This is a genomic window from Micromonospora sp. AB353, assembly GCF_049538395.1.
GTDB lineage: Bacteria > Actinomycetota > Actinomycetes > Mycobacteriales > Micromonosporaceae > Micromonospora > Micromonospora aurantiaca.
In genome coordinates this window covers 1-50,907 of record NZ_JBMVFV010000042.1, presented here as the reverse complement: position 1 = coordinate 50,907, position 50,907 = coordinate 1, and the positions used below count along the sequence as shown (strand labels likewise).

Annotated in this window: 48 protein-coding genes; 18 read left to right on the top strand and 30 right to left on the bottom strand. The window is 74.5% G+C overall.

Annotated elements, in window-relative coordinates:
• Positions 1-226: 226 nt before the first annotated feature.
• The gene (locus tag ACPCK6_RS18395) at positions 227-451 is read left to right on the top strand and encodes a CDGSH iron-sulfur domain-containing protein (RefSeq protein ID WP_396883202.1); all 225 of its coding nucleotides are present in this window, start codon (positions 227-229) and stop codon (positions 449-451) included.
• An 83-nt stretch (positions 452-534) separates the two neighbouring features.
• Here the strand turns inward: ACPCK6_RS18395 and ACPCK6_RS18390 are convergent, their stop codons facing one another.
• Genes ACPCK6_RS18390 through ACPCK6_RS18380 form a run of 3 tightly spaced genes read right to left on the bottom strand, consistent with a single transcriptional unit; the run spans position 535 to position 4,499 of the window.
• Complete coding sequence (locus tag ACPCK6_RS18390) at positions 535-1,581, bottom strand: iron-containing redox enzyme family protein (RefSeq protein WP_423481705.1); 1,047 nt, start codon at positions 1,579-1,581, stop codon at positions 535-537.
• A 52-nt stretch (positions 1,582-1,633) separates the two neighbouring features.
• A complete protein-coding gene (locus tag ACPCK6_RS18385) occupies positions 1,634-3,382 on the bottom strand; it encodes a thiamine pyrophosphate-binding protein (protein WP_396883198.1) in 1,749 nt (582 codons plus the stop codon).
• On the bottom strand, positions 3,375-4,499 hold the full coding sequence (locus ACPCK6_RS18380; RefSeq protein WP_396883197.1) for a baeRF2 domain-containing protein: 1,125 nt from the start codon (positions 4,497-4,499) through the stop codon (positions 3,375-3,377). Before ACPCK6_RS18380 ends, ACPCK6_RS18385 begins: the two co-directional genes overlap by 8 nt.
• A 142-nt stretch (positions 4,500-4,641) precedes the next feature.
• On the opposite strand from ACPCK6_RS18380, the gene ACPCK6_RS18375 reads away from it, so the two are divergent.
• Positions 4,642-5,190, top strand: coding sequence for a hypothetical protein (locus ACPCK6_RS18375; protein ID WP_396883195.1), 549 nt, complete (start codon positions 4,642-4,644; stop codon positions 5,188-5,190).
• Between the two features lie 36 nt (positions 5,191-5,226).
• Complete coding sequence (locus ACPCK6_RS18370) at positions 5,227-6,105, top strand: alpha/beta fold hydrolase (protein ID WP_423481704.1); 879 nt, start codon at positions 5,227-5,229, stop codon at positions 6,103-6,105.
• On the opposite strand, the gene ACPCK6_RS18365 is transcribed toward ACPCK6_RS18370, so the two are convergent.
• The gene (locus tag ACPCK6_RS18365; protein ID WP_423481703.1) at positions 6,086-6,427 is read right to left on the bottom strand and encodes a DUF3817 domain-containing protein; all 342 of its coding nucleotides are present in this window, start codon (positions 6,425-6,427) and stop codon (positions 6,086-6,088) included. The two genes, ACPCK6_RS18370 and ACPCK6_RS18365, sit on opposite strands and share 20 nt — an antisense overlap.
• Before the next feature lie 187 nt (positions 6,428-6,614).
• On the opposite strand from ACPCK6_RS18365, the gene ACPCK6_RS18360 reads away from it, so the two are divergent.
• Complete coding sequence (locus tag ACPCK6_RS18360; RefSeq protein WP_262015548.1) at positions 6,615-8,093, top strand: glutamate-cysteine ligase family protein; 1,479 nt, start codon at positions 6,615-6,617, stop codon at positions 8,091-8,093.
• Between the two features lie 13 nt (positions 8,094-8,106).
• Here ACPCK6_RS18360 and bla read toward each other — a convergent pair whose 3' ends face one another.
• From bla to ACPCK6_RS18345, 3 genes are all read right to left on the bottom strand, one after another.
• Complete coding sequence (bla, locus tag ACPCK6_RS18355) at positions 8,107-9,057, bottom strand: class A beta-lactamase (protein ID WP_396883193.1); 951 nt, start codon at positions 9,055-9,057, stop codon at positions 8,107-8,109.
• 182 nt (positions 9,058-9,239) lie between these two features.
• On the bottom strand, positions 9,240-9,845 hold the full coding sequence (locus ACPCK6_RS18350; RefSeq protein ID WP_423481702.1) for a DUF6518 family protein: 606 nt from the start codon (positions 9,843-9,845) through the stop codon (positions 9,240-9,242).
• 48 nt (positions 9,846-9,893) lie between these two features.
• Positions 9,894-10,184, bottom strand: coding sequence for a helix-turn-helix domain-containing protein (locus ACPCK6_RS18345; RefSeq protein ID WP_013477014.1), 291 nt, complete (start codon positions 10,182-10,184; stop codon positions 9,894-9,896).
• Between the two features lie 66 nt (positions 10,185-10,250).
• On the opposite strand from ACPCK6_RS18345, the gene map reads away from it, so the two are divergent.
• The gene (map, locus tag ACPCK6_RS18340) at positions 10,251-11,024 is read left to right on the top strand and encodes a type I methionyl aminopeptidase (protein WP_423481701.1); all 774 of its coding nucleotides are present in this window, start codon (positions 10,251-10,253) and stop codon (positions 11,022-11,024) included.
• 65 nt (positions 11,025-11,089) lie between these two features.
• On the opposite strand, the gene ACPCK6_RS18335 is transcribed toward map, so the two are convergent.
• The 4 genes from ACPCK6_RS18335 to glgX form a co-directional block, all read right to left on the bottom strand.
• Positions 11,090-11,737, bottom strand: coding sequence for a maleylpyruvate isomerase family mycothiol-dependent enzyme (locus ACPCK6_RS18335; RefSeq protein ID WP_423481700.1), 648 nt, complete (start codon positions 11,735-11,737; stop codon positions 11,090-11,092).
• Between the two features lie 168 nt (positions 11,738-11,905).
• Positions 11,906-13,639, bottom strand: a complete 1,734-nt coding sequence (treZ, locus tag ACPCK6_RS18330) for a malto-oligosyltrehalose trehalohydrolase (protein WP_423481699.1) — start codon at positions 13,637-13,639, stop codon at positions 11,906-11,908.
• Entirely contained in the window at positions 13,636-15,936 is a 2,301-nt protein-coding gene (treY, locus tag ACPCK6_RS18325) for a malto-oligosyltrehalose synthase (protein ID WP_423481698.1), read from the bottom strand. The genes treZ and treY overlap by 4 nt, the downstream gene beginning before the upstream one ends.
• A gap of 3 nt (positions 15,937-15,939) precedes the next feature.
• Positions 15,940-18,060, bottom strand: coding sequence for a glycogen debranching protein GlgX (glgX, locus tag ACPCK6_RS18320; protein ID WP_423481697.1), 2,121 nt, complete (start codon positions 18,058-18,060; stop codon positions 15,940-15,942).
• A 317-nt stretch (positions 18,061-18,377) separates the two neighbouring features.
• On the opposite strand from glgX, the gene ACPCK6_RS18315 reads away from it, so the two are divergent.
• Positions 18,378-19,775, top strand: coding sequence for a glycosyltransferase family 4 protein (locus tag ACPCK6_RS18315; RefSeq protein ID WP_396883183.1), 1,398 nt, complete (start codon positions 18,378-18,380; stop codon positions 19,773-19,775).
• A 178-nt stretch (positions 19,776-19,953) separates the two neighbouring features.
• On the opposite strand, the gene ACPCK6_RS18310 is transcribed toward ACPCK6_RS18315, so the two are convergent.
• From ACPCK6_RS18310 to ACPCK6_RS18295, 4 genes are all read right to left on the bottom strand, one after another.
• A complete protein-coding gene (locus ACPCK6_RS18310) occupies positions 19,954-21,237 on the bottom strand; it encodes a citrate synthase (RefSeq protein WP_318333871.1) in 1,284 nt (427 codons plus the stop codon).
• Between the two features lie 176 nt (positions 21,238-21,413).
• Complete coding sequence (locus tag ACPCK6_RS18305; protein WP_423481696.1) at positions 21,414-23,477, bottom strand: sulfatase-like hydrolase/transferase; 2,064 nt, start codon at positions 23,475-23,477, stop codon at positions 21,414-21,416.
• Positions 23,470-24,885 (bottom strand): methyltransferase domain-containing protein, encoded by a 1,416-nt coding sequence (locus tag ACPCK6_RS18300; RefSeq protein WP_423481695.1) that lies wholly within the window; start codon positions 24,883-24,885, stop codon positions 23,470-23,472. The genes ACPCK6_RS18305 and ACPCK6_RS18300 overlap by 8 nt, the downstream gene beginning before the upstream one ends.
• Complete coding sequence (locus ACPCK6_RS18295) at positions 24,882-25,040, bottom strand: hypothetical protein (protein ID WP_013286005.1); 159 nt, start codon at positions 25,038-25,040, stop codon at positions 24,882-24,884. Before ACPCK6_RS18295 ends, ACPCK6_RS18300 begins: the two co-directional genes overlap by 4 nt.
• A gap of 180 nt (positions 25,041-25,220) precedes the next feature.
• On the opposite strand from ACPCK6_RS18295, the gene ACPCK6_RS18290 reads away from it, so the two are divergent.
• Positions 25,221-25,622, top strand: a complete 402-nt coding sequence (locus ACPCK6_RS18290; protein WP_396883178.1) for a VOC family protein — start codon at positions 25,221-25,223, stop codon at positions 25,620-25,622.
• 34 nt (positions 25,623-25,656) lie between these two features.
• Here the strand turns inward: ACPCK6_RS18290 and ACPCK6_RS18285 are convergent, their stop codons facing one another.
• The 5 genes from ACPCK6_RS18285 to ACPCK6_RS18265 all read right to left on the bottom strand — a co-directional run bounded on the left by ACPCK6_RS18285 (position 25,657) and on the right by ACPCK6_RS18265 (position 32,437).
• Complete coding sequence (locus ACPCK6_RS18285) at positions 25,657-26,382, bottom strand: helix-turn-helix domain-containing protein (RefSeq protein WP_396883176.1); 726 nt, start codon at positions 26,380-26,382, stop codon at positions 25,657-25,659.
• A gap of 105 nt (positions 26,383-26,487) precedes the next feature.
• Entirely contained in the window at positions 26,488-27,711 is a 1,224-nt protein-coding gene (locus ACPCK6_RS18280; protein ID WP_423481694.1) for a dolichyl-phosphate beta-glucosyltransferase, read from the bottom strand.
• 3 nt (positions 27,712-27,714) lie between these two features.
• Positions 27,715-30,135: an ArnT family glycosyltransferase gene (locus tag ACPCK6_RS18275; protein ID WP_423481693.1), complete on the bottom strand. Its 2,421-nt coding sequence runs from the start codon at positions 30,133-30,135 to the stop codon at positions 27,715-27,717.
• A 45-nt stretch (positions 30,136-30,180) separates the two neighbouring features.
• Positions 30,181-31,713, bottom strand: coding sequence for a sensor histidine kinase (locus ACPCK6_RS18270; protein WP_396883172.1), 1,533 nt, complete (start codon positions 31,711-31,713; stop codon positions 30,181-30,183).
• Complete coding sequence (locus ACPCK6_RS18265) at positions 31,691-32,437, bottom strand: response regulator transcription factor (protein WP_412098880.1); 747 nt, start codon at positions 32,435-32,437, stop codon at positions 31,691-31,693. Before ACPCK6_RS18265 ends, ACPCK6_RS18270 begins: the two co-directional genes overlap by 23 nt.
• 136 nt (positions 32,438-32,573) lie before the next feature.
• On the opposite strand from ACPCK6_RS18265, the gene ACPCK6_RS18260 reads away from it, so the two are divergent.
• Both ACPCK6_RS18260 and ACPCK6_RS18255 read left to right on the top strand, forming a co-directional pair.
• Positions 32,574-33,467 carry an SDR family oxidoreductase gene (locus ACPCK6_RS18260; protein ID WP_318333863.1) on the top strand — a complete coding sequence of 298 codons (894 nt, stop codon included), beginning with the start codon at positions 32,574-32,576 and terminating at the stop codon, positions 33,465-33,467.
• On the top strand, positions 33,464-34,261 hold the full coding sequence (locus ACPCK6_RS18255; protein WP_396883168.1) for an alpha/beta fold hydrolase: 798 nt from the start codon (positions 33,464-33,466) through the stop codon (positions 34,259-34,261). The genes ACPCK6_RS18260 and ACPCK6_RS18255 overlap by 4 nt, the downstream gene beginning before the upstream one ends.
• Before the next feature lie 27 nt (positions 34,262-34,288).
• Here the strand turns inward: ACPCK6_RS18255 and ACPCK6_RS18250 are convergent, their stop codons facing one another.
• Positions 34,289-34,504: a DUF8847 domain-containing protein gene (locus tag ACPCK6_RS18250; protein WP_318333861.1), complete on the bottom strand. Its 216-nt coding sequence runs from the start codon at positions 34,502-34,504 to the stop codon at positions 34,289-34,291.
• 138 nt (positions 34,505-34,642) lie between these two features.
• On the opposite strand from ACPCK6_RS18250, the gene ACPCK6_RS18245 reads away from it, so the two are divergent.
• Entirely contained in the window at positions 34,643-35,590 is a 948-nt protein-coding gene (locus tag ACPCK6_RS18245; RefSeq protein WP_423481692.1) for a serine/threonine-protein kinase, read from the top strand.
• An 80-nt stretch (positions 35,591-35,670) separates the two neighbouring features.
• Entirely contained in the window at positions 35,671-36,099 is a 429-nt protein-coding gene (locus ACPCK6_RS18240) for an OsmC family protein (RefSeq protein WP_013285994.1), read from the top strand.
• A gap of 4 nt (positions 36,100-36,103) precedes the next feature.
• Here the strand turns inward: ACPCK6_RS18240 and ACPCK6_RS18235 are convergent, their stop codons facing one another.
• On the bottom strand, positions 36,104-37,042 hold the full coding sequence (locus ACPCK6_RS18235; RefSeq protein WP_423481691.1) for an endonuclease/exonuclease/phosphatase family protein: 939 nt from the start codon (positions 37,040-37,042) through the stop codon (positions 36,104-36,106).
• A gap of 363 nt (positions 37,043-37,405) precedes the next feature.
• Between ACPCK6_RS18235 and ACPCK6_RS18230 the strand changes: the two genes are divergently transcribed.
• Positions 37,406-38,239: a hypothetical protein gene (locus ACPCK6_RS18230; protein ID WP_423481690.1), complete on the top strand. Its 834-nt coding sequence runs from the start codon at positions 37,406-37,408 to the stop codon at positions 38,237-38,239.
• 10 nt (positions 38,240-38,249) lie between these two features.
• Here ACPCK6_RS18230 and ACPCK6_RS18225 read toward each other — a convergent pair whose 3' ends face one another.
• From ACPCK6_RS18225 to ACPCK6_RS18205, 5 genes are all read right to left on the bottom strand, one after another.
• Positions 38,250-38,735 (bottom strand): ATPase, encoded by a 486-nt coding sequence (locus ACPCK6_RS18225; protein WP_396883163.1) that lies wholly within the window; start codon positions 38,733-38,735, stop codon positions 38,250-38,252.
• Positions 38,736-38,853: 118 nt separating this feature from the next.
• On the bottom strand, positions 38,854-39,300 hold the full coding sequence (locus ACPCK6_RS18220) for a response regulator (protein WP_120570165.1): 447 nt from the start codon (positions 39,298-39,300) through the stop codon (positions 38,854-38,856).
• 71 nt (positions 39,301-39,371) lie between these two features.
• A complete protein-coding gene (locus ACPCK6_RS18215; RefSeq protein WP_396883162.1) occupies positions 39,372-39,719 on the bottom strand; it encodes an STAS domain-containing protein in 348 nt (115 codons plus the stop codon).
• A 76-nt stretch (positions 39,720-39,795) separates the two neighbouring features.
• Complete coding sequence (locus ACPCK6_RS18210) at positions 39,796-40,842, bottom strand: cobalamin B12-binding domain-containing protein (protein WP_423481689.1); 1,047 nt, start codon at positions 40,840-40,842, stop codon at positions 39,796-39,798.
• Entirely contained in the window at positions 40,839-42,599 is a 1,761-nt protein-coding gene (locus ACPCK6_RS18205) for a SpoIIE family protein phosphatase (protein WP_396883160.1), read from the bottom strand. The genes ACPCK6_RS18210 and ACPCK6_RS18205 overlap by 4 nt, the downstream gene beginning before the upstream one ends.
• Before the next feature lie 253 nt (positions 42,600-42,852).
• Here ACPCK6_RS18205 and ACPCK6_RS18200 point away from each other — a divergent pair, with 253 nt between their 5' ends.
• Together ACPCK6_RS18200 and ACPCK6_RS18195 are read left to right on the top strand one after the other, a co-directional pair.
• The gene (locus ACPCK6_RS18200; RefSeq protein ID WP_396883159.1) at positions 42,853-43,182 is read left to right on the top strand and encodes an STAS domain-containing protein; all 330 of its coding nucleotides are present in this window, start codon (positions 42,853-42,855) and stop codon (positions 43,180-43,182) included.
• 43 nt (positions 43,183-43,225) lie between these two features.
• Positions 43,226-43,573, top strand: coding sequence for an STAS domain-containing protein (locus tag ACPCK6_RS18195; protein WP_396883158.1), 348 nt, complete (start codon positions 43,226-43,228; stop codon positions 43,571-43,573).
• 91 nt (positions 43,574-43,664) lie between these two features.
• Here the strand turns inward: ACPCK6_RS18195 and ACPCK6_RS18190 are convergent, their stop codons facing one another.
• Positions 43,665-43,979 (bottom strand): hypothetical protein, encoded by a 315-nt coding sequence (locus ACPCK6_RS18190; RefSeq protein ID WP_396883156.1) that lies wholly within the window; start codon positions 43,977-43,979, stop codon positions 43,665-43,667.
• Positions 43,980-44,163: 184 nt separating this feature from the next.
• On the opposite strand from ACPCK6_RS18190, the gene ACPCK6_RS18185 reads away from it, so the two are divergent.
• From ACPCK6_RS18185 to ACPCK6_RS18175, 3 genes are all read left to right on the top strand, one after another.
• Positions 44,164-45,135: a DUF2267 domain-containing protein gene (locus ACPCK6_RS18185; protein ID WP_423481688.1), complete on the top strand. Its 972-nt coding sequence runs from the start codon at positions 44,164-44,166 to the stop codon at positions 45,133-45,135.
• 71 nt (positions 45,136-45,206) lie between these two features.
• Complete coding sequence (locus tag ACPCK6_RS18180) at positions 45,207-45,995, top strand: spermidine synthase (RefSeq protein WP_423481687.1); 789 nt, start codon at positions 45,207-45,209, stop codon at positions 45,993-45,995.
• Positions 45,996-46,034: 39 nt separating this feature from the next.
• The gene (locus ACPCK6_RS18175; protein ID WP_423481686.1) at positions 46,035-47,123 is read left to right on the top strand and encodes an AI-2E family transporter; all 1,089 of its coding nucleotides are present in this window, start codon (positions 46,035-46,037) and stop codon (positions 47,121-47,123) included.
• A gap of 26 nt (positions 47,124-47,149) precedes the next feature.
• Here ACPCK6_RS18175 and ACPCK6_RS18170 read toward each other — a convergent pair whose 3' ends face one another.
• Positions 47,150-48,448: an NAD(P)/FAD-dependent oxidoreductase gene (locus ACPCK6_RS18170; protein ID WP_396883152.1), complete on the bottom strand. Its 1,299-nt coding sequence runs from the start codon at positions 48,446-48,448 to the stop codon at positions 47,150-47,152.
• Between the two features lie 102 nt (positions 48,449-48,550).
• Here ACPCK6_RS18170 and ACPCK6_RS18165 point away from each other — a divergent pair, with 102 nt between their 5' ends.
• Entirely contained in the window at positions 48,551-49,996 is a 1,446-nt protein-coding gene (locus ACPCK6_RS18165; RefSeq protein ID WP_423481685.1) for a M28 family metallopeptidase, read from the top strand.
• Between the two features lie 9 nt (positions 49,997-50,005).
• On the opposite strand, the gene ACPCK6_RS18160 is transcribed toward ACPCK6_RS18165, so the two are convergent.
• The gene (locus tag ACPCK6_RS18160) at positions 50,006-50,575 is read right to left on the bottom strand and encodes a GNAT family N-acetyltransferase (protein WP_423481684.1); all 570 of its coding nucleotides are present in this window, start codon (positions 50,573-50,575) and stop codon (positions 50,006-50,008) included.
• Between the last annotated feature and the right edge of the window lie 332 nt (positions 50,576-50,907).

Here is a 50,907-nt window from a genome sequence, read left to right as displayed (position 1 = left end):
ACCCGCTCCGCGGGCAGGCCCGCGCCGCCGGCCCGTTCGACTCGTTCGCTCACCACGCGGCCCGGCTTCCCGTCCCTCTGGGGTCTAAACGGGGCATCTCCCCACGGGGCAGGACCAAGGCCCGCCCAGTACCGGCACCGCCCGCGACACCCAGGTACGCCGTCGCGCCGCGTGCCCGCCGTCGCGGGCGGGTTTGGGCCGGAGCGGGACGGGCACTGCACGGCGCATGCCCGACGACGAGAGCACCCCGGCGGCGACCATCACCCCGTACCGGGACGGACCACTGCTGGTGCGCGGCGACTTCGCGCTGGTCACGCCCGAGGGCACGCCGATCGAGACGCGCCGGGGCACGGTGGCGCTGTGCCGGTGCGGCAAGAGCGCGATCAAGCCGTTCTGCGACGGCACGCACAAGGTGGCCGGCTTCCGGGCCGGCAGCGACCGCCCGGCCTGACCCCGGACCCCCGCCCCTTCCCCCGCGATCTTGCACTTTGGTGCCCGGCAAACGTCACGAACCCGGGCATCATGAGGGCCGGGTCAGGCTGCGGCCAGGTTCTCGGCTCGTGGGCGCAGGGACGACTCGCCCGCCGACCAGGCGGTGAGCAGGTGCGCGGCGAGAAGGGCGTCCAGCGCCAGCGCGGCGGCGGCGCCGAACAGCACGTCGGACGCGAGCGCCGGCTCGGCCCGGACCAGCCCGCCGCACATGTCGTACGCGGCGATCTGCTCGTGCACGGCGTCGGCCTCGACGTGCTCGTCGTAGAAGCGCGTGGCGACCGGATCGAAGCCGAGCCGGCGCAGTCCGTTGCCGTAGCGGCGGTTCGGCAGCGACGAGGTCATCTCGTACGCGGCCAGGTGCCCGAGTAGCGCCCCGCGCAGCCGGCGGTGCAGGCCGAACAGCGACATCAGGTTGTTCGTCGCCAGCGTCACCGCGGGCACCCGCTCCAGGTGGGCGGCGTAGCCGGTGTCCAGGCCGAGCCGGTCCATCGTGGTGCGGAACAGCTCGGCGTGCATCAGGTCCAGCCGGCCGTTGCCGTACTCATCGGTCTGGATCTCCACGAGCGCGGCCTTCGCCGGCCCGCCGAGCCGGGGCAGCGCCCAGCTGTGCGGGTCGGCCTCCCGCAGGTGGTAGATCGAGCGGTGCGTCACGAACTCGCGGAACTGGTTCAGGTCGGCCCGGCGTTGCAGCGTGGCGGCCAGCGGCGGTCCGTCGTCGGCGGCCACCAGGTCGGCGAGCGCACCCGGCACGCCGGTCGGCAGCACCGCCGGCGGCGGGCCGGCCAGCTCGCGCAGCGCCGCCTCGAACGGCCGCTCGGCACGGGCGCGCAGCGCCAGCAGCGACGGCTCCCACTCCCACGCCTCGTCCACGCCGGACCAGCCCCGGTAGTGCAACTCGTAGCAGAGGAACAGGGTGAGCTGGAGGTCCTCGTCGGTCAGCGCCGCGGCCACCGCGCCGAAACCGGCGCCCAGCCCGCCCGGCAGCTCACGCGGAGCGCCGCGCAGCGCGGCCAGCAGCGCGGCGGAGACCGGCCCGCGTGCCGCGGGCAGCGGAGCGGGGCCGTAACGGCTGTCGGCGGCGACGGACATGGTGACCTCCCGGGACGGTTGCGCCCGGTCGCAGTGCCCCGCCCCGATGCCGCTAAACGACTTCGTCGGCCGCGATGGCCTCGGTCTGGATCACCCGCTCCCGCACCCGGCGGGCCGCGTCCCCGTCGGCCACCAGGCCGCGCAGGTCGGCCAGCGCCGGTTCGGGCGCGTCCAGCGGCACAGCCGGGTCCACCACCGCCTCCAGGACGGCGGGCCGGTCGGCCGCCAGCACCTCGTCCCAGGCGGGTCCGACCAGGTCCGGCCGGTCCACCCGGACGCCGTGCAGCCCGAGCAGGCGGGCCCACCCGGCGTACGGCACCTCGGGCCCCCGCTCCCCCGGTGACCGGCCGCCGCCGACGCCGGACTGGTCCCTGTTGTTCAGCACCAGCACGATCAGCCGCGGATCGCGCCACCGCGTCCAGTGGTGCGCCACGGTGATCAGCTCGGCCAGGCCGTTGAGCTGCATCGCGCCGTCGCCGAGCAGCGCGAGCACCGGCTCGTCCGGGCGGGCCAGCTTGGCCGCGACCGCGTACGGCAGGGCACAGCCCATCGAGCCGAGCGTGCCGCACAACCGGGCCTGCACCCCCGGCGGCAGCTCCAGGTGCCGGGCGTACCAGTAGACGACCGAGCCGACGTCGACGGCGACGCCGGCGTGCCGGGGCAGCCGGGTGGACAGCTCACGCAGCACGAGCCGCGGGTCGACCGGATCGGCGGGCGTGGCGGCGCGCTCGGCGGCGGCCTCACGCCACCGGTCCACCATCTTCTCCACCATGCCGCGCCACTCGCGGTGGGGGTTCTCCGGCACCCGGGTCAGCAACGCCCGCAGCGTCTCGGCGGCGTCGCCGACCAGCGGCACGTCCACCGGGTAGCGGGTGCCGATGCGCCGGCCGTCGATGTCGATCTGGATGGTGCGTACCTGGCCCGGCATCGGGAACCAGTCGGTCCACGGATCATTGGTGCCGATCATCAGCAGCGTGTCGCAGGAGCCCATGAGCTGCGCGGCGGCGGTGGTGCCGACCTCGCCGAGCACGCCGGTGTGGAACGGCAGCCGCTCGTCGAGCACCGGCTTGCCCAGCAGCGACGTGGCGACGCCCGCGCCGAGCCGGTCGGCGAGCGCGACGATCTCCTCGGCCGCACCGTGCGCGCCCTGGCCGACGAGCATCGCCACCCGCCGCCCGTTGCCGAGCAGCGACGCGGCGGCGTCCAGGTCGGCGTCGTGCGGCAGCACCCGGGCCAGCGGCTCGCCGGGCGTCGCGGTGACCACCCCGGCGGTCTGCGGCAGCAGGTCCGGTACGGCGGTGACCTGCAACGCGCGCGGCAGCACCACGCAGGTCGGGCTGCGGGTCGCCGCGGCGGTACGGAACGCCTGGTCCATCAGCGCGGGCACCTGCTCCGGGCTGCGGCCGTAGCGGACGAACTGGTTGCACACGTCGCCGAAGAGCCGGCTCAACCCGATCTCCTCGTGCGCGCCGCCGAGCGGGCCGGTGACGTCCTCGCCGATGATCGCGACCACCGGCTTGCTGTCGAGCTTGGCGTCGTAGAGCCCGTTGAGCAGGTGCACCGCGCTCGGGCCCTGGGTCGCCAGGCACACCCCGACGCCGCCGGTGAACTTCGCGTGCCCGGTGGCCATGTACGAGGCGGTCTCCTCGTGCCGGGCGGGGACGAAGACCGGATCCCCGCCCGCGTCGTCGAGCGCGCCCACCAGCGGGGCGATCGCCGCGCCCGGACAGCCGAACACCCGCGGCACCCGCCAGGCCCGCAGGCGTTCGACCACCAGGTCGGCGACGATGCGCTCAGCCATTACCCCGCCCCGGCGTGCTCGCGTCGACGTAGCGCAGCACCGCGCCGACCCCGTCGGTCAGCTCCGGCGCCTCCTCCGGCGCGAGCACCGTCAGGTCCGCGTCGGTGCCGATCAGCGCGCGCAGCAGCGCCGCGTCGGCCCGTACCCGCTGGGGGTCGGCCACCGACATGCCGGCCAGCTGCCCCGGGTCGGTGGCGATCTCGGTCGGCTCGGGGCCCACCCACAGCTCGCCGTCGGCCGACGGGTCGTCCACGATGAGCATGGTGTCGACCTGGTTGCGTTGCAGCGCGGAGACCACGGCGTCGAGCCCGGCGCCGACGTCCTCCTGGACGCCGAAGCGGTCCAGCGCGGCGGCGATCCGCCGGTCGGCGACCTCGGCGACGGTCTGCACCGTGATGTCGTCCATCAGCGTGTCGTCGGCGCCCACGTCGCGGGCGCCCGCGTCGGTGCGCACCAGCACGTCCTGCCAGCGGGCGGGGAGCTGGGCGGCGATCATGCCGGTGGCCCGGACGTCCCCGGCCACCACGACGACGTCCGCGCCGACGCGCTCGGCCAGGTCGGCGGTGGCCGCGGCGGCGTCACCGGCGTTCTGGTGCCACGCCTCCATCGCGGCGCGCTGGTAGCGGGACTGCGACCAGCCGCCCGGCTGCACCCGGCGCAGCTGGCGGCTCTGCCCGCCCTGCACCTGGGCCCGCCGGGGCACGCCGCCGGCGCTGACCGCCATCGCGTCCGCGCCGGTCCGGTCGGCCAGTACCCGCACCCAGGCCACCTGCTCGCCCCGCTGGGCCACGAGCGGCATGGTGTGCGGCAGCGCCGACCAGCTCGCCAGGTCGCGCAGCGGCGGCGCGGACAGGTACTCGGTGTGCACCACGCGCCCCCGGCTGGCGAACACGGCGATGCCGTAGTCGCCGGGCATCGGCTGGTGCCGGCGGACGACCTCCTCCACCGCCTCGACGGTGACCGGGTCGGCGCCCTGCCCCAGCAGGTCGCCCTTGAGGGCCCGCCAGCGCAGGTCGACCTGCGCTCGCGCGTCCTGGGTGTCGCGGGAGGCGTCCATGTACACCGAGCACCACGGCCCGGGACGGTCGTAGAGCGGGCGCAGGAAGGACAGCTGCATGCTCGACCCCTTTCCGGCTCGGCCGCACGCATACCCGCGCCCCGGCGGAGTTCACCTGCCGGCCGCCCGGGCGTGACCACCGTTCATTCACGTCGTTCAACCCGAAGGGCCGATACCATCTGTGCACGGAACGAAACTCTCGGTGGTGAACATGGATACGGAGTTGCACACCCGACGCGTCGTCCACCCGACGGAACGCGTCGTCACCGGGCGTCTCGTCCGGTTGATGGAGGGTTACGCCCGGGAGGTCCGGGTCGGGCAGCCCGCGCTGGTCGCGGTGCTCACCGCCGCCGGGGTGGTGGGGCTGCTGCTGAAGGTGGTGCGCGCGTTGCTCAGCAGTGGCGGCGGCGGGGCCCGGCGCAGCTTCAAGGAGCTGAAGAAGGGGCCGGAGTTCCTGGTCACCCCGGTCCGGGTCCGCGACGCCACCGGCCGGCTGGTCGAGGTCGAACTGCACGGCCACCTGCCGCAGAGCGCGCTGCACCCCGGCGACCACGTCCAGCTCACGCTTCGGGCGCAGCGCGACGAGGATCTGCCGCCGCGGATCGAGCGGATCGTCAACCTGACCACCGGGCAGCTGCTCACCCCGCGTACCGCCACGCTCTGGTCGCACCTGGGGCCGGCGCTGCTGTTGCAGGCGACGCTGGGCGCCGTGCTGCTGTTCGGCGTGGCCGCCTGCTCGGCCCTGACCTAGGTTTCCCCGGCACCGGCGGCGGGCACCGCTGCGGCCATGTTCCCCGGTTTCACGCTCACCGAGATCGACGTCGGCGCCGTACGCCACGGCGGCTCCGGGCCACCGGTGGTGCTGCTGCACGGGCACCCGCGTACCCATGCGACGTGGCACCGGGTGGCGCCGCGGCTGGCCGCGCGGCACACGGTGATCTGCCCGGACCTGCGCGGTTACGGCGGCTCGTCGAAGCCGCCGAGCGACCCGGAGCACACCGTCTACTCGAAGCGGGCGATGGCCGCCGACGTGGTCGGGCTGCTCGACGCGCTCGGCCACCGCCGGGCCGCGGTGATCGGCCACGACCGCGGCGCGTACGTGGCCATGCGGACCGCCCTGGACCATCCGGACCGGGTGAGCCGCCTCGGCGTGCTGGACGGGGTGCCGATCGGTGAGGCGCTGGCCCGCTGCGACGCCCGGTTCGCCGCCCGCTGGTGGCACTGGTTCTTCCTGGGTCAGCTCGCCAAGCCGGCCGAGCGGGTCATCAACGCCGACCCGGACGCCTGGTACGGCGGGTCACCGGAGGAGATGGGCGAGCAGGCGTACGCCGACTACCGGTGGGCCATCGGTGACCCGGCGACTGTGCACGCCATGTGCGAGGACTACCGGGCCGGGCTCGGGCCGGACCGGGCGGCGGACGACGCCGACCGGGCCGCCGGGCGCCGGATCGGCTGCCCGGTGCTGTTCGCCTGGTCGGAGCGCGACGACATGGTCGACCTCTACGGTGACCCGGCCGCGATCTGGCGCGACTGGGCCGACGACGTGCGGACCGCGTCGATCCCGTCCGGGCACCACATGGCCGAGGAGGCGCCGCGGGAGCTGACCGACGTGCTGGCCGGCTTCCTCGCGGAGGACGTCGCCGCGGTCAGCGGCCGGCGGGGGTGAGCGGCCGCTGCGGGACAGCCGGCGCGTCGAGCAGGCCCCGGCGGTTCGCCCAGCGCTCGAACAGCACCGTGGCGAACGGGGGCACCGCGCTGGCCAGGGCCAGTCCGGTCTGCACGAGCGTCCAGCGGCGCCGCCGGGCCACCACGAGCGCCAGCAGGCCGTAGACCATGAACAGCGCGCCGTGGATCGGGCCGAAGATCTTCACGCCGATCTCGTTGCCGGGCGGGCCGTACTTGACCGCCATGCCGGCCAGCAGCGCCGCCCACGAGCAACCCTCGGCGAACGCCGCCACCACGAACGCCCGGATCCACCCGTCGCGCATTCCGCCACTGCCCTTCGCCGTCGGCGGCCATGCTAGCCGCCCGGGCCGGGCCGCCCGGACGGAACCCGCTGCCCGGCGACGGGGATCACCGGGGCCGTCACGGGGTACAGAAAAGGGCCTCCGGGCCTTTCCTGACCCGCCACTCCGTGCGAGGTTGGGGAGAACCAACGGTGACAGGGTGGTGACCATGGGCGAGGACGTCGGCGTGCGTACCTTCAGCCGGGAGGACCGGGCCCGCTATCGCGAGAAGGTCCGGCGGTGCCTGGACGTGTTCGCCGAGATGCTGCGGGAGTCCCGGTTCGACGTGGAGCGGCCGATGACCGGCCTGGAGATCGAGCTGAACCTGGTCGACGACGGCTTCGACCCGGCCATGCGCAACGCCGACGTGCTGGAGGCGATCGCCGACCCGGCGTTCCAGACCGAGCTGGGCCAGTTCAACGTGGAGATCAACGTCGAGCCGCGGCGGCTCGCCGGCACCGGCACGGCCGCGTTCGAGGAGCACGTCCGGGCCAGCCTGAACGCCGCCGAGGAGAAGGCCCGGACGGTCGGCGCGCACATGGTGATGGTCGGCATCCTGCCGACGCTGCGCCCGGAGCACCTGACCGCCGAGACGCTGTCGGCGAATCCCCGGTACGCGCTGCTCAACGAGCAGATCTTCGCCGCCCGCGGCGAGGACCTGCCGATCGCGATCAGCGGGGTGGAGCGGCTGGCCACCACCGCCGACACGATCACCCCCGAGGCGGCGTGCACCAGCACCCAGTTCCACCTCCAGGTCAGCCCGGCGCAGTTCGCCGACTACTGGAACGCGGCCCAGGCGGTCGCCGGCATCCAGGTGGCGCTCGGCGCGAACTCCCCGCTGTTCTTCGGCCGGGAGCTGTGGCGCGAGACCCGGGTGCCGCTGTTCCAGCAGGCCACCGACACCCGCGCGGAGGAGATCAAGGCCCAGGGCGTACGCCCGCGGGTGTGGTTCGGCGAGCGCTGGATCACCTCGGTGTTCGACCTGTTCGAGGAGAACGTCCGCTACTTCCCGGCGCTGCTGCCGGTGTGCGACCCGGAGGACCCGGCGGCCACGCTGCACAGCGGCGGCGTGCCGAAGCTGGCCGAGCTGCGGCTGCACAACGGCACCATCTACCGGTGGAACCGGCCGGTCTACGACGTGCTCAAGGGCCGGCCGCACCTGCGGGTGGAGAACCGGGTGCTGCCGGCCGGGCCGACGGTGCTGGACACGGTCGCGAACGGTGCGTTCTATTTCGGCCTGGTCCGGGCGCTCGCCGAGTCGGACCGTCCGCTGTGGTCGCAGATGTCGTTCAGCGCCGCCGAGGAGAACTTCAACGCCTGCGCCCGGCACGGCATCGACGCCCAGGTGTACTGGCCCGGGCTCGGCTACCTGCCGGTGACCGAGCTGGTGCTGCGCCGCCTGCTGCCGATGGCCCACCACGGGCTGGACCGGTGGGGCCTGGACCCGGCCGAGCGGGACCGGCTGCTCGGCATCGTCGAGCAGCGCTGCCTGACCGGCCGCAACGGCGCGACCTGGCAGGTGGAGACGCTGCACCGGCTGGAGTCGGCCGACCACATGGACCGGCCGGCGGCGCTGCGCGAGGTGGTCCGCCACTACGTCGACCTGATGCACAGCAACCGGCCCGTGCACGAGTGGCCGATTCCCTGAGCCGGGCCGCCCGTCAGCGCAACGCGGTCACCGTCGCCCGCGCGGCCTGGGCGACCAGCGCGTCGTCGGGCTTCGCGTCGCGGCTGTCGCGACTGGACATGACCGCCAGCACGATCGGCGCCCGGTCCGGCGGCCAGACCACCGCGATGTCGTTGCGGGTGCCGTACCCGCCGGTGCCGGACTTGTCCGCCACCTGCCAGCCGGCCGGCACGCCGGCCCGGACCAGCCCGCTGCCGGTGGTGCTGGCCCGCATCCAGCCCAGCAGCAGGTCGCGGTCCGCGGGCGGCAGGGTCTCCCCCAGCGCGTACGCCCGCAGCGAGCCGGCCAGCGCGCGGGGCGTGCTGGTGTCGCGCTGGTCGCCGGGTGTGGCCGCGTTGAGTTCCGGCTCGGTACGGGCGGGCCGGGTGACCGAGTCGCCCACCTCCCGGAGCGCCCGCGCGAAGCCCGCCGGGCCGCCGAGCGCGTCGAACAGCAGGTTGCCGGCGGTGTTGTCGCTGTACCGCACCGCCGCCTCGGCCGCGTCCCGCAGCGTCATCCCGGTCTCCACGTGCCGTTCGGTCACCGGGGAGTGCGCCACCAGGTCCGCGCGCCGGTAGCGGACCACCCGGTCCCGGTCGGCGCCGGAGGTGGCGGCCAGCATCGCGCCCGCCGCGAGCGCCTTGCACGTGGAGGCGTACGCGAACCGCTCGTCGGCCCGGTGCGCGAGGGTGCGGCCGGTGCCGGTGTCGAGGGCGAAGACGCCGATCCGGGCGCCGAAGCGCCGTTCCAGCGCCGCCAGCTCGGCCGGCGCGGGCACCGGCTCGGCGCTCGGCGTGGGGTTCGGTGTGGTGTTCGGCGTGGCCGGGGCGGTGGATGCGGCCGGGGCGCTGGTGGGCGGCGCGGCTTCGGGCCGGTCCGTGGTGCAGCCGGCCACCAGAGCCGTCGCCGTGAGCATCGCCGCCGCGAGCACCTGCCGTCGGATCATCCGTTTCCTCCCCCGTCGTCCGGACCACGCCTTACTCGGGTCATTGTCGCCGACCCCGGTCGGGCCGGCCGCTCGCCGCCTCGGCCGGCGCGGTGGCTCGCCGCCTCGGCCGGCGCGGTGGCCCGCTGCCCTGGTCGGCCCGTGTCCTCGGCCCGCGATGGCCCGCCGGCCGACGGGACAGGTCAGCCCGCGACGGCGGCGAACGTGACCGCGCCCGCCACGGCCAGCGGCAGCGCCACCGCGGCGGCCAGCAGCCGCACCCGGGCGGACCGGCCGATCAGCACCACCAGCAGCGCGGCGAGCGCGAGGTCGATCGCCACGTTCCACCACGCGCCGGGGTACGACCCGGACTTCAGCGCGAACCGCAGCGCCTCCTCGACGAACACGGCCACCGGCAGGGCGGTCCCCACGACGTGCCGCCATCCCTCCGTCCGCGCCCAGATGCCGGCGACGCCGAACACCACGCCCGCCACGATGCCGAACGCCATCCAGACGATCGAGGTGGGCGACCAGATCACGGCGAGGTCGTCGCCCTGGAGCATCGTCGCCGCCAGGTAGTAGCTGGGCACCGCGACGATCAGCAGGACGCTGGCGGCCACGGCGGCGCGCACCGCGCCCGACCGGATCCACCAGCCCAGCGCGAACGCGGCCACCGCCCAGGTTGCGGTGGAGTTGCCGAGCTCGGCGAAGGGGAACGGCACCCACTTGATCCAGACGAAGTCCAGGACGCCGAGCAGGAAACCGGCGACGGGAACGACAAGCGCGACGGCGCGACGCGAGGGTGGCATGCGAGGAGCGTACATACTCGGTATGCTCTCCTCATCGACAGGGCGGCGCTACGAGGCCAGGCGCCGCTCCGACGGCGCGAGACGCACTGCGGCGTCGGAGCGGTTGATCTCGGCCCACACCTCGTCGAGGGAGAGGCCGAGGACGTCGGCGATGGCCGCGATGGTGGGGAACGCCGGCGTGGCGACCCGGCCGGACTCGATCTTCCGGAGCGTCTCCGGGGAGACACCGGCGTCGAGCGCGGTGAGCAGCATCGAGCGCTCACCCCGGGCTCGGCGCAGGAGCGCACCGAGGCGCTGCCCGCGCTCGACCTCGGCGGGGGTGAGGGGCAACCGGACCATGCCAGGATTCTAATACCGGGATAACATGGCCGGGATACTTATTGGTTCTGTGAGGAAGGCGCCTGCATGATCGAGATCCTGAGCCCCACCGACGTCCGGCGGGCGCGGGACACCGGCGCCCTGGTCGCCCACATCCTGCAGACGTTGCGCGGCAGCACCACCGTCGGCACGAACCTGCTCGACATCGACAGGCAGGCCCAGCGCATGATCGCCGAGGCGGGGGCGCAGTCCTGCTACGTCGACTACGAGCCGTCGTTCGGGCGCGGCCCGTTCGGCCACTACATCTGCACCTCGGTCAACGACGCCGTGCTGCACGGGCTGCCGCACGACTACACGCTCGCCGACGGCGACCTGCTGAGCCTCGACCTCGCCGTCTCGCTGGGCGGCGTGGTGGCCGACTCCGCGATCAGCTTCGTCGTCGGCGACACCCGTCCCGCGGAGAGCGTCGCGCTCATCGACGCCACCGAACGGGCGTTGCAGGCCGGGATCGCCGCGGCCCGTCCCGGCGCCCGCGTCGGCGACCTCTCGTACGCCATCGGCTCGGTCCTCGCCGAAGCCGGTTACACGGTCAACACCGAGTTCGGCGGCCACGGCGTCGGGTCGACGATGCACCAGGACCCGCACGTGTCGAACACCGGGCGGCCCGGCCGCGGCTACACGCTGCGCCCCGGGCTGCTGCTGGCGCTGGAGCCGTGGATCATGGCGGACACCGCCACGCTGGTCACCGACGCCGACGGGTGGACGCTGCGCAGTGCGACCGGCTGCCGTACCGCGCACAGCGAGCACACCATCGCCATCACCGACGACGGCGCGGAGATCCTGACGCTGCCGAGGTCGTGACCCGCACCGCGGCCCGCAGGCGTCCGGCACGACGGCACTTTCCGTTTCGTCGCCGCCGGGCGTCGTCAGGCGGGCGCGCAGCGTTCCCGCAGCGCCGGCACGCCGGGGCCGGTGAGGTCGTCGCAGTAGGCGGCCCGCCCGGCCATCGCCATCATCAGCGCGAGCGTGGTGCCGCTGACCAGCGGCCCGGCGCCGGCGCTGAACGGCCCGTCGGTCGCCTCCACCCGCAAGCCCTCGATCGCGCTGCGGCCGGCCACCGTGAAGTCCCGCCCGGCGTAGAACCGGGCGACCGGCGTGACGGCCTCGACCGACGGCGTCCGTGTCAGGCCGAGCGGACGCCGGATGTCCTGGGCGTGCACGACCACCTCACCGAGCCACGCCTCGGTCGGCCCGAACGTCGACGTGGTGCTGCCGATGATCCGGCGGAACCGGTCCAGCGTCTCCCCCGGGCCGGCGCCGCGGCACTCGGCCAGCCGGCGGTCGTTGTGCAGGTCGAAGTCGAACCGGGCGCCGAGCACGCTGGCGAGCCAGCGGACACGGCCGATGCTCGCCGCCGCCGTCATGTGCGCGAGCGTCTCCTGCACCGTCCACCGGTCGCACAACGAGGGCCGGGCCCACTGCGCCGCGTCGAGGCCGGCGAGATCGTCGGCCAGGGCGGCGCGCTCGGCGTGCGCGAGCGCCCACAGCTCGCGGCGGGTGAGTGTGTCGGACATGGAACCTCCAGAGTCGGGCCGTCAGAGGTCGGACCGCGCCCCCTCGGCGAACTCACCGCTCCCGCCCCGCCGATCTTGGAGTTGTGGTGGTGCACGAACCCGGACATGCGCGACCTTCGAGGCGCCACAAGTCCAAGATCGACGCCGACGGCCGCAGGGCGCGCGCGGTCAGAGCGCCACGATCGCCGCGCTCTCCGGCGGCAGCTCGACGCCGTCGCGCATCACCGTGACGCCCTCGGACGTGGTGAGCAGCACGCGGCGTACCACCCCCGGCAGGTTGATCCGCTGCGCCCGGCCGGCGAGGTTCGCCACCACGAGCGTCTCGCCGCGCCGCATCACCAGGAACCGGTCGCCGTGGCGGACGTCGACCCGGTCCAGCCGGGGATCGGACAGGTCGGCCCGGGAGCGCCGCAGCGCGATCAGCCGCCGGTAGAGGTCGTACGTCTCGCGGTGCTCCGGCTTGTCCAGCTCGGCCCAGTCCAGCCGGGACCGCAGGAACGTCTGCGGATCCTGCGGGTCGGGCACGTCGTCGGTGGCCCAGCCGTGGTCGGCGAACTCCCGTCTGCGGCCGGTGGCGACCGCCGTCGCGAGTTCCGGCTCGGGGTGGCTGGTGAAGAACTGCCACGGCGTGGAGGCCGCCCACTCCTCCCCCATGAACAGCATCGGCGTGAACGGCGCGGTCATCAGCAGCGTGGCGCCGACGCGCAGCAGGCCTGGTGACAGCGTGGCGGAGATCCGGTCGCCGGTGGCCCGGTTGCCGATCTGGTCGTGGTTCTGCAGGTACGCCACGAAGCGGTGGCCGGGCGTGCGCTGCCTGTCGACCGGGCGGCCGTGGCTGCGGCCCCGGAAGCTGGACCAGGTGCCGGCGTGGAAGAACCCGCCGGTCAGCACGTCGGTGAGGCACTCCAGGGAGCCGAAGTCGCCGTAGTAGCCCTGCCGTTCGCCGGTGAGCAGCGTGTGCAGCGCGTGGTGGGCGTCGTCGTTCCACTGGGCGTGCAGGCCGTAGCCGCCCGCCTCGCGGGGCGTGATCAGGCGCGGGTCGTTGAGGTCGCTCTCGGCGATCAGCGACAGCGGCCGGCCCAGGTGCGTCGACAGCGCCTCCACCTCGGCGGCGACCTCCTCCAGCCAGTGCACGGCGCGGCCGTCCGGCATGGCGTGCACGGCGTCCAGCCGCAGCCCGTCGACGTGGTAGTCGCGCAGCCAGCCCAGCACGCTGTCGGCGATGTAGCGGCGTACCCCGTCGGAGTGCGGGCCGTCCAGGTTGACGGTGCGGCCCCAGGTGTTGCTCTGCTCGGTGAGGTACGGCGCGAACCGCGGCGCGTAGGCCCCGGAGGGCCCGAAATGGTTGTAGACGACGTCGAGGATCACCCCCAGGCCCTTGGCGTGGGCGGCGTCGACGAACCGTTTCAGCCCGTCCGGGCCGCCGTACGGCTCGTGCGGGGCATACCAGCACACGCCGTCGTAGCCCCAGTTGTACTCGCCGTTGAACGCGTTGACCGGCAGCAGCTCGACCATGTCGACGCCGAGGTCGACCAGGTGGTCGAGCTTCGCGATCGCCCCGTCGAACGTCCCCTGGTGGGTGAACGTGCCGATGTGCAGCTCGTACAGCACGCTGCCGGGTAGTTGCCGGCCGGTCCAGGCGGCGTCGGTCCAGGCGAACGCGGCGTGGTCGTAGCGCCGGCTGGGCCCGTGCACCCCGGCCGGCTGCCAGGCCGAGCGGGGGTCGGGCAGCGCCTGGTCGTCGTCGTCGAGCAGGAACGCGTAGTCGGTGCCCGGCCCGGCGTCGGGCACCTCGACCCGCCACCAGCCGTCCGGCCCCTGACGCATCGCGTGGTCGGCGACGCCGGGCAGGCGCAGCCGAACCCGCGCGGCCTCGGGCGCCCACACCGTGAACTCGGTCATGCGGCGGCCTCCACAGAGTCGGTGGGTGCGAGGAGGGCGACGGGATAGGTGCTCAGCAGATCATCCAGGAGCAGCTCAGAACCACTGTAGACCCGACCGGTGAACAAGTCGGTGCACTCGTGAACGGGAAGTGACACCGTCGTGTCCCGCCAGCCGCCGGAGCGGGCCAGCCGCAGCGGCAGCCGGGTCGCCACCGCGACCGCGCCGCCCCTGTCGAAGGCCACCGTGTGCGCGGCGGCCGGGCCGCGCGCCGGCACCGGCCGGTAGCCGCCGAACAGGTCCGGGCGGTCGCGGCGCAACCGCAGCGTCCGGGACACCACGAGCAGCTTCGCCGCGCCGTCGCCGGCCACCGCGGGCCGCCAGCCGGCGTCGAGCCGGGCCAGCATGTCCCGGCGTACGGCGAAGTCGACAGGCCGCCTGTTGTCCGGGTCGACGAGCGAGTTCTCCCACAGCTCGGTGCCCTGGTAGACGTCGGGCACACCGGGCATGGCGAGCTGCACCAGCTTCTGCCCGAGCGCGTTCGACCAGCCGGGTGGCGTGATCTCGGCGGCGAACGCGGTGATCTGGGCGTGCAGTTCCGGGTCGTCGTACATCCGGTCGACCAGGGCGTGCAGCTCGTGCTCGAAGGCCGGGTCCGGGTCGGCCCAGCTCGTGGTGACCGACGCCTCCCGGGCGGCCTTCTCGGCGTACCCGTGCAGTCGTTCCCGTTCGAGCGGCCACGCCCCGACGGCGGTCTGCCAGAGCAGGTGGGCCAGCGCGGGGTCGGCCAGCGGCGCCCGGGACATCCAGTCGGCGACCCGCTCGGCCCAGCGGCCGGGCAGCTCGGACAGCACCGCGAGCCGGGCGCGGACGTCCTCGCCGCGCTTGGTGTCGTGGGTGGACAGCGCGGTCATGCTCGCCGGCCACCGCACTTGCCGGGCGGCGGCGAACCGGTGCAGCTCGGCCGGCGGCACGCCGAAGTGGGCCGGGCTGCCGCCGACCTCGTTGAGGGCGACGAACCGGCTCCACCTGTAGTACGCGGTGTCCTCCACGCCCTTGGCCATCACCGCGCCGGTGAACTGCGGGAACCGGGCGGCCAGCTCGTGGCCGGGGTCGCGCAGCCGGGCGGTGACCTGATCGAGGACGCCGGTCAGGTCGGGACGGCGGCGGCCCGCTTCGCTGCGGGCGGCGGCCAGGTGCCGGGCACCGGAGGGCGGGTAGCCGCGGTAGACCGGGAAGCAGGCGGCCAGCTCGGCCAGGGCCGCGCGAACCTGCTCGCCGGGCAGCTCCGGCACGAGCGCGGCCAGCCGGGTCAGCTCGGCGGCGAGCAGCCGGGTGGCGGCCTCCAGCTTGGTGGCGTGCGTCAGGTCCGGCCAGGAGGTGTGCCGCCCGGTCAGCCGGCCGTCGAGCGTGGTGAACTCCGGTTCGGCGTCCGGGTCGACGAACAGCCCGGACACGGCGGCCAGCGCGTCGTACCCGGTGGTGCCGTCGACCGGCCAGTCCGGCAGGTCCTCGCCGTACTCCAGGATCTTCTCCACCACCAGCCAGCTCGCCGGCGCGGCGGCGCGCAACCGGGCCAGGTAGCCGGCCGGGTCGCGCAGCCCGTCCGGGTGGTCGACGCGGATGCCGTCGACCTCACCGGCGCCGGCCCAGCGCAGGATCTCCGCGTGGGTGGCGTCGAAGACCTCCGTGTCCTCCACCCGCAGGCCGGCCAGGTCGGACACGGCGAAGAACCGGCGGTACGTCAGCTCGGCGTCGCCGCGCCGCCAGTTCACCAGCTCGTAGTGCTGCCGGTCGTGCACCTGCCGGGGCGTGCCGTCGCCGGTGCCGTCGGCGACCGGGAAGCGGTGCTCGTGGTAGCGCAGCTCCCCGTCGACGAGCTTCAGGTCGTCGAGCGCGTCGGCGCTGTCGGCGAGCACCGGCAGCAGCAGCCGCCCCCGGTCCCAGTCGATGTCGAACCAGCGCGCGTACGCCGAGTCGCGTCCGGACCGCAGCACGTCCCACCAGGCCGGGTTGGCCTCGGGCCGGGCCACCCCGGCGTGGTTGGGCACGATGTCCACGACCAGGCCCAGCCCGGCCGCGCGCAGCGCCCGGACCAGCCGCGCCCGGGCGGCCTCGCCGCCGAGCTGCGGGTTGACCGCGCGGTGGTCGACCACGTCGTAGCCGTGCGTGGAGCCGGGGGTGGCGGTGAGCAGGGGCGCGGTGTAGAGGTGGGTGACGCCGAGCGCGGCGAGGTAGCCCGCCAGCTCGGCCGTGGCGTCCAGGTCGAAGCCGGGACGCACCTGGACCCGGTACGTCGAGCGGGGGGTGTCGGGCATCGGTCAGGCCGTCCTCTCCAGGACCAGCAGCGAGCGGTCCGGCACGCAGACCGTGCCGCCCGCCTCGACGAGCGTCGTCTTCTCCGGATCGGGTTCCGCGGTGCTGATCACCAGCTCCCACCGGGTGCCGAACTCCTCGCCGGGCAGCGTGAAGTCCAGCGGCGCGTCGTGCGCGTTGAACAGCAGCAGGAACGAGCTGTCCCGGTGCCGCTGGCCGTACTGGCCGCGTTCGCCGATGCCGTCGCCGTTGACGAACAGGGCCACCGAGCGGCCGAAGTCGTTGCCCCAGTCCTCGCCGGTCATCTCCCGGCCGTCCGGGGTGTACCAGGCCAGGTCGGGCAGTCCGGACCCGGCGGCCCGGCCGCCCACCGGCAGGCCGGTGAAGAACCGGCGGCGGCGGAACACCTGGTGCCGGTTGCGGAAGTCGGTGAGCCGGCGGACGAAGTCCAGCAGCTCGTCGTCGGCCCGGTCCCAGTCGACCCAGGCGATCTCGCTGTCCTGGCAGTAGGCGTTGTTGTTGCCGCGCTGGGTGCGGCCCAGCTCGTCGCCGTGGCCGAGCATCGGCACGCCCTGGGACAGGATCAGCGTGGCCAGGAAGTTGCGCCGCTGCCGGGCGCGCAGCGCGCGTACACCGGGGTCGTCGATCTCCCCCTCGACGCCGCAGTTCCAGGACCGGTTGTGGCTCTCCCCGTCCCGGTTGTCCTCGCCGTTCGCCTCGTTGTGCTTGTCGTTGTACGAGACCAGGTCGGTGAGCGTGAACCCGTCGTGGCAGGTGACGAAGTTGATGCTGTGGAACGGGCGGCGTCCGTCGTCCTGGTAGAGGTCGGCCGAACCGGAGATGCGGGAGGCGAACTCGGCGAGCGTGGCCGGCTCGCCGCGCCAGAAGTCGCGGACGGTGTCGCGGTACTTGCCGTTCCACTCGGTCCACTGCGGCGGGAAGTTGCCGACCTGGTAGCCGCCGGGGCCCACGTCCCACGGCTCGGCGATGAGCTTCACCCGGCCGACCACCGGGTCCTGCTGCACCACCTCGAAGAACGTGGACAGCCGGTCCACCTCGTAGAACTCGCGGGCCAGCGTGGCCGCGAGGTCGAACCGGAAGCCGTCGACGTGCATCTCGGTCACCCAGTAGCGCAACGAATCCATGATCAGTTGCAGCGAGTGCGGGCTGCGGACGTTGAGGCTGTTGCCGGTGCCGGTGTAGTCGACGAAGTAGCGCCGGTCGGACTCGGAGAGCCGGTAGTAGCTGGGCGTGTCGATGCCCTTGAAGCTCAGCGACGGCCCGAGGTGGTTGCCCTCGGCGGTGTGGTTGTAGACCACGTCGAGGATGACCTCGATGCCGGCGGCGTGCAGCGCCTTGACCATGCCCCGGAACTCCTGCACCTGCTGGCCGAGGCGGCCCAGCGCGGAGTAGCCGTGGTGCGGGGCGAAGAACCCGATGGTGTTGTAGCCCCAGTAGTTGCGCAGCCCCAGGTCGGCCAGGCGGTGGTCGTGCACGAACTCGTGCACCGGCATCAGCTCCACCGCCGTCACGCCGAGCCGCTTGAAGTGCTCGATCATCACCGGTGAGGCGATCGCCGCGTACGTGCCGCGCAGTTCCTCCGGGATGCCCGGGTGGCGCATGGTCAGGCCGCGTACGTGCGCCTCGTAGATCACCGAGTGGTGGTACGGGGTGCGCGGCGGCCGGTCGTTGCCCCAGTCGAAGTACGGGTTCACCACCACCGACTTCGGCATGAACGGCGCCGAATCAGCGGTGTTCATCAGGTCCGGGTCGCCGCCGACCTCGTAGTCGTAGACCGACGGATCCCAGGTGACCTCCCCGTCGACAGCCTTCGCGTACGGGTCGAGCAGCAGCTTGTGCGGATTGCAGCGCAGCCCCTCGGCCGGGTTCCACGGCCCGTGCACCCGGTAGCCGTAGCGCTGGCCGGGCTCGACGCCGGGGATGTAGGCGTGCCACACGTACGCGTCGACCTCGCGCAACTCCACCCGGCGCTCGGTGCCGATGTCCCACTCGTCGAACAGGCACAGTTCGATCTTCTCCGCCACCTCGGAGAAGATCGCGAAGTTGGTGCCCATCCCGTCGTACGTGGCGCCGAGGGGGTAGCTCTCGCCCGGCCAGACCTGCATGTCGCTCCTTCGGCCCATGATCGTGAGCGCACCGGACAGGGGGAACCGCCGATGCGCACGCCGGTGATGCCCAGTCGTACCCGCCGTCAATCCACCCGTTCGGACCGTAACCGAATCCGCCCTCGTGCGAACGGATAGACGTTCGGGTGTCATCCGTCACGATCGCCCTTTTCGAGATGCGGACCGGCGGCGGATGGACTTTCCTGGATCCGGGCCCACGCGCGCGCGGGCCCGCCCGGCCGTTCGGCCACCCCTCACCACCGCTCGTCGCCGCCACCGAAGCCGGCGTGCCTCACCATGCATGGACGGAGATCCCCGTGACCACTCTGCGGGTCGGCGCTCAGCCCGCCACCGCGACGGACCGGCTCCACCGGCCCACCCTCACCTCCCGCCCGGCGCCCCCGTCGCCGGCCGGGTCCGCGCCCCGGACCCGGCGCATCCTGATGCTGTCGTGGGAGTACCCGCCGGTGCTCGTCGGCGGGCTCGGCCGCCACGTGCACGCGCTGTCCGTCGCCCTGGCCGCCGCCGGGCACGAGGTCACAGTCGTCACCCGCCACGCCGAGGGCGCTCCCCTGGAGGAGTACGCCGACGGCGTGCGCATCGTCCGCGCCGCCGAGGACCCGGTGACCTTCCCCCTCGCCACCGGCTCCCTGCTCGCCTGGACGATGGCGTTCAACCACACCCTGACCCGGGCCGCGCTACGCGCCGCCGCCTCCGGCACCTACGACGTCATCCACGCCCACGACTGGCTCGTCGCGCACACCGCGATGACGCTGCGCGAACACCTGGACGTGCCGCTGGTCAGCACCATCCACGCCACCGAGGCCGGCCGGCACCAGGGCTGGCTACCGGAGGAGATGAACCGCACCATCCACGGCGTCGAGCACTGGCTCGCCGGCGAGTCCGGGCGCGTGATCGTCTGCTCCGGTTACATGCGCGACGAGGTGGGCGCGCTGTTCGGCGTGGACGCCGCCCGCGTCGACGTGGTCCCCAACGGCGTCGAGCCGCACCGCTGGCGGGTGCCCGCGTCGGCGGTCGCCGCCGCCCGGGCCCGGTTCGCCGCCGACGGCCCGCTGGTCACGTTCGCCGGGCGGCTGGTGTACGAGAAGGGCGTGCAGCACCTGCTGGCCGGGCTGCCCCGGCTGCGCGACCGGCACCCCGGGCTGCGCGCGGTGATCGTCGGCGACGGGCCGTACAAGGCGGACCTGGAGGCCGAGGTGCACCGCCTCGGGCTGGGCGCCACCGTGAGCATGCCCGGGTTCCTCGGCGGTACCGACCTGCCCGCCGTGATGGCCGCCTCGGACTGCTTCGCGGTGCCGAGCATCTACGAGCCGTTCGGCATGGTGGCGCTGGAGGGGGCCGCCGCGGGCGCACCGCTCGCCGTGGCCCGTACCGGTGGGCTGGCCGAGATCGTGGAGCCGGGCGTCACCGGGATGACGTTCGCCCCGCACGACCCGGACGGCCTCGCCGAGGCGGTGCACGCGCTGCTGTCCGACCGGGACCGGGCGCGTGCGCTCGCCCGGCGGGCCCGCACCATGGTGCACGAGCAGTACGGCTGGGCGGCGATCGCGTCCCGCACGGCCGCCGCGTACGCCGCCGCCATCGCCGGCGACCCGGCGTTCACGGCCGCCCGCGCCCAGCACCGCATGGCACACGGCCACGCGACCCCGCACGTCCCCGACGGCAACCTCCTCACCGCCGCCGGCTTGCGGTAAGGAAGGGCCCTCTATTAACGCCTCCGGTAGAGGAAGGGCCCCTTATTAACGCCCCCGCACCCCGTGAGCACGACGAAGGCCGCCTACCCGAGCAGGGTCGGCGGCCTTCGTCGTCCGCGTGTTAAAAGGGGGCCCCTCCTCTACCGGAGGCGTTAACAGGGGGCCCTTCCTTGCACGCTCAGCGCTGGGCGGCGGGGACGTAGTCCCGCTCGGTGGCGCCGGTGTAGATCTGCCGCGGCCGACCGATCTTGGTCTCCGGGTCGTTGATCATCTCGCGCCACTGCGCGATCCAGCCGGGCAGCCGGCCGAGCGCGAACAGCACAGTGAACATCTTCGTCGGGAAGCCCATGGCCTTGTAGATCAGGCCGGTGTAGAAGTCCACGTTCGGGTAGAGCCGCCGGGACACGAAGAAGTCGTCGGCGAGCGCGATCTCCTCGAGCTGCACCGCGAGGTCCAGCAGCGGGTCCGGCTTGGCCATCCGGCCGAGCACGTCCTGGGCGGCCTTCTTCACGATGGCGGCGCGCGGGTCGTAGTTCTTGTAGACCCGGTGCCCGAAGCCCATCAGCTTCACGCCGTCCTGCTTGTCCTTCACCTTCTGCACGAAGGAGCGGACGTCGCCGCCGTCGGCCTGGATCTTCTGGAGCATCTCCAGCACGGCCTGGTTGGCGCCGCCGTGCAGCGGGCCGAACAGCGCGTTCACGCCGGCCGAGACCGAGGCGAACAGGTTGGCGTTGCTGGAGCCGACCAGCCGCACGGTCGAGGTGGAGCAGTTCTGCTCGTGGTCGGCGTGCAGGATGAACAGCATGTCCAGCACCCGGGCGACGACCGGGTCGACCTCGTACGGCTCGGCCGGTACGCCGAACGTCATCCGCAGGAAGTTCTCGACGTAGCCCAGCGAGTTGTCCGGGTACAGCAGCGGCTGCCCGATCGACTTCTTGTACGCGTACGAGGCGATGGTGGGAACCTTCGCCATCAGCCGCACCGTGGACATCTCCACGTGCTCGGAGTCGAACGGGTCCAGGCTGTCCTGGTAGAAGGTCGAGATGGCGCTGACGGCCGAGGAGAGCACGGCCATCGGGTGCGCTTCGCGGGGGAAGCCGTCGAAGAAGCGGCGCATCTCCTCGTGCAGCAGCGAGTGCCGCCGGATCCGCTCGCTGAACTCGGTGAGCTGCGCCTGGGTCGGCAGCTCACCGTAGATCAGCAGGTAGGAGACCTCCAGGAAGGAGGACTTCTCGGCCAGCTGGTCGATCGGGTAACCCCGGTACCGCAGGATGCCGGCATCACCGTCGATGTAGGTGATGGCGGACGAGCAGGACGCGGTGTTCACGAAACCGGGGTCGTACGTGGTCATCCCGGTTTCCTTGAGCAGCTTGCTCACCCCGATCCCGGCGGGGCCCTCAACCGCGGACTGCACCGGCATCGACAGCTGCCCACCGGGGTGGTCGAGCTTGACTTCCGTCATCTGTTCCTCGCTTCGCCGGCAAGATCTTCGTTGAATTGCCTTCGCTTCTACCGTAATCACGGCGCGGAGAACACCGCTCGTCATGGTTTGAGGGTGAGGTGTGCGTCACCTGTTTCCCGGCCAGCCGGTCCGGAAACCGGATGGGAGCGCGGCCATGGGCACGTCCGGGAGGTCCGTCACGACAGCGTGAGCCGCCGCAGCGTCCCGTCGTCGCCGACCCGGTAGAGGTCGAGCCGGTTGGCGCCGGCGGCGAACAGCCGGTCGTCGGCGAGCAGCGCGGCGAACCGCCGCCCACCGGCGTCCGGCGGCACCACGGGCACCACCGCGCCGATGGTGCCGTTGACCGCCACGGCGAGCCGGGTGCCGTCGGGTACGCCGTCCGGCACGGTGCCCCAGACCAGCGCGGGCAGCCCGCCGCCGGCCGGGTCGACCGCGTCGAACGCGTCCCGGTTCGCCACCGTGGCGGTCCCGCCGACCGGCACGTCACCGACGCGGGTGCCGACGAGCGGGTCGACCGGGAGCGGCGGGAGCGGGGCGGGCACGCCGCCGGTGACGGTGACCGGCTGGCCGGGGCGGTCGTAGAAGCGCTTGTCGGCCCGCTCGCGCGGTGCGGCCTTCGCCGACCGGCCGTCCATCCGCCAGGGCACCCGCATGTGCGTCTCGTCGGCGATCGTGGGCAGCAGGTCGACGTGCTCCCAGTTGCGGTCGTCCACCCGTCCGGCGCGCTGGCCGGGTTCCTTGACGAACATCGGCACCCAGGCCACCTCGTTCGCGGCGTGGTCGATGGCGTCCATCCCCCGGCCCTGCCAGTCGCGGCGGAAGCTGACGCCGTGGTCGGCGGTGACCACCACCAGCGCCTTGTCGTAGAGGCCGGTGGCGCGCAGTGTCCGCAGCGTCTCGCCGATCAGCCGGTCGGTGTAGCCGAGCTGGGCCAGGTGCCGGGCGCGGGCCAGGTCGACCCAGCCGGCGCCGTCGTTCGGCAGGTCCTCCGGGGCCGCGTAGTGCGCCCCGGACGGCAGGTACGCCCACGGCGAGTGGGGCATCAGCAGGTGCAGGAAGTGCAGCGTGGGCCGGGTGTCGGGGCGCAGCCCGGCCAGGAACGAGGTGAACCGGGCCGGCTGGTTGTCGTCCAGGGTGTCCCAGCGGAACTTCGGGTCGTCCGGAACCGGCTCGGCGGCGTCCAGCCCGGCCTCGGCGGCGGTCCGCTCGCGGTAGGAGTCCTCCGGGTCGATCCGGCTGTCCACCGGCGCGGCGATCCGCCCGAGCAGCCTGCCGCTCTCCCGGACCAGCACGCCGAGCCCCTGTTCCGGGGTGGTGGCCTGTTCGCAGCGGCTCGGCGGGCAGAGCCGGGTGATGCTCTCCTCGGCCCTGATGCGGTAGAGGCCGCCGAGTGCGGTGAACAGGTTGTCCGGGTACTGCGAGTAGTGCGGCGCCGCCCCCCGCTCCGGGTAGCGCCCGGTGAGCATCGCCGGCAGCGCGTAGGGCGTCCAGCCGCTGACGCCGGTGGCGTTGCGGTACCACGTCGACCCGCCGGCCAGCGCCGCGACGTTCGGGTAGCGCTCGGCGTCGATGCGGCCGTCCGGGCCGAGCAGGGAGACCAGCGGCAACTCGTCCAGCACGATCATGACCACCGGCGGGTGCGCGCCCGCGCCGGCCACACCGGCCGCGCCGCCCTCGCCGCGCGGCAGCACCACCGCCGAGGCGGGCGAGGCGAACAGGAACAACCCGACGAACACCAGCGGTCCGGCGGCGGCGACCCGCAGTACCCGCCGGGGCGCCCGCCACCGCCGGTGCGCGGCCGCGCCGGCGGCTCCGGCCACACCGGCGGCGACGAGCAGGGGTACGCCTCGAAGCGGCGTGACGTGCCGGCCGACCTGGACCGCCAGCGCGGCGAGCAGCAGGCCCACGAACGCGGTGTGCACGGCGGCCCGGATGAGGCGCCCGGCGGGCAGTACGAGTGCGCCCAGCAGCGCGAACGCGCCCAGTAGCGCGAACAGCGCTGTCGGCGCGAGCGCGATCAGGGCGACCAGCAGCAGCACGTCGGCCCGGGAGGCGCGGTGGAACAGGAAGAAGTCGGGGCTGCGGCCGAGCACGTCGAGCAACGGCTGGGTGACCACCAGCCCGACCAGCGCCACCACCTCGGCCAGCCGCGCCGCCTCGGCCCGCCACCACTGCCGGCGTTCCCGCCGGACCGGGACGGCGGCGTGGTCCCGGGGTGGCGCGAGGGTGTCCTCAGCCACCCACCACCACCTGGTAGAGCGTGCGGGTGCCGGACGGCAGCTCGGTGCGGGCGATTACCCGGCCCCGGCGGGCGAGCAACGCCTCGAAGGCGTCGCGCCGGTAGTCCGGGAACAGTCCGTCGGGCTTGTTCGCCAGCAGGCGGCGGGCCATCGGGTCGTCCGGGTGGACGAACTCCACCACCAGGCTGCCGCCGGTGGCGGTGAGCGCGGTGAGCTGGTCGAGCACCTCGGGCAGCGGCACGTTGCGCCCGATCGCGAGGTGGTGCACCACGGCCAGGGCGAGGACGGTGTCCGCGCGGGCCCGGTCGGCGAACGCGGCCCGCTCGACGCCACGCCAGCCGCCGCCCGGGGACGGGTCGGCCAGGTCCATCACCAGCGGCAGGATCCGTGTCTCGCCCTCGTCGCGCAGCGCGCGGTAGAGCGTGTCGACGACCGCCGGGTCCTGCTCGACGGCGACGACGTGCGCGGCGTGCCGGGCGGCGATGCGGGCGTACCGGCCGTCGTTGGCGCCCAGGTCCAGCGCCGAGCCGCCGCCGACGGCGGCCACCGCCCGGTCGACGAACTCCTCCTTGGCCTGCCGGTCCGGCACCGAGTACGCGCAGGTGCGCTGGTAGTCCGACCAGTGGCTGTCGCCGGGCCGGTGGTCGAGGCGGCGGACCAGCTTCGTCAGCCCGCGTACCGTGGCCAGCGCCAGCTCGCGGGAGAACCCGGCGGCGCGCAACTGGGCGCGGACGTCGGTGGTGCTCGCGGCGGAGTTGCGGGCCTGCATGGCGCCGTGCAGGTGCACGTGGGTGGGCACGCCGGCCCGCCAGCGCCGGGTGCCGCCGAACAGCCGGCGCATCTGGTCCGGTTCGACGCCGTCGACGCGGGCGCGCAGGAACGGCTGGAAGTCCAGCCCGAGGTGGGCCTGGATGAGCAGCGGGTAGAGCAGCGTCTGGCAGAACTGCCGGTAGCCGGACCAGGGTTCGCCGTCGCGCAGCGCCTCGAACGAGCCGACGTCGATGAAGACCGGCCGGGCGCCGCGCCACTGCACGTTGTACGCCGAGCCGTCCTTTGTGGTGAAGCCCGCTTCCAGGGCGGCGCGCAGCACGTCCAGGTGCAGCAGCGCCGCGTCGCGCAGCATGGCGGACGACCACTCGTAGGGGTGCGAGACGAACGGGATCCGCTCGTGCCGCAGCACCGCGGTCCAGGGCGCGTCGACAGGGGTCGGGGTCAGCTCCTCGGTGCCGACGATCTGCCCGGTGCTGGTGGCCTGCCGGAAGAAGTCGGTGACGGACAGCGCCCGCCAGTCCCGGGCGGAACGCTCGTCGAGCCCGCGCAACACCTCATCGCCCCGGTGGAACACCCGGTTGCCGGGGTCGCGGAAGGAGCCGGGCTCGACGCGGACGCCGGTGTCGGGGATCGTCACGCCGCCGGACCCTGGTCGGAGGGCTGGCGCCGGAACCGGGACACCAGGCGGCGCCAGTAGAGCTTGGCGGCCACCGCCACCCCGGCCACCCCGCCGACCACCGCCTGCACGATGAGACTGCCGGATCCCGCGTCCAGGTAGGCCAGATGCGTCACGGCTGCTTTCCTTCCCTCGCCGGTCATCGAAGCACGCCCGGAATGCGAGCTTTGTTGCTCGGGGCCGGACTTGTCCCCCACCGTAACGTCTCGGCGTCCGGGTGCGCGGCCACACCGGCCACTCGTCCCCCGTCCGATCCGTTCAAGACGGGCCGGCCCGGTCGCGCCTACCGTGGCCGCATGACACCGCAGTTCGATCTGGTCGGGGCCGTGGTCACCGACATGGCCCGCACGCTCGACTTCTACCGGCGGCTGGGGCTGCCGATCCCGGCCGGCGCCGAGACGGAAGGGCACGTCGAGGTCACCCTGCCGAACGGGGTGCGGCTGGCCTGGGACACGGTCGAGGTGATCCGCAGTTTCCATCCCGGGTTCGACCCGTCCGGCGGCAACAACCGGATGAGCCTGGCCTTCCGGTGCGCCGGCCCGGCCGAGGTGGACCGCTGGTACGCCGAGCTGACCGGCGCCGGGCACCACGGCGAGATGCCGCCGTGGGACGCGTTCTGGGGGCAGCGGTACGCGGTCCTGCACGACCCGGACGGCAACGGCGTGGACCTGTTCGCCCCGCTGCCCCCGGCCGAGTAGACGCGAGCCGGCTCGCGCACGGCTTCCGGACCGGTCAGCTCGCCTGCGGGCGGCTCCGGGCCGGGGCGAGCAGCCGGGTCGGCGGCACCCCGGCCAGCTCCCGCACCTCGCGGGTCAGGTGGGCCTGGTCGGCGTACCCGCTGCGCACCGCCACCTCGGCGAGCGGCGCACCGGCGCGGGCCAGGTCCAGCGCGCGGCGCATCCGCAGGATGCGGGCCAGCGTCTTCGGGCCGTACCCGAAGAGGGCCCGGCTGCGGCGGTGCAGGGCGCGCGGGCCGAGGCCGACCTCGGCGGCGGTCGCGGCGACGGTGGCCCCGGCGGCCAGGCGGGCGGCGACATGCGCGCCGATCGGGTCGGGACCGCCGGCCGCGCGCAGCCGGTCGCGGGCGACCCCGGTGAGCACCCCGGCGGCCTCGTCGCCCGGCGCGGCCAGCGCCGCCTCGACCCGCTCGGTCACCTCGGCGGCGGTACCGCCCCACAGGTCGGCCAGCGGGACGCGGCGGTCCCGCAGTTCCTCGGCCGGCACCCCGAACACGGCCGGGCCGGTTCCCGGCGGCAGGCGCAACCCGATCCACCGGTCCCCCGGCGCGGATCGCGACAGGTACGCGGTGCGGTCCGGACCCGCGACCAGCAGCCCGGACCGGCTGGACCAGAGCAGATCCAGGCACCCGTCCGGCAGCACCCGCGTCTCACTCCCGCCGGAGACGCTGCTCCACAGAACCGCGCCCGCGATTCCCGGCGCTCCCCACTCCCGGTACACGCCCCCAACCCTGCCACCCTCCCCGTCGATCATGACGTTGACGGTGCCGGGGCCCGGCGTGTCGCGCCGCCAACCTCATGATCGACGGGGTGTTCGGGGGCCGGGTCAGGGGCGGTGGTGCATGGCCAGGCGGAGCAGGAGGAAGCGCAGGGCCGTCGCTGCCAGGTTGGCCGTCACCAGGACGGTCAGCTCCAGGGCGCGGTTCGGGGTCGTGGTGGCGTGCAGCGTGGCGAGGGAGCCGCTGGTCAGGGCCAGGCCGAGCGCGAACGCGAGCAGCCCCTGGAGGTGGTGCCGGCCGGCGTGCCGGCGTCCGCTGACGCCGAACGTGAGCCGCCGGTTGGCCGCCGTGTTCGCCACCGCGGTGAGCAGCAGCGCCAGCAGGTTCGCCGGTTGCGCCCCGAGCGGGCCGCGGGCCGCCAGGAACAACAGCAGGTACGCGAGCGTGCTCGCCACGCCCACCGCGGCGAACCGGGCGAGCTGGCGCGGCAACCCGATCGGCACCTGCTCCGGCGGTGCCGGCAACGGCCCCCGGCCCAGCTGGGCGCGCAACTGCGCCAGCGGCAGCGCCCCGGTCACCAGCGCCCGGCCCAGCCGCCCGATGCCGCGCAGGTCGGCCAGCGCGGTGGCGACGATGTCGACCCGGCTGTCCGGGTCGTCCACCCAGTCCACCGGCACCTCGTGGATGCGCAGCCCGGCCCGCTGCGCCAGGACCAGCAGCTCGGTGTCGAAGAACCAGCCGGTGTCGCGGACCAGCGGCAGCAGTTCGGCGGCCACGTCGGCGCGGATCGCCTTGAACCCGCACTGGGCGTCGGAGAAACGGGCCGCGAGCGCACCCCGCAGCAGCAGGTTGTAGCCGCGCGAGATGACCTCCCGCTTGGCGCCCCGGACCACCCGGCTGGTGCGGGCCAGCCGGGTGCCGATGGCCAGGTCCGAGTGCCCGGAGATGAGCGGCGCGACAAGCGGCAGCAGCGCGGCCAGGTCGGTGGACAGGTCCACGTCCATGTACGCGAGCACCGGCGCCGGCGAGGCCGACCACGCGGCACGCAGCGCCCGGCCGCGGCCCTTCTCGTCCAGGCGCAGCACCCCCACCTCGGGCAACTCGCCGGCGAGCGCCCGGGCCACCGCCGGGGTGCCGTCCACGCTGGCGTTGTCGGCCACCGTGATCCGGAACGGGTACGGGAAGTGCGCGGTCAGGTGCGCGTGCAGCCGCCGGACACAGGGCCCGAGGTCGGCCTCCTCGTTGTAGACCGGAACCACCACGTCGAGCACCGCGCTGCCGGCGGCGGGCCGGGCCTGCACGGCGGCCCGGGGCGCGTACGTGTCAGTCATCGCTCAGCCCTGCTTTCCGCTGCTCAGGTCGTACACGGTCACGCCGTCGACGGTGGTCGCGGTGAAGGTCTCGGCGACCCACGCGGCGATCTCGGCGGAGGCGTTGCTGCCGCCGTCGGCGCGGAACCCGCCGCCGCCGAGGAAGTAGTGGATCCGCCCGTCCGCGACGTATTGCTGGAACCGGGCGAGCGTCGGCGACGGGTCACTGCCGTTGAATCCGCCGATCGGCATGACCGGCCGGCCGGTCGCCAGCTGGTAGCCGGAGGCGTTGTTCGAGCCGACAGTCGCGGCGACCCAGGTGTAGTCGTCGGCGTCGGCGGTGAGCAGCGCGGTCATCTCGGCGCTCGGCTCACGGGCGTCGAGCAGCCCGCCCATGCCGCCGCCGCGCTGCCCCCGCCCTTCCTGCCCGGTCCCGCCGTCCTGCCCGGTGCCGCCGGGCGCGCCCGGGGCCGAACCACCACCGGGGAATCCGGGGAACCCGCCGGCGTTCGCCCCGCCGTCCTGGCCGGTACCGCCCGGGCCGGTGCCGTTGGAGCCGGTGCCGTCTGAGCCGGTGCCGTCTGAGCCGGTGCCGTTCGGGCCACCCGGGAAGCCCGGGAACTGCCCGTTCCCACCGCCCGGACCACCGGGGGACTGCCCGTTCGCGCCACCCGGCATCCGGCCGCCCGGACCACCGGGGCCGCCGAAGCCACCCGCTCCGGCCGGCCCGGCGCTCGGGATCGAGCCGCTGTGCGGCGTGGCAGCGGTCTGCACGGCGTACGCGGCCGGCCCGGCCAGCGCCACCGCGATCCCGGCGACGGACACCACCGGCACCACCCACCGCACGACCCGCCCGGCAATCCCAGCCCCGGCCCTCGCCTTCACCCCCGTCTCCGAGTTGACCAAGGAGTTCGCGTCACTTTGAACGCCGTTCCCGGACACGAACTCCTTGATCACCGCCGAGGTGGCCAGGAGGGCGGCGGCGGTCAGGCCCAGGGCCAGGACTGTGGGGCGCAGCCAGGAATGCCAGTCGGGGGTGCGGCCGAGCAGGTGCCAGGACCACCAGGCGGTGACCGCCAGCGTGCCGGCCAGGACCAGCGTGGCGACGAGCGCCCGCCGCCGGCGCGGAGCCGCGACGACCGAGGCACCCGCGACGACCGGCGCATCCGCCACAGCGGGAACCGGAGCTGCCGCGTCTGCCGCGACCGGTGCCGAGCGTGCGCGCCAGAGCAGCGTGACGCCGATGCCGGCCAGCGCGCCGACCGCCGGGGCCAGGGCGACCGTGTAGTACGCGTGGAAGATCCCGGACATGAAGCTGAAGATCAGTCCGGTGACCAGCAGCCAGCCGCCCCAGAGCAGCAGACCGGCCCGGGTGCGGTCGGTACGCGGTGCGCGCCCGGCCAGCCACAGCCCCGCCACCAGCAGGATCAGCGCGGCCGGCAGCAACCAGGAGATCTGCCCGCCGACCTCGGTGTCGAACATCCGCAGCAGTCCGGTCTGGCCGGAGAACGGTCCGCCGCCTCCCCCACCGGGCCGGCCACCACCGCCGCCACCGACGCTGCCCACCTCGTCGCCGGTGATGCGGCCCAGGCCGTTGTAGCCGAGCGTCAGCTCCAGGATGCTGTTGTTCTGCGAGCCGCCGATGTACGGGCGGGCGCTCGCCGGCACCAGTTCGACGATCGCCACCCACCAGCCGGCGGAGACGACCACGGCGAGCCCGGCGAGCAGGAGCTGGCGGATCCGCCGTCCGAGGCCGGTCGGCGCGGCCAGCAGGTAGACGCCGGCGAAGACCGGGATCACCAGGAACGCCTGGAGCATCTTGGTGAGGAAGCCGAAGCCGACGAGCACGCCGGTCAGCGCGATCCACCGGGTGCTCGCCGTCTCGACCGCGCGCACCGTGGCGTACGCGGCCGCGACGAGCAGGAACACCAGCAGCGCGTCCGGGTTGTTGAACCGGAACATCAGCGTCGCCACCGGGGTGAGCGCGAGCACCGCCCCGGCGAGCAGTCCGGCGGCCGGGCCGTACCAGCGGCGGACCGTCGCGTACAGCACGCCGACGGAGGCGACGCCGAGCAGTGCCTGCGGCACGAGGATCGACCAGCCGCTCAGGCCGAAGATGCGCACCGAGAGCGCCATCAGCCACAGCGAGGCGGGGGTCTTGTCCACCGTGATCGAGTTGGCCGCGTCGGACGAGCCGTAGAAGAACGCCGTCCAGTTCTGCGACCCGGCCTGCACGGCGGCCGAGTAGAACGCGTTGGACCAGCCGGAGGCGCCCAGACCCCACAGGTAGAGCAGCGCGGTCACGACCAGCAGGCCGAGCAGGGCCGGCCGGGCCCAGCGCGGATCGCGGCCGGTGCGGGTCTGCGGGGGTACGGGCGCGGGGGCCGGCTCGGTGCCGGGCGGCGCGGCCGTGGGCACGGTCGGCAGGCTGTCGGTTCGGTTCATGCGGGCAAGACTCGGCGGGCCCGCTGGCCCGCTCCCGTGAACGGCCTATGCGTCGGCTGTGGATCCCGGCAGCCACACCGTGAACGCGGTACGGCCGGGCCGGCTGACCACGTCGACCCGGCCCTGGTGCGCCTCCACCACGGCGGCGACGATGGCCAGTCCCAGGCCGGTGCTGCCCTGGGCGCGGGAGCGGGAGGTGTCGCCGCGCGCGAACCGCTCGAAGACCTCCGGCTGCAACTGCTCCGGGATGCCCGGCCCGTCGTCGGTGACGCGGAGTTCGACGCCGCCGGGCGCTGGTGCGAGCCGGACCGTGACTGTGGTGCCGGGCGGGGTGTGCACCCGCGCGTTCGCCAGCAGGTTCGCCAGCACCTGGTGCAGCCGGTGGGCGTCGCCGGTGACGGTGAGCGGCTCGTCGGGCAGGTCGAGTTGCCAGCGGTGGTCGGGCCCGGCGACGTGCGCGTCGCTGACCGCGTTCACCGCCATGGCGGTCAGGTCGACCGGCTCGGTGGCGAGCGGGCGGCCGGAGTCCAGCCGGGCCAGCAGCAGCAGGTCGTCGACGAGGCTGGTCATCCGGGTGCTCTCCGACTCGACGCGGCGCAGCGCGTGCGCCACGTCGGGCGGCACCTCCTGGCGGCCCCGGCGGGCCACCTCGGCGTACCCGCGGATGGCCGCGAGGGGGGTGCGCAGCTCGTGGCTGGCGTCGGCGACGAACTGGCGTACCCGGGTCTCGCTGGCCTGCCGGGCGGCGAGCGCGGCGGCGACGTGGCCGAGCATCCGGTTGAGCGCGCCGCCGACCTGCCCGACCTCGGTGCGGGGGTCGGTGTCGGCGGCCGGCACCCGCACGGACAGCGCGACCTCGCCCCGGTCGAGCGGCAGTTCGGTGACCCGGGCGGCGGTGGCGGCGACGCGGTTGAGCGGGCGCAGCGTGACCCGGACGATGAGCAGACCGAGGGCGCCGGCGATGACCAGGCCGGCGCCGATCACGCCGGCCTGCGCGACGAGCATCCACATGACGGTGTCGTCCACCTGGGCCAGCGGGATCGCGAGGACCAGCACGTCGCCGTCGCCGCGCGGCGAGGGCAGCGCGATCGCGCGGTAGTCCCCCCGGTCCCCGACGACGACGGTGCGCGGGCGGTCGCCGACGGGTACGCGGGCCAGCGCGGTCAGGTCGGCGGCGGGCACCTCTTCGCTCCCGCCGCTCTCGGACCGGACCCGGCCGACGGGTTCGGCGGCAGCGGGCACCCGGACCGCGATGGAGCCTGGCGGGAAGCCGCCCGGGGGGTCCGGCGCGACCTCGTCGGAGTCCGGCGGGGTGGGCCGCTGATCCGGGCGCGGCGGGTCGATGCCGCGGCGGGCCCAGCGTTCGAAGTCGGCGGGCCGCCGGTCACCGAAGGTGAGCTGGTTGTCGATCTGGTCGATCAGGAAGTGCCGCAGCGCCACTGTGGTCAGGCCGCCGATGCCGAGGCTGACCAGCGCGAGCAGCGCCACCACGGAGAGCACGAGCCGGCGGCGCAACGACCAGCCGGCCAGGCGGCGGCGCAGCCGGCCACGGCTGTCACTCGGCGGGTTTGAGGACATAACCCGCCCCGCGCAATGTGTGGATCATGGGCGCGCGGCCCGCGTCGATCTTCTTGCGCAGGTACGAGATGTACAGCTCGACCACGTTGGCCTGGCCGCCGAAGTCGTAGTTCCACACCCGGTCGAGGATCTGCGCCTTGCTGAGCACCCGGCGCGGGTTGCGCATGAGGTAGCGCAGCAGCTCGAACTCGGTGGCGGTGAGCGTGATCAGGTCGTCGCCGCGGCGTACCTCGTGGCTGTCCTCGTCGAGGGTGAGGTCGCCGACGGTGAGCACCGCCTCCTGGCGGGCGGCGACCGCGAAGCCGGAGCGGCGCAGCAGCGCGCGCAGCCGGGCGATCACCTCCTCCAGGCTGAACGGCTTGGTGACGTAGTCGTCGCCGCCGACGGTGAGCCCGGCGACGCGTTCCTCCACCGCGTCGCGGGCGGTCAGGAACAGCACCGGCACGCTCGGGAACTGCTCGCGCAGGCGGCGCAGCACCTGGAAGCCGTCCAGGTCGGGCAGCATCACGTCGAGCACCACGGCGTCCGGGCGGAACTGGCGGGCGGTGGTGACCGCCGCCATGCCGCTGCCGGCGGCGGCGACCTGCCAGCCCTCGTACCGCAGGGCCATCGAGAGCAGGTCGGTGAGCGTCGGCTCGTCGTCGACGACGAGCACCCGCACCGGTTCGCCGTCCGGGCGGCGCAGCTCGATGCGGCCCTGCGCGGACTGCGCGTTCATGACCATGCCCCCATCGTGGGCGGCCCCGCTGTCGGCGGGCTGTCCCGATCCTGTGTACCAGCTGTGCGCGCCGTACGGTGCCGTTCCGGGCAGGTCCGGCGAGGTCTTCCGCACCCGGGCTACCCGGTGGTAACTTCCGGGCATGTCCATCGACGGTCGTTTTTCCGGCCGGCTGGCCGGCAAGGTGGTGCTGGTGACCGGCGCGGCCCGGGGCATCGGCGAGCACACCGCCCGCCTCGCCGCGGCCCGCGGTGCCCGGTTGTCCCTCGTCGGGCTGGAACCCGACCGGCTCGCCGCGCTCGCCGCCGAGCTGGGCCCGGGGCACGCCTGGTTCGCCGCCGACGTCACCGACCAGCAGGCGCTGGCCGAGGCGGTCGACGGCACCGTGGCGGCGCTGGGCGGGATCGACGCGGTGGTCGCGAACGCCGGGGTCGCCAACCGCGGCACGATCGCCGTCGGCGACGTCGAGGCGCTGGTGCGTACCGTCGAGGTCAACCTGATCGGGGTGATGCGCACGGCGGCGGCGACCGTGCCGGCGCTCGTGGACCGAGGCGGCTACCTGCTGATCGTCTCCTCGGCCGCGGCGTTCGCCGCGCTGCCCGGCATGGCCGCCTACTGCGCGTCGAAGGCGGGCGTCGAGCAGTTCGGCAACGCGGTCCGGCTCGAACTGGCGCACCGGGGCGTGGCGGTCGGCACCGCCCATCCGTCGTGGGTGGACACCGACCTGGTCCGCGAGGCGCGCGCCGACCTGCCGGCCTTCTCCACGGCGCTGGCGAAGCTGCCGTGGCCGCTGCGGCGCACCACGACGGTGGCCGAGTGCGCCGAGGCGTTCGTCCGGGCGATCGAGCGCCGCAGCCGCCGGGTGTACGTGCCGCGCGCCGTGGCCGGCGTGCAGGCGATGCGATCGGTGCTGGTCAGCCCGCTGGCCGACCGGTTGGTGGGCCGCACCGCCCGGGCCACCGTCCCGCTGATCGAGGAGCAGTCCCGGGCGCTGGGCCGGGGCTTCGGCGCCAGCACGCCGCAGGGGCGGCCGTGACCGCGCCGGTGGACGTCGTCTACGAGCGGCGGGGCACCGGGCCGACGCTGGTGCTGCTGCACGGCATCGGCCACCACGGCGGCGCCTGGCGGCCGGTGCTGGACCGCCTCGCCGAGGCGCACGACGTGATAGCCGTCGACCTGCCCGGTTTCGGCCGCTCCCCGGTGCCCGCCGCCGGGCTGCCCGCCGACATGCCCGGCCTGGCCGTGGCCATGGTCGAGCTGTTCGCCGCGTTCGGGCTGCAACGGCCGCACGTCGCAGGTAACAGCCTGGGCGGGGCGATCGCGCTGGAACTGGCCGCGCTCGGCGCGGTCTCGTCGGCCACCGCGCTGTCGCCGGCCGGGTTCTGCACCGCGCGCGAGCTGCGCTGGGCGCTGACCGTGCTGTCCCTGCACCGCAACGCGGCCCGGCTGCCCGAACCGGTGCTGCGCCGCCTGTTCGCCGCGCCCGCGCTGCGGATGCTGGCGATGGGCATGATCCTGGCCCGGCCCAACCGGATGGCCCTCGACGACGCGCTCGCCGACGCCCGCGCGCTGCGCCAGGCGCGGGCGTTCCGCGCCGTCGCCCGCGCCGGACGGGGGTACGCCTACGCGGGCGCCCCGACGGTGCCGGTCACCGTGGCCTGGGGTACGCGGGACCGGATCCTGCCCTACCGGCAGGCGGCGCTGGCGCGTACCCGGCTGCCGGCCGCGCGGCACCTGGACCTGCCCGGCTGCGGGCACGTGCCCATGCACGACGACCCGGAGCTGGTCGCCTCGGTCATCCTCGGCACCACCGGCGTCCGGCCGGCCTGACGCGGCGCGCCCGGCCGCTCCGGGGCCTCACTCGGTCGCGCCGAACGGGAACGTGTGCACGTACCGCATCGTCCAGCCACCGGGCGACGCGTGGTCGTCACGCTCGTAGAGGTGGTCGGCGATCCCCTCGGCCGGTTCCTCCGGATGACGCAGCACCCACCGGGGCGGCGGCGCGCCGTCCGGACCGGCCGGCAGCTCCCGGGTCAGCTCGTCGGCCGGTCCGCCGACGAACCGTACGCGCACCGCGCCCACCGCTGTCCCCCGTTCCTCGACGCCCCCGCCGCGAAGCTACCCCGCCGCGGCGCCGCTCCTCGGCGGTTTGCACAGCTCCGGGGCCGGGTAGCGGGACCGGAGGGCACCGGACGAGGCGAGGAGTGGGCGATGAGGACGCTGGGCGGGCGGTACGAGCTCGAACAGCGAGCCGGCCTGGGCGGCATGTCGGAGGTGTGGCGCGCGCACGACCGCGTGCTGGACCGGACGGTCGCGGTGAAGCTCATCTCCCCCGCGCTCGACGGCGACGCCGGTTCGGTGGACCGGATCCGGGCCGAGGCACGCTCGGCGGCGCGGCTGGTGCACCCGAACGTCGCCAGCGTGCACGACTTCGGCACCGCGACGCTGCCGGACGGGCGGCCGGTGCCGTACATCGTGATGGAGCTGGCCGAGGGCGAGACGCTCGCCGCCCACCTGCGCGGCGGGCCGCTGGACTGGCGGATCGCGGTACGGGTCTGCGCCGAGGTGTGCGCCGCGCTGGCCGCCGCACACGCGCACGGCATCGTGCACCGGGACGTGAAGCCCGCGAACGTGATCCTCACCCCGTGCGGGGTGAAGGTGCTCGACTTCGGCATCGCCACCCCGGCCGGGGCACCGGACCACACGCCGGACGGCGTGGTGGTGGGCACCCCGGCGTACCTGGCGCCGGAGCAGCTCGACCGGCAGCCGGCCACCCCGGCGGCCGACATGTACGCGCTCGGCGTGCTGCTGTACTACTGCCTCACCGGCGAGTTGCCGTACGAGGCCGGCAGCACCACCCAGCTGCTCGGCTCGCGCCGCCGCCGGCCGCCCCGCCCGCTGCCCGAGGTGCCCGGTCTGCCGAGCGAGGTGGCCGAGTTGTGCCGGCGCTGCCTCGACGCCGACCCGTGCGCCCGGCCGACCAGCCCGATGGCGGCGCTGCTGCTGGCCGAGGCGGTGGACGCCCGGGTCTACGTGCCGATGACCGCGGCGCTGCCCCGGCAGCGGGAACCGCAGGTATCGCCGTGGACCAGCCGGGCCGCCGCCGAGGCCACCGAGGCGATGGCCGTCGACGCCGCGACCAGCGGCCGGGTCGGCTGAGCGCTCCTACTGCCCGCCCGGGCACGGTTTCGCCGCTGCGGGTCCGGGAACGCGGTCCGGTGAGTGACGGGAGGAACGCGATGCCGGATCCGAGTTCCTGGCTGGCCGAGACGGCCACGGCGACCGCGGCGGGCGGTCACGTACGCACCGACGACGGCGGGCTCTCCTCCGCCCTGGCGTCCCCGCTGGCGCCGCACTGCACCGGCCTGACGCCGGAGCAGCTCCTGGCCGCGGCGTTCGCCTCCTGCCTGCACCACGCGGCGGTGGAGGCGGCCGGGGAGATCACGGACGAGGCGCACACCGTGCAGGTGACGGCCGAGGCGAAGCTGGGCCGCGATGACGACGGCCGCTACCGGGCCGACGTGCACGCCGAGATCTCCTCGGCGGGACTGACCCGGGATCAGCTGGCCGACCTGGTCGCCTACGCCGACCGGCTGTGGCCGTTCTCCAGCGGCGACCCGAGCCGGCACCGGCTCACCGTGACCCCGGCGGAGAACGGCCGGCACTGAGCGGTCACCAGCGGAAGCCGGCGGTCACCGCGCGGTGGTCGCTGTCCGGGGTGCGCAGCACCCCGGCGGTGGTCGGCGTGAGGCCCCGGTAGAGGACGTGGTCCGGGCGAGTGACGGGTAGCTCCGCCGGCCAGGTGAAGCCGAATCCCTGCCCGGCCTCGGCCTGCGCGTCGCCGAGCAGCCGGGTCAGCGGGTCGAAGACGCGGTCGGTGGTGGCGGTGTTCAGGTCGCCGAGCACCACCAGCCGGTCGGCCGGGTCGGCGCGCACGGCGTCGGCCAGCGCGGCGACGGTCTGGTCCCGGGTGGCGGTGTGCCCGGCCCGCGCGGAGCCGAGGTGGACCACGTACACGGTCAGGTCGCCCCGGGGCGCGGCCACGACGGCCCGCAGCGCGCGGTCCCAGCCCAGCCCGGTGTCCACGCCGTGCGCCTCGCGGATCGGCCACCGGCTCCACAGCGCGACTGTCGACACGACCGCCCGGTGTGGGTAGCGCTCGGCCAGCACCGGCGCCACCCGGCCACCGTCGGCGACCTCCTGGAGCCCGATCAGGTCCGGGGCGTCGCCGGTGAGCGCGCCGACGGTGGCGGCCGGGTCGGGGTTGCTCACGCGCAGGTTCTGGCTGACCACCCGGACCGTGGCGCCGTCCGCGCCGGCGGCCGGGGGCAGCCAGGCGCGCCCGTACAGCCCGGCCCAGATCAGGGCCGGCAGCAGCACCGCCAGCAGCGCGGGCCGGGAGCGGCGCAGCAGCGCCGCCAGCGCGAGCGCCGGTACGGCGATCCCGAGCAGCGGGGTGACGCTGTCCACCAGGCTGCCCAGGCCGTTGACGTTGGGCACCAGCCGGTGCCCGGCGAGCAGCAGCGCGAGCAGCACGGCGCAGACGACGACGAGCGTGCCGCGCCGGCTGCGGGGGCCGCTCGGGCGCTCGTCGACCATCCGCTCCGTCACCGTGGGAATCGTATCGAGCGCCCGGGCCGTCGCGCGGCGGCCTCGCCATGATCCACAGGGTTCAGGCGCGGACCATCCGATCGCGATGCGTCGATCCCTGCGGGTCGGTGGACCGACGCCGCGCGCAGGACGTCCGACCAGGGCACCCTCCGCCGAACGGAGGAACCGGGGGTACGCTGCCGCCGGATCGGCCGGACGTCCGTTTCACACCACCGAAACCGACATTGGCATTCTTCCGGGTACGCAGCTTTGGCGGTTTTGATGATCCAGCGCCCCTAATGCGGACCGCGAATCCGGCAGATTGTGGCGCATGCCACTAATCACCCCGATGGCAAAGGCCCGGAAGCTTTCTAGCCTCGGCGGGTGCATCCCGACGACTCCGATCATCAGCCGCTGCCCGCCAACCGCCCGGTTCGCCGAACGATTGACCCGGCATCAGCCGAACGGAGAGTGGGGCGTCACCGCGCCCCGGAACCGCCGCGACGCGGCCCGGCCCGGACCGTACCCGGCCGGATCGCTGTCGCCACCGGCGTCACCTGCTGCCTCGGCCTGATCGGCGTGGCAGGCGTCGGCGAGACCGGCCCGGCGCACCTGGAGGTACGCGAGGCCGTCGCCGACCGGGCCGCCGCCGACCAGCGCGCCTCCCGCGACGTCACCCGGATCGCGCCGCCCGCCGCCGCGGCCCTGCCGCCGCCCGCCCCCACGCCCAGCGCCACCCCGGCGACGAAGAAGCCGCCGCGCAAGCCCGTGCTGCCCAAGCGCCCCCGGCCGGTCGCCGGCCTGGACCAACGGCAGATGGACAACGCCAAGGCCATCGTCGACGTGGGGCGGGAGATGAGGATGCCCCGCCGCGCGCTGGTCGTCGCCGTCGCCACCGCCATGCAGGAGAGCGACCTCTACAACCTGGCCAGCGACGTACTGCCGGAGTCCTTCGACCACCCGCACCAGGGCAGCGGCTCCGACCACGACTCGGTCGGGCTGTTCCAGCAGCGGCCCAGCAGCGGCTGGGGCACCGTCGCCCAGCTCATGCGACCCGCGTACGCGGCCCGGGCCTTCTACGCCGCGCTGCGCGAGGTACCCGGCTGGGAGGACATGAGCGTCACCGCCGCGGCCCAGGCGGTGCAGGTGTCCGCCTACCCCGACGCGTACGCCCGGCACGAGAAGCGCGCCACGACCGTGGTGGCGGCGCTGGTCTGACCGGCGCGGGTCACGCGGCGCTGCGCCCGGTGCCACCGGGCCGCACGCCCGCCGCGGCGGTGGGGGTGTCCACCGCCACCCGATCGCCCCGCGCGCCGGCCAGGATCTCGTCGACCCGGGACTCCCGGCGTCGGCGCGCCAGCAGGGCCGCCTCGAACTCGCGGCGGGCCCGCACGGCCTCGGCGTACGCCTCCTCCCGCAACCGGCGGGCCTCCTCGCGGGCGGCCTCCAGTTCGGCACGGGCCTGCGCCAGCAGCTCGGCGGCCTCCCGTTCGGCGGCCGGCGGGCGGGACGTGCCGCCCTCGACCGGGGCGGTACGGCGATGCAGGAAATCGCACAGGTGCAGGGCGTCCGACCGGATCTGGTCCCACTCCCGGCCGGCCCCGGCGGCGCCCTCCGCACGCGCCGCCAGCCGCCCCAGCCGCAGGCTCAGCTCGTCCAGGCAGGCGTCCACCTGACGCCTGTCGTAGCCGGTCTCCACCACCGAGAACCTCATGCGTCGCCCCCCAGGCAGCCGGTGTGCGTCCCCACCAGCCGATCCTGCGGTCCGGACGCTCCCGGGCGCGGCCGTTCCCCCAAAATGTGCAGGATGCGGGGGCCCGGACTTCCCGCCCCTACTGGTGCTTCGGGAGCACGACCACCCGTCCGAAGAACTCGTCGATGCGGCGTACCACGTCGTTGAAGTCGTCCAGGTCGATCGGCTTCGTCACGTACGCGTTGGCCTGCAGCGTGTAGCTGCTGACCACGTCGGTGTCGGCGTTGGAGGTGGTGAGCACGACGATCGGGATGGTCCGCAGGCTCTCGTCACCCTTGACCTCACCGAGCACCTGCCGCCCGTCCATCCGGGGCATGTTCAGGTCGAGCAGGATCACGTCCGGGCGCTGCGCCTCGGTGTGCCGGCCCTCGCGGCGGAGGAACTCCATCGCCTCCTGACCGTCGGCGACCACGTCGATGACCTTGTCGACGTCGGAGTCGGCGAGCGCCTCCTCGATCATCAGGACGTCGCCCGGGTCGTCGTCCACCACCAGGATGCGAACGGGGCTGGGACTGGTCTGACCCATGGGGTTACCTGTTTCTCGGTGAGGAGGGCGTCCGGCCGCACGGCCGGCTGCTGGCGGGGAAATGTATCGGATCAGGAGGCGGCCGGCGCGGTCGGGTCGACGGAGTCGCGGTCGAGGTGGAGCACCTCGGCCAGCCCGGTCACCTGGAGCACCCGCGCGACCCGGCCGGTCGCCCCGGTGAGCCGCAGCCAGCCGCCGTCGGCGGCGACGAGGTTGTCCCCCCGGACGAACGCCGCGATGCCGGTGGAGTCGCAGAACGTCAGGTCGGTGAGATCGAGCAGCAGCTCGCGGTGCCCCTCGGCGATCAGCCGGTCGATCGCCGAGTTCAGCTCTCCGGCCGTGCCGAGGTCGAGCTCGCCGGCCAGCCGGAGGCGGGCGCCGCCCCCGTCCCGCTGGGCGTACGTGACGGTGAACGTCACAGTGGCCCCCCTCGCTCCCACCACAGGAAAACACTTGCAGTGGTGCAAGTATATGCGACGGCCGCCCCGGCGCCCGTCAGCGGCCCGCCGCCGACAGCCCGCCCACCAGAGCGCGGCCCCGGTCGAGGAAGGCAGCCGCGCGCGGGAAGTCCCGCAGCTGCTGTCCATAGTGCTCCAGCGTCAGCCCGACCGCGCCCGCCGGCACCCCACGGCTGACCAGGATCTCCACCAGCCACTCGACGAACCCGGTGAACAGCGTCGCGTCGTCCACGTAGAGCGCGGCGGCCAGGAAGTCCACGATGTAGCCGAGGTCGCTGATCGTGGAGTCGAGCTGCGCGGGCGTGTAGTCCGCGGTCGACGGCACCCGCTCCCGCAGATCGGCCAGGGCGCTGTCGATCAGCTCGCCGCGCCGCTTGACCAGGCTGGCGTACTCGTCGTCGGCCAGGTGGTCCAGCCGCGCGGGCGGCGCCTCGCGCAACGCCCGCTCGTCGGCCACCAGGTCCGCCGCGGCCGGCGCGTCGGGCGCCCACGGCATGCCGAGCACGCGGGCCCAGCGGCCGTCGTCGCCGAAGCCCCGGCCACCGACCACCACCGGCACGTCGGAGCGGCGGCACGCCTCCACCATCCGGTGGGCGTGCGGCAGCCGCATCGGCAGCGCGCAGGCGAGCGCCACCGCCTCCGCGTCGTAGCGGTGCAGGTAGGACACCAGGTGCGCGGCCGGGACGCTGGCGCCGAGGAAGACCACCTGCCAGCCGCGCAGCCGCAGCACCTCGGCCACCAGCCGGGCCGGCAGCGCGTGCCACTCGCCGTCCATGCAGGCCATCACGATCCGCCCGCGGGTCGGGCGGGGATCGGCGTACGCGGCCACCGCCGCCACCACCCGCTCGCTGATGTGGGTGGCGGCGTGCTCCTGGGCGACGCTCCACTCGTTGCGGGCCCAGCGTTCACCCACCTCGGCCTGGGCCGGGGCGACCAGGTCCAGCAGCACCCGCTCGGCCGGCACGCCCGCCTCCAGCAGCCCCCGGGCCACCGCCACGGCGGCGGACTCGTCGGCGTCGGCCAGGCACTCCAGGTAGCGGGGGAAGGCGTGGCCCGGGTCGGCCTCGACGGTCGGCACGGTCACGCGGACAACTCCCTCGTCGGTTCGGTCACGGCCGGGTCCGGCACCGCGTGCAGGTGCCGCGGCGCCCGCCCGGACGGGCCGGTGGCGCGCAGCGCCAGCACCGCGATGTCGTCGTGGTCGCCGTGCGCGAGCCAGTCGCAGGTCACCTGCTCGACCCGCTCGGCGAGCGCCGGCGCGGGCATCCGGTGGCAGCCGGTCACCGCGTGGAGCAGCCGCTCGGGGCCGAACTGCTCGTCGCCGCGCCGGCCGCCGCGCGCCTCGGTCACCCCGTCGCTGTAGAACAGGCAGGTCTCCCCCGGCGCCAGGTGCACCGTCACCTCGCCGATGCGGGGATCGGGCACCACACCGATCAGCATGCCGCGCAGCGGCACCACCTCGACCTCGCCGGACTCCCGCAGCACCAGCGGCGGCAGGTGCCCGCCGCCGGCCAGGGTCAGCGTCAGGCCGCCGTCACGGTGCGGCCGGGCCACGCCGAGCACCAGGGTGGCGAAGCGGCCCTGCCCGTGCGCCTGCGTGGTCTCCAGCAACGCGTCGTTGAGCAGCTTCAGCAGCCGCCCCGGCTGCGTCTCCACCCGGTGCAGCGCCTGCAGGCACTGGCGGAGCTGGCCGGTGAACACGGCCGCCTCCACGCCCTTGCCGGACACGTCACCGAGGAAGAAGACCGAGCCGCCGTCGGCGAGCCGGTGCGAGCCGTAGAAGTCGCCACCGATGCGCAGCCCGGCCTGCGCCGGCCGGTACGCGGTGCCCCACTGCACGCCCGTCGCGGCGGCCGGCTCGACCGGTAGCAGGCTGGCCTGCAACGTGTCGGCGACCTCGGCCTGGTCGCGGTAGAGCATCGCGGTGGTCAGCGCCGCGCCGGCCCGGGCCGCGAACGCGCGGACCAGCTCCACGTCGGCCTCGTCGTACCAGCGGTCGGCGCGCCGGGCCACCAGCAGCGCACCGGCAGGCGCCTCCCGGCCGGGCAGCGGCACCACCCGCGCGGTGGCGCCGGAGGCGTCCAGGCCGGGCAGCCAGCCCGCGTCGGCGGCCTGTTCGACCAGCCAGTCCAGCGTGTGCGGCTCGGTGCCGGCCAGACCGGCCTCGATCGCCGCGGGCAGCGCCGTGGCGGGCAGCACCCCGCTGTCCACCACCGGCGGCCGGTCGTCCGCGCGTACCGCCCGCCACCAGCGGGCCCGGCCGGAGCGGGGGGCGAGGACCAGGACCGCCACGTCGGCCGCCGTCGGCACGGCCAGGCGCACCACCGCGGCGGCGGCCCGGTCCGGGTGCAGCGGGTTGCCGAGCTTCTCGCCCACTACGGCGAGGAACGCCGAGCGGGCCCGCTCGGCCAGCAGCGCGTCGGCCCGGCTGACGATCTCGGTCACGTCGTCGACGTACCAGCAGCGCCCGCGGTGGGACAGCGCGACCGGGCGTACGCGCAGCCGCCGCCCGTGGTGGGTGAACTCGGCCGGCCCGTCGCCGCGCAGCGGGGCCGGACCCGCGGCGGCCAGCAGCTCGCCGGGCGTCACCTCGGGGATCAGGCGCTCCGCGACCGGGCTCACGTGCTGGACGACACCGTCGGCGTCGCACACGACCAGGCCCTCACGGAAGTGCTCGACCACCTCGGACCAGTTCGGGACGGTGAGGTCGCGGTCGGCGGCCAGCGGCGGCAGAGCGGACGGCGCGGGCGCGGCGGCGGACCACGCCGGAGCCCGTGCGGCGCTCGGCGTGGAGATCCGTCCGTCGCCCGGGTCGGCACCCCTGACGTCGGCAGCAGTCACCAGCTGAGCCCCACTCTCCTCGTCGACACCCGGAGGCGCCGGAGCCGGCGCCTGTGGTCACGTCTCACCGCCCACCCTACGCCGGTACGCCGGGACCGCCACCCCACGGCGCGGGCGCCCGGCTCGCGCATCCAGCGAGGTGATGCCGCTGTTGTTACGATCCTGTCATCCCGGCCCGACCGGCACCCCCGCGGAAAGGCGTGACGTGGTTCCTCAACGGAGAAGGCCCGAGGCGAGCCCGCTGAGCATCTCCGTGGATCGTTCCGACCCGGCCGTTCCGGTGGTGGTCGTCGGCGGCGACCTGGCGTACGCCACGGCGGCCCCGCTGCGCGCCGAGATCGACCGGCTGCTCGCCGCGCGTCCGGTGACGCTGGTGTTCGACTTCGGCGACCTGCAGTTCATGGACAGCACCGGCCTGTCCGTGATCGTGCACGCCTGGCGGGAGGGCCAGCAGGCCGGCACCGCCATCGAGCTACGCGCGGTCCCCCGGTTCCTGGAGACCATCCTCGACCTGACCGGCGTCACCGGTCTGCTCGACCGCTCGCCGGTCGACGACGCGCCGGGTTCGACCGCGTCCGCGTGACCCCGGGGGTTTCCCGGCCGGGCCCGGCTGGGAACATGGGAACGTGCCCTCCCAGATGTTGACCATCGAGGTGGACCGGCTCGACGCCGGTTCCGCCCGGGTGCGGCTGGCCGGAGAGCTGGACTTCGACACCGCGCCGGAACTCGTCGACGCCGTGGCCGACCTGCGCCGCGACGGTCACCAGGAGCTGGAACTCGACTTCGCCGGGGTGGGCCTCTGTGACTCCTCCGGCCTGAGTGCGCTCGTGGTGATCCACCGGGCCGGCACCGGGGCGATCCGCCTGTTCAACCTGAACCCGCAGATCAGGCATCTGCTGGACCGCACCGGCCTGGCCGAACTGCTCGCCACCCCGCCACGCGATCTGACCGGCGGCGTCCGCGAGGCCGGCTGACCCGGCCCCGACCCGTCAGGCGGGCTGAGCGACACGCGGACAGGGGTGGCCCCCGACCCTGGGACCAGGGGCCGGGGGCCGGGAGGATGGCTCAGGCGGCAGGCTCGGCCTGCCGGTGCCGCGTCTCGTCGCGCGACTGCCCCGCGAGCGGAGGCTCGACGTCCTCCGGCGCGCCGGAATCAGGCGTCTGGAACAGATAACGGACGAAGTCCCCATTCATGTCGTCGTCGTCCGCGCCGGGCCACTGCCCGACACAGTCGACACCGACCACCTCGCGTCCGCTGCCGTCGTGGTGTTCCAGCAGCGCCCACAGGGTCACCGGGTAGGAGCGGGTGTCGTCCGGGCCGATGCGCCAACGGGCGTACCAGCCGGGACGGGCGGGGACGATCTCCACGATCCGTTTCATGTCGACCTGCCCTTCCGCGTGCGTCGGAAGTTGTCCGGTCCGTCCGAGCCTGCCGCCCGCCGGGGTGAGCACTCCTCACCCGCAGCGAATGAAGCGTCCGACCGGGCGGTCCGCCGTTACCTTCCCGGCAGCGCCGGGAACGCGGTCGGCGCAAGCGCAACCGACCCAGGAACGAGGTGCGACGATGCGCAAGCAGATGGAGGGCGACAACCAGCGCCGCCGGGCCCTGGCCCGCGAGGCCCGCGAACGAGGGCTGCGGCCGAGCCAGACCGGCGCCAGCCTGAGCGCGTCCAAGCAGGTCACCTCGCTGGACCAGCACGACCGGTCCGGCCCGCCGCCGGCCGGACGGCACAAACCGGACACCACCCGGGGCGGTCCCGCGCCGCCACCGGTCGCCGTCGCGGAGCAGCAGCGCCCGCTGCCGGACCCGACGCCGTCACCCGGGGTCTCGATGGGCTACCGGGATCTCGTCGACGACGTGAGCCGGCGCGCCGGGGTGGACTTCACCACGGCCAAGGTCGCGGCGGAGGGCACCGTGCTGGCCCTGGCCCGGGCGCTGGACGAGGCGGAACGGGAGCGGCTGCTGGAGGCGGTGCCGCTGACCCTGCACGACGTGGTGCCGGTGTACGGCCTGGAACGCCGCCGCGACCTGCCCGGCTTCCTGGCCGAGGTCGGCCGGTACAGCCGCCTCACCCCGGAGCAGGCCCGCTACCAGGCCGAGGCGACGCTCGCCGCGCTCGCCGAGGCCGACGCGGACCTGGTCGATTCGCTGCGCGTACCGGACGAGTTGCGTGACCTGCTCGGGCCGACCGACTTCGGCGGCGGCCTGGTGGGCGCGTCCTCGGCCACCGCACCGCTGACCGAGGCGGAGCTGCGCGACGCGCTCGCCACACTGCCCTACTGGTCCAGCGACAGGCGCTCGCTCGTGCGCACGATCGAGCTGCCCGGCGGCAACCTGGACCGGGTGCTCGACCGGCTGGACCGGCTCAAGTCCGACGTCGGACGGTCGCCGCAGATCGGGCGGCCGGACCCGGACAACGCCGTGCTGACGGTCCGGACCCAGCAGGTCGACGGCGTGACGGCGGCGGACGTGGACCTCGCGCACCGGGTGGACGCGGCAGTCGACGAGGCCGGCGCCGGGATGGCGGCCGGCTGACCCGGCGGCGGAACGGCCCCGGTCCCACGCGGGCCGGGGCCGCCCGTGGCCGCGCGGTACCGTGTCCCGCCGTGGATCACGACGACACCGAGACGCTGGAGATCGTGGTGGACCCGGCCCGCCCGTCCGGGCGCACGCTGCTGGCCGACGGGGTCGAGCAGTCGTACGTGGACGTGGCCGACGCCCGGTACCTGCACTTCGAGTACGTGCGGCGAATCGCCGCCGCGATCGACCTGGCCGCCCCGCGCGGCGCGGCGCTGACCGCCCTGCACCTGGGCGGCGGCGCGCTCACGCTGCCGCGCTGGCTCGCGAGCACCCGGCCCGGTTCGGCGCAGCGGGTGATCGAGCGCGATCCGGGCGTGGTCGAGCTGGTCCGGCGGAGGCTGCCGCGGCTGCCGCCGGAGGTGGTGGTGGCGATCGGCGACGCCCGGGAGGCGGTCGCCGGGGAGCCGTCCGGGACGTACGACCTGGTGGTGGCCGACGTGTACCGGGCGGCCCGGATGCCGCCGCAGGTGGCGGCGGTCGAGTTCGCGGCACAGGTGGCCCGGGTGCTGCGCCCGGACGGCCTCTATCTGATCAACCTCACCGACCTGCCGCCGCTGGCGCACACCCGGGCGCAGGTGGCGACGCTGCGGGCGGTGTTCGCCGACGTCTGCCTGGTCGCCGACCGGCGGATGCTGCGCGGGCGCCGCTACGGCAACGTGGTGCTCGCCGCCACGCCCACGACGGGCCGGATCCCGGTGATCCGGCTCGCCACCCGCGTCGCCGCCGACCCGGTGCCCGGAACGGTGCTGCACGGCGCGACGCTCGACGCGTTCGCCGCCGGCGCCCACCCGGTCACCGACGCCGACCTGGGCTGAGCCGGGTTTTCGTCTCCCCAGCGCGGGTAGCCGCGCCGGATGAGCGCCGCCGACGATCGGTCCATCGCGCGCCGGACGCTGATCGTGATCGGTCTGGTCCTCGCCACCGGGGTCGGGCTGGCGCTGGTCTGGGCCACCCGGCGGGTGCTGGTGTGGGGGCTGATGGCGGTGTTCTTCGCGGTCGCCCTCAAACCGCTCGTGGACCGTCTCGAACGCCGGGTACGCCGCCGTGCGCTCGCCACGCTGCTGGTGTTCCTGGCCGCGTTCGCGCTGTTGTCCGCCGTCGCCGCGCTGATCGTGGTGCCGCTGGTGGACGAGGTGGGCCGGTTCGCCGACCGGGCGCCGGACCTCGTACGCGAGGCGCAGGCCGGGCAGGGGCCGCTCGGGCGACTGCTGGACCGCTTCCACCTGCTCCGGTACGCCGAACCCGGCCAGCTCCGCCGGTACGGCGCCCGGCTCGGCGACCCGACGGTCGGGGTGGTCCGCAGCGTGGCCCAGGCGGTCGCCGCGTTTGTCACAGTGGTGGTGCTGGCGTACCTGATGGTCCTGGAGGCGCCGAAGATCGTGGCCGCCACGCTGCGGCTCACCGGCGACGGCGCGGCGGCGCGGCTGCGGCGCATCGGGCGCGACTCGTCCCGGATCGTCACCGGCTACCTGAGCGGCAACCTGCTGATCAGCGTGATCTGCGGCGGTCTGACGTTCGTCGTGCTGTTCCTGCTCGGTGTGCCGTTCGCCGCGGTGATCGCCCTGACGGTCGCCGTGTTCGACCTGATCCCGCTCGTCGGCGCCACGCTCGGCGCGCTCGCCGCGGCCGGCGCGGCGTTCCTGCACTCCCCCACCGCCGGCCTCGTCGTGCTTGTCTTCTTCGTGGTCTACCAGCAGGTGGAGAACCATCTGCTGCAACCGGTCATCATGGGCCGCGCGGTCCGGCTGAACCCGTTGACGGTGCTGGTCAGCGTGCTGCTGTCGGTCGAGCTGGCCGGGCTGGTGGGGGCGCTGCTGGCGATCCCGGCCGCCGGCATCGTGCAGGTGCTGCTGCGCGAGTTCGCGCCGGCCGGGCGGCAGGCCCTGCCGCAGCCCGCCGACGGCGATCCGGCGGGTTCCCGTCACCCGCCGGCCGGCGGGTGACGGACCGGCCGGCGGGTGGTCGAGGCTCAGCGGCGGCGGGCCAGCTCCGGTGACTCGCTCTCCAGCGGCACCGCGTTCGCCGGGACCAGCCCGAGCTGCACGGCGGGCCGGGGCAGCGTCGCGTCCAGCGCCCAGTCCGCCGCGACCCGCGGCCGGTTACCGGGCATGGCGAGCAGGTGGTAGCCGCGGGTGACGGCCTTGGCGGGCAGCCCGGCGAGCGGCACCTTGAGCGGGTTCGCCGCCGCGTCCTTGCCGCCCAGGTCCACCACCCAGCCCAGGTCGTGGTGCTTGTACGACTTGCGCACGCCCTGCCCGTACGAGGCGGCGATGTTGTGCGCGGCCAGCTTGCCCTGCCGCTGGGCGTGCTGCGCGGTCATCGCGCACACCTGCCCGGGGCGGGTCGGGTCGGGCACGGCGGCGGCGTCGCCGCAGGCGAACACCTCCGGGTAGCCGGGGACGTTGAGGAACTCGTCGACCACCAGCCGACCCTTCTCGGTGCGCAGCCCCAGCTCGGCCACGAACGGGTCGGGGCGTACGCCGACGCACCAGATGAGGCTGCACGTCGGGACGTACTCGCCGTCGGTGAGCATCACCCCGTCCGGGGTGGCCTCGGCGACCGACGTGCCCATCCGCACGTCCACGCCGCGTTTGCGCAGCACCCGGTCGGCGGTGACCGACATCCGCCGGTCCAGTTCGGGCAGCACCCGGGGCGCCACGTCCAGCAGCATCCAGCGCGGCCGGACCTTCAGGTGCGGGCGCTGGGCCATCAGCCGGTCGGTGAACAGCTGCCCGTGCGCGGCCACCTCGGTGCCGGTGTAGCCGGCGCCGACCACCACGAACGTGGCGCGGGCCCGCTGCTCGGCCGGGTCGTCGGTCAGCTCGGCCAGCTCCACCTGCCGGACCACGTGGTCGTGCAGGAACAGCGCCTCGGGCAGGCCGCGGAACCCGTGGGCGTACTCGGTCACGCCGGGGATCGGCAGCAGCTTGTTGACGCTGCCGACGCTGAGCACGAGCCGGTCGTACGCGAGCTGCCCGTGGTCGCCCTCGATCGAGCGGTAGCCGACCCACCGGTTCTGCAGGTCGACCCGGTCCGCCTCGCCGACCACCACGCGGACACCGTCGAGCGTGCCGGCGAGCGGCACGGCGATCCGGGTCGGCTCCACCACGCCGGCCGCCACCTCGGGCAGCAGCGGCAGGTAGAGGAAGTAGTCGGTCGTGTTCAGCAGGACGATCTCGGCCCGGTCGCGGGCCAGTCGGCGCAACGTCTTGGCCGCGTGGTACCCGGCGAACCCGGCCCCCACGATCACCACCCGTGGTTTCGTCATGCCTGCTGCCGTTCCCGGGCAGACCTGCGACAAACGTGCCCTCATGATCCATCCATCGGCGGCTATATGGACATTCCTCGCGATCGGCGCGAGGATGCCGGGATGGGAAACCACGAGACCGCCGAGGGTCGGCCCACGAGGTCCAGCCGGCGTACCTTCCTCACCGCCTCCGCGGCGGCCACCGCCGTCGCCGTCGCCACCCCGCTCACCGCCGCCCCGGCCGCCGCCGCGACCGGCGCTCCCCCGGGCCCGGGCCGTCCGGCCCGGCCGCAGCGGCCCGGCCGCGAGCTGACCGCGCTGCTGCGCGAGATCGACAGCCGCCGGATCGAGGCCGTCGTGCGCCGGCTCGCCGCGTTCGGCACCCGCCACACCCTGTCCAGCCAGACCGATCCGGTACGCGGCATCGGCGCCGCCCGCGACTGGATCCACGCCCAGCTTGCCGGGTACGCGGCCGCGTCCGGCGGCCGGATGAGCGTCGAACTGCAGTCGTACGTGCAGGAGCCCGCCTCCCGCATCCCGGTCCCCACCACCGTCACCAACGTGGTGGCGACAGTGCGCGGCGACGTCACGCCCGAGCGGGTGTACGTCATCACCGGCCACTACGACTCCCGGGCCACCGACGTGATGGACGCGGTCAGCGACGCACCCGGCGCCGACGACGACGCCTCCGGCGTGGCGGTGGTGATGGAGCTGGCCCGGGTGCTGTCCACCCGCCGCACCGAGGCCACCATCGTGCTCGCCGCCGTCGCCGCCGAGGAGCAGGGACTGTACGGCTCGGCGTACCTGGCGTCGCAGTTGAAGGCGGCCGGCGCCGACGTGCAGGCGATGTTCAGCAACGACATCGTCGGCTCCAGCACCGCCGACGACGGCACCCGCGACCCGCGTACCGTGCGGTTGTTCGCCGAGGGTGTGCCGACCGCCGAGACCCCGGCCGAGGCGAGCGTGCGGCAGTCCGTCGGCGGTGAGAACGACTCGCCGTCGCGGCAGCTCGCCCGGTTCGTCACCGACGTGGCCGAGAACTCCGCCACCGGCATGGACGTGCGCGTCATCTACCGGCGGGACCGCTACCTGCGCGGCAGCGACCACATCTCGTTCCTGCGCGAGGGGTGGCCGGCCGGCCGGTTCACCGAGCCCAACGAGGACTTCGCCCACCAGCACCAGGACGTGCGGGTCGTCGACGGGGTGCAGTACGGCGACCTGCCCGAGTTCTGCGACTTCGGCTACATCGCCCGGGTGGCGCGGGTGAACGCCGCGACGCTGTGGTCACTGGCCCAGGCGCCGGGCACACCCAAGGGCGTCACAGTGGTGACCGCGAACCTGACGAACGACACCACACTGCGGTGGCAGCGCGGCCCCGAGCCGGACCTGGCCGGGTACGAGGTGGTGTGGCGGGAGACCACATCCGACCAGTGGCAGAAGGTGCTGCCGGTCGGCGACGTCACCGAGGTGACCGTCGACCTGTCCAAGGACAACGTGTTCTTCGGCGTACGGGCGGTGGACCGGGACGGGCACCGCAGCCCGGTCGCGTTCCCGAAGCCCGGCAGCTGAGGCCGCCGGTCACCGCCCCGGCGCCGGTTCCGCCCGGCCCGGCGCCGGCGCGGTGATCGCCCAGCGTTCGTGGTCGCGCCACGCGCCGTCGATGAACAGGTAGTCCGGGGAGAACCCTTCGAGGCGGAAGCCGAGCCGGCGCGCCAGCCGCTTCGACGGCTCGTTGCCGGGCTGGATGTTCGCCTCCAGCCGGTGCAGACCGAGCGGCCCGAACGCGTACTCGATCACCAGCCGCACCCCGGCCGAGGCGTGCCCGGTGCCCGCGTACGGGCGGAACGCCGCGTATCCGAGGTAACCGCCGCGCAGCGCGCCCAGCACGATGCCGCTGATGTTCGCGTATCCGGCGATCTCCCCGCTGGCCCGGTCGCAGAGCAGGAACCCGGCGCTGTCCCGCCCCCGGATCTTGCGCAGGTACGCGGCGTACCGCTGCGCGTCGTCGGGCGCGGAGAGCCACGGATGGTGCAGGTCGCGGCTGCGCCGGGCGGCGGCGACGAACTCCGCCTCGTCGGCCGGTCGGGGACGGCGGATGGCGACGCGTCCGTCGCTGCGCAGATATCGCACCGCGCCACTCTCCGCCACCACCTCCACCCCGCCCCACCCGGGGTGCACCCTCCCGCCGCCACACGGGCCGCCACGCCAGGAGGTCGTGTCCCGTCCCGGCCCGCCGTGGGCAGCCGTAGATCTTGGCACGAAACGGCCCCTATAGGGCCCTTTCCTACCAAGATCTCCTCTGCTCCCATCATGTGGCCCGCCGATCTCATGTCGCGGAGGCAACGCCCTCCTGCGCCGCCAGGGGCGGACCGACTTCTTGCGCGATCTTGCGCTCGAGGCCCAGGGATGCCGGTTTTGCGAGGTCCGCCGGGGTACCGAACTGCAAGATCTGTGCATGTGTGGCCGGGTGGATCCGTGAC

What these genes read in the sequence shown, in the direction of transcription:
- map (WP_423481701.1), top strand. Translation starts at nt 10,251, where the DNA reads ATGATCGAGATCCTGAGCCCCACCGACGTCCGGCGGGCGCGGGACACC.
- ACPCK6_RS18185 (WP_423481688.1), top strand. Translation starts at nt 44,164, where the DNA reads ATGCGCAAGCAGATGGAGGGCGACAACCAGCGCCGCCGGGCCCTGGCC.
- glgX (WP_423481697.1), bottom strand. Translation starts at nt 18,060, where the DNA reads ATGCAGGTCTGGCCGGGCGAGAGCTACCCCCTCGGCGCCACGTACGAC.
- ACPCK6_RS18240 (WP_013285994.1), top strand. Translation starts at nt 35,671, where the DNA reads ATGCCGGATCCGAGTTCCTGGCTGGCCGAGACGGCCACGGCGACCGCG.
- ACPCK6_RS18370 (WP_423481704.1), top strand. Translation starts at nt 5,227, where the DNA reads ATGTTCCCCGGTTTCACGCTCACCGAGATCGACGTCGGCGCCGTACGC.
- treZ (WP_423481699.1), bottom strand. Translation starts at nt 13,639, where the DNA reads ATGACCGAGTTCACGGTGTGGGCGCCCGAGGCCGCGCGGGTTCGGCTG.
- ACPCK6_RS18390 (WP_423481705.1), bottom strand. Translation starts at nt 1,581, where the DNA reads ATGTCCGTCGCCGCCGACAGCCGTTACGGCCCCGCTCCGCTGCCCGCG.
- ACPCK6_RS18350 (WP_423481702.1), bottom strand. Translation starts at nt 9,845, where the DNA reads ATGCCACCCTCGCGTCGCGCCGTCGCGCTTGTCGTTCCCGTCGCCGGT.
- ACPCK6_RS18380 (WP_396883197.1), bottom strand. Translation starts at nt 4,499, where the DNA reads ATGCAGCTGTCCTTCCTGCGCCCGCTCTACGACCGTCCCGGGCCGTGG.
- ACPCK6_RS18395 (WP_396883202.1), top strand. Translation starts at nt 227, where the DNA reads ATGCCCGACGACGAGAGCACCCCGGCGGCGACCATCACCCCGTACCGG.
- ACPCK6_RS18275 (WP_423481693.1), bottom strand. Translation starts at nt 30,135, where the DNA reads ATGAACCGAACCGACAGCCTGCCGACCGTGCCCACGGCCGCGCCGCCC.
- ACPCK6_RS18220 (WP_120570165.1), bottom strand. Translation starts at nt 39,300, where the DNA reads ATGGGTCAGACCAGTCCCAGCCCCGTTCGCATCCTGGTGGTGGACGAC.
- ACPCK6_RS18190 (WP_396883156.1), bottom strand. Translation starts at nt 43,979, where the DNA reads ATGAAACGGATCGTGGAGATCGTCCCCGCCCGTCCCGGCTGGTACGCC.
- ACPCK6_RS18385 (WP_396883198.1), bottom strand. Translation starts at nt 3,382, where the DNA reads ATGGCTGAGCGCATCGTCGCCGACCTGGTGGTCGAACGCCTGCGGGCC.
- ACPCK6_RS18290 (WP_396883178.1), top strand. Translation starts at nt 25,221, where the DNA reads ATGACACCGCAGTTCGATCTGGTCGGGGCCGTGGTCACCGACATGGCC.
- treY (WP_423481698.1), bottom strand. Translation starts at nt 15,936, where the DNA reads ATGCCCGACACCCCCCGCTCGACGTACCGGGTCCAGGTGCGTCCCGGC.
- ACPCK6_RS18345 (WP_013477014.1), bottom strand. Translation starts at nt 10,184, where the DNA reads ATGGTCCGGTTGCCCCTCACCCCCGCCGAGGTCGAGCGCGGGCAGCGC.
- ACPCK6_RS18280 (WP_423481694.1), bottom strand. Translation starts at nt 27,711, where the DNA reads ATGACTGACACGTACGCGCCCCGGGCCGCCGTGCAGGCCCGGCCCGCC.
- ACPCK6_RS18225 (WP_396883163.1), bottom strand. Translation starts at nt 38,735, where the DNA reads ATGAGGTTCTCGGTGGTGGAGACCGGCTACGACAGGCGTCAGGTGGAC.
- ACPCK6_RS18260 (WP_318333863.1), top strand. Translation starts at nt 32,574, where the DNA reads ATGTCCATCGACGGTCGTTTTTCCGGCCGGCTGGCCGGCAAGGTGGTG.
- ACPCK6_RS18165 (WP_423481685.1), top strand. Translation starts at nt 48,551, where the DNA reads ATGGGAAACCACGAGACCGCCGAGGGTCGGCCCACGAGGTCCAGCCGG.
- ACPCK6_RS18265 (WP_412098880.1), bottom strand. Translation starts at nt 32,437, where the DNA reads ATGGTCATGAACGCGCAGTCCGCGCAGGGCCGCATCGAGCTGCGCCGC.
- ACPCK6_RS18360 (WP_262015548.1), top strand. Translation starts at nt 6,615, where the DNA reads ATGGGCGAGGACGTCGGCGTGCGTACCTTCAGCCGGGAGGACCGGGCC.
- ACPCK6_RS18170 (WP_396883152.1), bottom strand. Translation starts at nt 48,448, where the DNA reads ATGACGAAACCACGGGTGGTGATCGTGGGGGCCGGGTTCGCCGGGTAC.
- ACPCK6_RS18245 (WP_423481692.1), top strand. Translation starts at nt 34,643, where the DNA reads ATGAGGACGCTGGGCGGGCGGTACGAGCTCGAACAGCGAGCCGGCCTG.
- bla (WP_396883193.1), bottom strand. Translation starts at nt 9,057, where the DNA reads ATGATCCGACGGCAGGTGCTCGCGGCGGCGATGCTCACGGCGACGGCT.
- ACPCK6_RS18365 (WP_423481703.1), bottom strand. Translation starts at nt 6,427, where the DNA reads ATGCGCGACGGGTGGATCCGGGCGTTCGTGGTGGCGGCGTTCGCCGAG.
- ACPCK6_RS18310 (WP_318333871.1), bottom strand. Translation starts at nt 21,237, where the DNA reads ATGACGGAAGTCAAGCTCGACCACCCCGGTGGGCAGCTGTCGATGCCG.
- ACPCK6_RS18270 (WP_396883172.1), bottom strand. Translation starts at nt 31,713, where the DNA reads ATGTCCTCAAACCCGCCGAGTGACAGCCGTGGCCGGCTGCGCCGCCGC.
- ACPCK6_RS18175 (WP_423481686.1), top strand. Translation starts at nt 46,035, where the DNA reads ATGAGCGCCGCCGACGATCGGTCCATCGCGCGCCGGACGCTGATCGTG.
- ACPCK6_RS18335 (WP_423481700.1), bottom strand. Translation starts at nt 11,737, where the DNA reads ATGTCCGACACACTCACCCGCCGCGAGCTGTGGGCGCTCGCGCACGCC.